Origin of the sequence: Protofrankia coriariae (assembly GCF_001017755.1) — a bacterium.
GTDB lineage: Bacteria > Actinomycetota > Actinomycetes > Frankiales > Frankiaceae > Protofrankia > Protofrankia coriariae.
Map to the genome: position 1 here is coordinate 1 of NZ_JWIO01000048.1, position 50,202 is coordinate 50,202.

A 50,202-nucleotide genomic window follows, 5' to 3' on the forward strand; every position below is an offset into this window, starting at 1 on the left:
CACCGATCTTGAAACAGTCCCGTAGGTGGAAACCGTCGTGCTGGTGGCGGTTTCCACCTACAGGTCAGGACGCGGGTCGTCAGGGAGCGTGGGGAGTGAGGAAGCGGGTTGCCGGGCTGTGTGGGGTGGCCCCGGCTCGTGGGACGGCGGGATCGTGAGAGCTGGGTCGTGGGGTGGCCGGGCCGTGAGGCGGTCAGCGGCAGAGGGCTGGACGGCGGGCAGCCGGTTGCGGGGCGGGGGCGGGTCAGTACCTCGGATGCCTTCGGCATCACCCCGAATAGGGATAAGCCGGGCGGCTCATGTGTCAGGTAGCCGGCTTCTCGGCGTGGCCGCCGAACTGCTTGCGCATCGCGGAGAGCAGTTTGTCGGCGAACAGGGCCTCGCCGCGTGAGCTGAACCGCTCGTACAGCGAGGCGGTGAGGACGTGGGCGGGGACGCCCTCCTCCACCGCGGCCAGCACCGTCCAGCGGCCCTCACCCGAGTCGGAGACCCGGCCGCTGAACGACTCGAGCTTCGGGTCCTCGACGAGCGCGGCCGCGGTCAGGTCCAGCAGCCAGGAGCTGACCACGCTGCCGCGGCGCCACACCTCGGCCACCGCGGCGGTGTCGATGTCGTACTGGTAGTACTCCGGATGAGCTAGCGGGGTGGTCTCGGCGTCGTGCTCGCCGGTGTGGTCCCGGCCGATGCCGGCCTTCTCCAGGATGGCCATGCCCTCGGCGAAGGCGGCCATCATGCCGTACTCGATACCGTTGTGGACCATCTTGACGAAGTGCCCGGCGCCGTTCGGCCCGCAGTGCAGGTAGCCCTTTTCCGCTCTGCTCGGCTCGCCGACCCGTCCTGGCGTGCGCGGTGCCTGGTCGAACCCGGGGGCGATCGCGGCGAAGATCGGGTCGAGGTGCGACACCACCTCGTTCTCGCCGCCGATCATGAGACAGAATCCGCGTTCGAGCCCGAAGACCCCACCGGACGTGCCGACGTCGACGTAGTGGATGCCCCGGCCGGCGAGTTCCTTCGCCCGGTCGACGTCGTCACGGTAGTAGGAGTTCCCCCCGTCGATGATGATGTCACCGGCGGTGAAGTGCTCGGCGAGTGCGAACACGCTCTGCCCGGTGATCCCGGCGGGGACCATCACCCAGGCGGCGCGGGGGGTGGAGAGCTTCGCCGCGAACTCGGCCAGCGTGGTGGCCCCGGTGGCGCCCTCGGCCTCCAGTTGCCGGATCGCGTCGGCGTTGACGTCGTAGACGACGCAGTCGTGGCCGTGGCGTATCAGCCGGCGCACGAGGTTGGCGCCCATCCGGCCAAGGCCGATCATCCCGAGCTGCACGAGGTCTCCTGTTGGTTGGTTGTCGGTCCGGGGGCGGCAACAGCATGATCATTTTTTGCGCCGTCGGAGATCCGGATCCCCAGGTCCCAGAGCTGACGGTGATATGATCATGTTGTGCTGCCCGAGCATCCCGCCGGATGGGCGAAGCCGGTCCGACGGGTCCGGGCGGGCGGCAAGCCCCCGGCTCACTGGCACGGTGCCGTTGGAGGCCAACGAGCCCTTGGCTATTGTCTCCCGGCATCGGGCCCGCCACCGCGTGACCGGTCACCGACTCGATGATCGTTGTGCCACACACGGATGCGCGTTGCGTCGCCCATGATTCCGATCAGACCGCTACCAACAGAAGTGAATTCTGCGCGTCAAGTAGTCGCGCAGCGTCGGACAGGACCGCGAAGGCCTGGTGCCGGAGAAACCCGACGCCCGCGGGAGCCTGTCGAAGGGGTGAGAGCCGGCGAAGGCCTTGGCGGCAGGAAACCAGGAGCCCGTTGCCGTTGCGGTGCCGTCGAAGCACGGTGCCGTCGAAGTGCGGGGCTGCCGAGGTACAGGCCACGAGGAAGCACGAGGAATGCTGCGCGGCCGAGTTCCGCCGCGAAGGCCGCGGTGGCCGGGAGCCCGAGCCGGCGAACGTCCCGTCGCGGGCTCGGGCTCCCGGCCGCTCGGGCGGCTCAGGCGGATGTGGCGGCCAGCGTGTCCTGGCCCGCGGCCGCGTACTTCTCCTCGTACCTGCGGGCGAGGCCGTCGAGGGCGGTGAGATAGTGCCCGACGTTCTCGCGGGCCTGCTCGGCCGGCGCGTCCAGGCCGGTCAGCTCGAAGAACCTCCAGTGCCGCAGCAGCGGCGTGACCACGTCGTCGTGGTGGTTGCGGAGGTTGTAGATGCCGGCCTTGGCGATCCGCTTCGCCTTGGTCTCGAAGTTCTCGATGCCGGTCCCGGGCATCTGGAACGTCATCAGTTCCTCGGCGATGGCCTGCACCGTCTCGGACGGGGTGATCTCCAGTGCGGCGCTGACCAGGTTGCGGTAGAAGATCATGTGCAGGTTCTCGTCCGCGGCGACCCGGGTGAGGAGCTTCTCGGCGATCGGGTCCTGGGTGAACCGCCCGGTGTTGCGGTGGCTGATCCGGGTGGCGAGTTCCTGGAACGACACGTAGGCGATGGTGCGCAGCGGCGTCTTGTCACCGCTGTCGAACCCCTTCTGCATCTGGTGCATGCGGCCACGCTCGAGGCCGACCGGGTCGACGCCGCGGGTGACCATCAGGTAGTCCCGCATCACGATGCTGTGCCGGCCCTCCTCGGCCGTCCAGCGGTGCACCCAGGCGCCCCACGCGCTGTCCCGGCCGAAGATCGTGGCGATCTCACGGTGGTAGCTGGGGAGGTTGTCCTCGGTGAGCAGGTTGACCTCGAAGGCGATCTGGGCCACGTCGGACAGCCTGGACTGCTCCGGATCCCACGGCAGGGTGTCGAAGTCGCGGCCCTGGCTCCACGGGACGTACTCGTGCGGCATCCACTCGGTGGCGAGGTCGAGATGGCGGTTGAGGTTGGCCGCGGCGACGGGCTCAAGCTCGTGCAACAGGTTGATGTCCGGGGTGGATGTCATGCCTGTCACCCTGGCAGGCCAACTGTGTGCCGGACTACGTCCGGCAGGTGTGGACTCCAGCCTCGTGTTCTGTTCTCCGAGAACAGGACCGGGAGCCTCCGGCGGGCATACGGCAGGAAGTTGGAAGAACGTGCGGGACGACCGGCTACCGGTGCGCGGGGCGGTCGGGCTGTCAGGAGGCCGCGCGGGACGGGGCGCGGGGTCATGCGAGACGCGGCGGAGCGGCCTGCGGCAGTGGGCTCAGGGCAGGGTGAGGCTCAGGACAGGGTGGGGGATGACGGGCCGGCCGGGCCGAGCGCGTCGCGGACGTGGTCGACCAGGCCGGCCGTCTGCGCGGTCGCCCCGGCCTGTTCGAGCTCCTGGCACAGGCGGGCGATGTCCCGGCGTGTCATGCCGGAGTCGATCATCGTGGCGCAGGAGACGGCCTGGTGACCCAGGGCGACGGCCCGGTCGGCGTCGCCGGTGCGGATGTTGGCGATCCCCAGCCTGGTGAGGAACTCGACGCGGTCGCGGGGGACCTCCTCGTCGAGCTCGTCGAGATCGTCGAGGGCGGCCTCGAAGTGCGGTATGGCCGCCTCGGGGCTGCCGCCGGACAGCAGTGCCTCCCCGGCCGAGAACGCGACGTCCTTGCGGCGGGCCCAGTACATGTAGGGCGGGCTGTCCTCGGGACGGACCTTGTCGATCAACGTGTAGGCGAGTTCGGTCTCGGCGGCGGCGTCCTCGCTGCTGCCCGCGCGGCTGTGCGCGACGGCCAGGTCGGCCGCGATCACGGCCCGCTCGATCGCGCTGAGCAGGTAGCGTGCCCCGGCCTGGGCGCGGTGCAGCAGGCTGACCGCGTCCGCGGGCTGCCCGTACCAGGTGACCTGCTCGGCCATGCAGCGCAGGATGTTGGCGCCGAGAGCGGGCGCGTTCGCCTCGTGGGCGGCGCGCAGCGCGATCAGCCAGCAACGCTGGGCCGTGCCGTACTGGCCGATGTCGTACATCGCCCACCCGGCCAGCCGGGCCAGCTCCGCCGCGACCGCGTAGAGCCGGGCCTGGTGGGCGTCGCTGTGGGTACCGACCCGCAGCAGGCGGACGGTGATCGAAAGTTCGGTGCGGGACAGGGCGTACACGTCGTTGCCGCCGAGGACGTCGCTCATCCGCCGCAGGGCGTCGACCCGGTCCTCGAAACCGCACACGAGCGGGTCGTCGACGAGTTGGCCGGTGGGCACGATGCCCTCGTGGTGCGTGCGTGCCGCCAGCCACCGTTGCGCGGCGGAGTCCAGGGACGGCCCGGAGACGGGCAGGAAGCGGTGGGGGCGCCTGGCACGGGTCATCGCCACGAGTTCGCGGGTGAGCCCGTCGTGCGTCCACAGCAGGTCCAGGCCGGTGTTCGCGGGTGCGATCTGCTCGTGGACCGGCTGGCCGGCGGGCTGGTGGCTGACCGGCCGGTGATCAGACTGCCGGTGATCAGACTGCCGGTGGCCGGCGGTGTCGGGGTGGCCGGCGTTGTTCCGGGCGTCGACGGGGTTCCGGGTACGGCCGGCAGTTTCAGGCCGTCGGCGGAGTCCGTCCGGATCCCATCCTGGGTGTGCCTGCGTTGTCACGGCGGGTCTCTCCCGTCTCCGTACGGAACTACTGTCAATCGTAGCCGTGCGAATACAGCGTCCCTTTACGGGGTTGCTGCCCTTCTCCGGGGGGAGCGGGTTTCAGATCTTCGCGTCCGATCCGTTGATCGGACGAAAGATCCGGAACGGCTCCGGGAATCCTGCGGCTCGTTCTGGTCGGCGTGGGATCGGGATGTTGGTCGGCCTGGCGAATCCAGGGTCGCGCACCTACCCCGTGCCGGGCAATCCCGGGGGCTGTGTTATAGGCGGCCACTGGACGGTGTGCGGGCCCGGCGGTGGCCAGGCTGTTCGCCCGCCCGTTGGCCGGGGGCAAGAGCGTACGGATATAGGCGGACCTCCAGAACGAACAGACGCCACGAGCCGATCCGGTGTTCTGCGAGCACAGGGTCCCACTACCCATGGAACCTACCACTTATGCCACGTATGACCAGTGGGCATCCCCACTGGGAGGCGTCACCCGGTGGTGGTGTGGTTACATGTTACGCCCAGTTCGTCCGGGCGAAATCATTTTTTCAGCTTCCGGCCGGCGTCGTCGATTCTTCTCAAAGAATGATTCCGCAGCCGTTCGGTCCTGTTTCTGAGTACGGTTTTTGCGATGTTTTTCGTTTGTTTTTATTCTGTCGACACCGTGTCAGATCACCCCTCCGACCTGCGCGAACAGCACGGAGTAATGCTCTGATATCTGTTGGTAGTCGCAGTGTCGTGCGGTTGACAGCAAGTCGCGAACGTCATTTCTGAGATGTTTCCCAGACGTTTCGCATGCGATTTTCCGGATGGCCTGTGCACCTCATTGGTGCCTCATCCGTACCGCATCGGCGCTCTTGCCCCACCTGGCCCCCACCCGGGCCCCCACCCGGGCCCGTGCCCGGGCTCCGGCCGGCTCGTGGCGGGTCACAGGCCCGGCCGAGGGCCGGTTCGGACCGCCCGAGCAGGGAGCACGGCGGAGAAGGACGAGCGTCAGGAGCGCGCCGGCTCGGACCGCCCGAGCAGGGAGCGCCCGCCGGTCCGGACGTCCGGCGCGCCCAGACGGGCCGCGTCGGCGGTCTGGTCGTCGGCCTGCTGCTGGGACTCCCGCTCGGCCGCCACCCGCGCCTGGTAGTGCCCGATCTCGACGTCGATGGTCTGCCGGTCCCAACCCAGCTCGGGCGCGACGAGTTCGGCGACGTCCGCGGCGGCCTCCAACCCGCGGTCCCAGGTCTCGATCGAGATCCGGGTGCGGCGGGTGAGCACGTCGTCGAGGTGCAGCGCCCCCTCGTGGGAGGCGGCGTACACGGCCTCCGCCGCCAGGTAGGTGTCGGCCCCGCGCACCGGTCGGGCGAGCTCGGGCCGCTGCCGGACGAGCGCCAGGACCTCCTGGGTGAGGGTGCCGTAGCGGGTCAACAGGTGCTCGACCCGGGCCACGTGGATCCCCGCGGAGCGAGCCAGCGCCTCCCGCGCGTTCCACAGCGCCGGGTAGCCGTCGGCGCCGAGCAGGGGAACCCGGTCGGTGCAGGAGGGCGGCACGCTGCGGTTCAGCCCGTGTGCCACCGCGTCGACCGCGTCCCGGGCCATCACCCGGTACGTGGTGTACTTCCCGCCGGCGACCATGGTCAGGCCGGGCAGCGGTGAGACCACCGCGTGCTCCCGGGACAGCTGGGAGGAGTCCTCCGACTCGCCGGACAGCAGCGGCCGCAGCCCCGCATAGACACCGGTGATGTCGTCGGTGGTCAGCGGCGTGCGCAGCACCCGGTTGACGTGGGTGAGCAGGTAGTCGATGTCGGCGCTGCTGGCCGCCGGGTGGGCGAGGTCGAGGTTCCAGTCCGTGTCGGTCGTCCCGACGATCCAGTGGCTGCCCCAGGGGATCACGAACAGCACGCTGCTCTCGGTGCGCAGGATCAGCCCGGTGGTGGCGTGGATCCGGTCCCGGGGCACCAGCAGGTGGATGCCCTTGGAGGGCCGCACCGACAGCTGGCCGCGCCCGCCGGCCATCGCCTGGATGTCGTCGGTCCACACCCCCGCGGCGTTGATGGTCTGCCGGGCGCGGACGTCGATCTGGCCGCCGCCCTCGAGGTCGTGGACCCGCACCCCGGCGACCCGGTCGCCCTCGCGCAGCAGGCCCGTCACCCGGGCGCTGGTGGCGATCAGTGCACCGTAGTGGGCGGCGGTCCGGGCGACGAACATCGTGTGCCGGGCGTCGTCGACCTGGGCGTCCCAGTACTGGATCGCGCCCACCAGGGCGTCCGGGCGCAGCGCGGGGACGGCGCGCAGCGCCGCCCGCCTGGTCAGGTGGCGATGGCGCGGCACCGCCCGGCGGGCACCGCCGAGGGTGTCGTAGAGCACCATCCCGGTGCCGACGTAGGCGCGTTCCCATCCCCGGTGGGTCAGCGGGAACAGGAACGGGACCGGGCGGACGAGGTGCGGGCAGAGCGTGTCCAGCAGCAGCGCCCGCTCCCGCAGCGCCTCACTGACGAGCGCGATGTTGAGCTGTTCGAGGTAGCGCAGACCGCCGTGGATCAGCTTGCTGGACCGGCTGGACGTGCCGGACGCGAGGTCGCGCGCCTCGACCAGCGCCACGGACAGCCCACGGGTGACCGCGTCGAGCGCGACACCGGCGCCGGTGACGCCACCGCCGATGACGACGACGTCGACGACGTCGGATTCCATCTGGAGCAGGGCGTCACCACGGGTGGTGGGATTCAGCCGTGCCGGAGCGATCATCGTGTTCCCCGTCCCCGGAGCGTGGCGGCCAGAGCTGGCGCGGACAGGTCACATCGTGCCTGCCGTGGACGAGGCCCGCATGGTAGCTTGCTCACAGTGATCATTTTCATACGGTAATCGATTGCCTGCGCTCACGGGCCGGCGCCGTGGTCCACGCCACCGGTACTGACGCTGACCTGGACCACCTACTGTCTACTGTGTTCTTCCTACCGTGTTCTTCGCCCGGTGTCCGCCGCCGACGGCTCCCCCTGTCGGCTTCCGCGCCTCGTGGGAGGCCGTCCGATGGACCTCAGCTTCACCCCCGACGAGGAGCGCTTCCGCGCCCAGCTGCGGGCCTGGCTCGCCGACAACGTCCCGCCGCCGTGGCGGTCGCCGTCGTTCTGGGCCAGCCTCCCGGAGGCCGACGCGTTCGAGCTGCGCAGGGACTGGGAGCGGCTGCGCCACCGCGCCGGCTTCGCCGGCATCTCCCTGCCGCGGGAGTACGGCGGCCGCGGCGGGACGCCGGGCATGCAGGCGATCCACGACGAGGAGAGCGCGCGGGCCCGGGCGCCCCACTCGGTCAACCAGATCGGCCTGACCTTCCTGGTGCCCACCGTCATGGCGGTCGGGACCGACGAGCAGAAGCGGGAGATCATCCCGCCGCTGCTGCGCAACGACGTCATCTGGTGCCAGGGCTTCTCCGAGCCCGGCGCGGGCTCGGACCTCGCGGCCCTGCGCACCACCGGCGTGCGCGACGGCGACGAGTTCGTCGTCACCGGCCAGAAGGTCTGGACGACCAACGCCGCGCACGGGGACAGGATCTTCATGCTCGTCCGCACCGAACCCGGGTCGCAGCGGCACCACGGCCTGTCCATGCTGCTCGTCGACATGCGCCAGGACGGGGTCGAGGCCCGGCCGCTGCGCCAGATGAGCGGGGTGAGCGAGTTCGGCGAAGTCTTCTTCACCGACGTCCGGGTGAAGGTGACCGACTGCCTCGGCGGGGTCGGCAACGGCTGGGCCACGGCGATGCTGCTGCTGTCGTTCGAGCGCGGCGCCTCCGGCCTGGCCCAGTACACCGCCTTCCGCCGCCAGTTCGACGAGATCGTGGCGGCGGCTCCCCCCGGCCGGCTCGACGACCCGGTCCTGCGCCAGCGGCTGGCCCAGCGGATCGTCGACCTCGAGTGCCTGCGCTACCACGCCATGCACGTGCTCACCCAGGTCGAGCAGGGGGAGGAGCTCGGCGCCGGGTCGTCGTTGACCAAGCTCCAGTGGTCGCAGACGCACCAGCAGCTGTGGGAGACCTTCGACGACCTGCTCGGCCCGGAGGCCACCCTGGCCCGGCCGGATCCCGACACGGACCTGCGCGCCATGCACCGCGAGGCGATGTGGTCACGTTCGGTCACCATCTGGGGTGGATCGTCCCAGGTGCAGCGCAACATCGTCGCCGAGCGTGTCCTCGGCCTGCCCCGATAGCGTCCCGGGCATGTACTTCGCGCTGACCGAGGAGCAACGGGCGCTCGGCGACACCGTCCGCGACTACCTGGCGGACAGGTTCGACCTGACGGCCGTCCGGGCGGTCTTCGAGGACACCGGCGGCGACGGCCATCCCGCCGAACTGTGGAAGACCGCCGGGGAGCAGGGCTGGCTGGCCGTGCTCGTCCCGCCGGAGCACGACGGGCTCGGCCTCGGCCTGGTGGACGCCCAGGTGGTCGCCCGGGCCTTCGGCGTGGGCGTCGTCCCCGGGCCGTGGCTGCCCACCGTGCTCGCCGGGGAGGCCGTCCGCCTCGCCGGCTCGCCGGAGCAGCGGCGCGCCCTGCTGCCCCGGATCGCCACCGGCGACCTGGTGGCCACGGTGGCGCTGCGTGGCCCCGCCGGCCGATACGACCCGACGGGTGTGCGGGTCACCGCCGACGCGGCGGGCCGGCTCACCGGAACCGCGCTGCCCGTCGAATACGCCGAGGTCGCGCGGACCGTCGTCGTGGCCGCCACCGAGACGTCCGGGCAGACCGGGCTGTACCTGGTGGATCCGCGTTCGCCCGGCGTCACCGTCGACGGGCTGGACAGTTACGACGGCACCGTGCGCACGGCGTCGCTGGCTCTCGACGGGGCGGACGCGCGGCGGCTGCCCGGGTCGTCGGCCGCCGTCCTCACCGAACTGCTGGACCGGGCCGCCGTGCTCACCGCGGCCGACCTGGTCGGCCTCGCCCGTCAGGCGCTCGGGCGCACCGTCGCCTACGACCGTGACCGGGTGCAGTTCGGCCGGCCGGTCGGCTCCTTCCAGGCGCTCAAGCACCATCTCGCCGACCTGCACGTGGCCGTGACCATGGCCGAGCACGCGGTGCTGTACGCGGCGCACGCGCTCGACGTCGGGCTCGCCGACCGCCNNNNCCGCCGGCTCGCGGCCGCCGTGGCCAAGAGCAAGGCCGGTGACGCCGCCCGGGAGGTGACCGGGACGATGATCCAGTATCACGGCGGGATCGGCTACACCTGGGAGCACGAGGCCCACTTCTTCTACAAGCGGGCCAAACGCGAGATCTACAGCTACGGCGACCCGGACCACCACCGCGAGCGCATCGCCGCCCTCACCCTCGGGACGCCATCCGCACCGGCCTAGCCCCGTTCTCCGCACATGCCGCATCGCCGCTGGTCAGAGCGTTGCGCGGGTCGCTACTCTCGGCGATCACCGCAGGTCGGCGCGAGTGATGCGCGGAAGGCGGGCCTAGCCTCCGCCGGCTGTGCCGTCCGTACCGGCTTCGTGATCACGCAGCGCCGGGCCGCGCGTCGAACCGCGCCGGTGCGGGGACGGGCGGCTGCCACGGCTGCCGCGGCGGCCGTTTCATGATCTATGCGACTTTGTCGTTCTGTACGCTTTCAGGTCCTCTGGGCGTACAGAACGACAAACTACTGGCGATCTTCGCCGACGGTCGATGATCGTTGATGTTGTTCGGTGTCGGTGTCGGTGTCGGTGTCGGTGCGGTCCGGCGTGTCAGGTGTCGATCGCGGTGAGGGTCTGGCGGACGAGGGCCTCGGCGGTGGGGAGCGCGGCCTGGCGGTCGGCTGGTACGAGGCCGATGCGGGTGCGGCGGTCGAGCAGGTCGTCGGCGTCCAGGGCGCCCTCGTGGCGCAGGGCGAACAGCAGTTCGGCGCCGGTCACCTCGACGCCGGCACACAGCGGCGCGAGCAGCCCGGGGTCGCCGCGGGCGCCCGCGACCACCGCGGGCGCCTCGGCGCCGTAGCGGGCGACGAGCCTGGGCGGGGCGGCCACGGTGGCGAGCTGTGACCAGCTGGCCGCGCCGACCAGCGGCAGGTAGCGGGTACGGCACGGCCCGGCGTCCAGCTCGCCGGCGCGGACGAGCGTGTCCACGGTGTCGGCGGCCATCCGGCGGTAGGTGGTGAGCTTGCCCCCGACGACGGTGACCATGCCGTCGGACGAGGTGATCACCGCGTGCCGCCGGGACAGGTCCGCGGTGCGCCCGGCCGCGCCCGCCAGCAGCGGCCGCAGCCCCGCGAAGGCGCCCAGGACGTCGGCCCGGCCGACCGGCACCGTGAGCACGCTCGACAGCACGCCGAGCAGGAAGTCCAGCTCGGCGGCGGTCGGCACCGGCACGTCGACGACCGTGTCGACCGGCTCGTCGGTGATCCCGACGTAGACGTGGCCGCCCGGCTGGGGCAGCGCGAACACGTACCGGTTGCGCTCACCGGGCACCGGGATGATGATCGCCGTCCGCAGGCCGTCCAGGGCGCTGCCCGCCACCACGAGGTGGGTGCCGCGGCTGGGGCGCAGCCGCGCGTCGGCGCACAGGTCGCCGGCCCACACGCCGGTGGCGTTCACCACGCTGCGCGATCTCAGTATCACCGGCGAGTTGTTCACGGTGTCGACGGCGGTGGCGCCGCTGCCGTCGGCCTCCCGTACCCGGCAGCGGGTGATGACGCGCGCGCCGTGCCGGGCCGCGGTCCGGGCGATCGCCACGACCAGCCGCGCGTCGTCGACGAGCTGGCCGTCCCAGGTCAGCAGCCCGCCGCGCAGTCCGGGGGCACGCAGGGCCGGCACCATGTGCCGGGCCTCGACGGCGGTCAGCCGCCGTGGCCCGGGCAGCACCGTCCGCGGGGTGCCGGCGGCGCGGCGGAGGATGTCGGCGACACGCAGCCCGGCGCCGGCGGCAAGGGCCGTGGCGGTGGGGAAGCCGTCGGCCAGCGGGAGCAGCATCGGCAGCTGCCGGACCAGGTGGGGCGCGGTGGTGCCCAGCAGGACGGCCCGCTCCCGGGCGCTTTCGTACGCCAGCGCGAGGTCGCCGCCGGCCAGGTAGCGCAGCCCGCCGTGGACGAGCTTGGAGCTCCACCGGCTGGTGCCGAAGGCCAGGTCGTGGGCTTCCACCAGGGCCACGGACAGCCCGCGGCTGGCCGCGTCCAGCGCCACCCCGGCGCCGGTCACCCCGCCACCGATCACCAGTACGTCGACCACGGTGCCGTCGGCGAGCTCGGCGAGGTCCCGCTCGCGCTGCCGCCTGTTCAGCGACGCCATCGGGGATGCCTGGCGGGCGGCCGGCCGACGTGACGCGGTGGTCTGACGTGACTCTGACGTGACGCGGGGGTCTGACGTGATGCGGTGGTCTGGTGTGATGCGGTGGCCTGGTACGACGGTGAGGAGGGCCCGCCTGGCGCCGCCGTCCGGCCGGCGGCGGATCGTCGGCGGGGTGGCGCGTCCAGCGTGTCACGGTGGTTGTCACGATGGCGCTGTGACGACATCTGTCACAGTGTATGTGGTGACAGCTTCGACAACGAACCGTAGCGGGACGGTCTGGTGGGGCTGGGGCGCCTCCGACGCGCACACCCCCCTGGCCGAGGACATCCGTTCCCTGCTGGAGGCGGCTTTCGCGGTCGCCCGCCAGGACACTCCACCGGTAGGGCTGGACGAGCTGCGCCTGCCGGCGTCGTCACTGTCCGTCGAAGCGAGTGAGGCGCTGGCTGGCGTGGTCGGGCCGGCGTGGGTACGGGTGGACGCCGGCAGCCGCGTCCGGCACTGCCGGGGCCGGTCCACCGCCGACCTGCTGCGCCTGCGGGCCGGCGACGCCCTCGACGCCCCCGACGCCGTCGTCCTGCCGGCGGGCCACGACGAGGTGCTCGCCGTGCTGCGGGTGTGCGCCCGGCTGCGGCTGGCGGTGGTGCCCTTCGGCGGCGGGACGTCGGTGGTCGGCGGCCTGGCCCCGGCAAGGGACGGGTTCGCCGGCGTCGTCGCGCTCGACCTGGCGCGGCTGGACCGGCTCACGGCCGTCGACGCTGAGTCACAGGTCGTCACCTGTGAGCCTGGTCTGCGCGGCCCGGCCCTGGAGGCCGCCCTTGCCGCACACGGCTTCACCCTTGGTCACCGTCCACAGTCGTGGGAGTACGCCAGCGTCGGCGGGTTTGCCGCGACCCGCTCCAGCGGCCAGGCGTCCGCGGGCTATGGCCGCTTCGACAGCCTGGTCGTCGGCCTGCGGATCGCCACCCCGGCCGGCACCTGGGAGCTCGGCCGCGCCCCGGCGTCCGCGGCCGGGCCCGACCTGCGACAGCTCGCGCTCGGCTCCGAAGGGGCCTTCGGGGTGATCACGCAGCTACGGCTGCGGGTCCGGCCGCTGCCCGCGGCGACCCACTACGAGGGCTGGCGGCTGGCTGGCTTTGCCGCGGGGACGGCGGCGCTGCGCGAACTGGCGCAGCGGGACCTGCTTCCCACGGTCGCGCGCCTGTCGGACGAGACCGAGACGGCCGCCGGGCTCGCCGGCGGTGGCATCGGCGCCGACGCGGGCGGCTGCCGCCTGATCGCCGGCTACGAGGGCGAGGCCGACTGGGTCGCCGCACGCCGGGCCGCGGTCGCCGAGGTGCTGGGCGCGGCCGGCGGGGTCCCGCTGGGAGCCGAGGCCGGCACGCAGTGGGTGCGCGGCCGCTTCCACGGCCCGTATCTGCGGGACGCCCTGCTGGACGCCGGCATGTTCGCCGAGACACTGGAGACGGCCGGGTTCTGGTCGGCCCTGCCGGGCCTTTACACCCGGGTACGCGACACCCTCGTCGCCGCCCTGACCGCGGAACAAGCCGTGGGCCAGGCTGCGGACCAGGCGGTGCGACAGGCCGCCGGCCCGCCCGCGGGGGCGACCGCCGGGCCGGCTGGCGAGGCAGCTGCCGGACCGGCCGGCGCGGGGGCGGGCGAGGCCGCCGCCGGGGGAGCGCCCGGCCTGATCATGTGCCATGTCTCACACGTCTACCCGACCGGTGCCTCGCTGTACTTCACCGTCGTGTGCCCAGGCCGTGACGACCCGGTGGCACGGTGGCGCAGGGTGAAGGCCGCCGCCTCGCGCGCGATCGTCGAGACCGGCGGGACGATCACCCACCATCACGCCGTCGGCGTCGACCACCAGCCCTGGCTCACCGCGGAGATCGGTGATCTCGGGGTGGCGGTGCTGCGCGCGGTGAAGCACACCCTCGACCCGGACGGCATCCTCAACCCTGGCGTCCTCGTCCCCCGGGCCACCTGAGCGGCCGGCCCGGCGGGGTCGCCACGGACCCGGTACGCGGCCCCTGGGCCGCTGCCGACCCGAGGGCGGGATCATCACCGGTCCGGCCCCGGTGGCCTGCGGCCCCTGGGCCGCTGCCGACCGCAAGCCCTCCGGGCCGCCGCAGGCACCGCTACGGACATGCGGCCCGCTGGGCCGTTATGAGCTCACGGCCCGCTGGGCCACTATGGGCGCATGCAGCAGGAGCGCGCCGACCCGCGCCGGGAGCGGGCGCTTGTCGTTGTCGGGCCGGGGCAGGCGTTCGGCGTCCAACTTCTGCGCCGGTTCGCCCGGGAGGGCTTCGGGCTCGGGGTGATCGCCCGGTCGGCCGACACGGTCCACCGGGTGACGGCCGACCTCGCCCGGGATCAGATCACCGTCAGTGGTGAGGTCGCGGACGTCACCGCGCCGGGGGCGGTGGCCACGGCGCTGGACAAGCTCGCCGACGAGCTCGGTGGCCTGACCGCCGTGGTCTACAACGCCAAGCTGAGCATCCGGGGCACCGCGCTGTCGGTGTCGGCGGACACGGTCAACCAGACCCTCGCGGTCAACGTCACCGGGGCGCTGACCGTCGTCCAGGCCGCGGTGGCGCTGCTGGCCGAGCGTCCCGGAGCGTGTGTGCTGCTGACCGCGGCCGGGCCGAGAACCGAGCCGGCCGCCGGCCGGTTCGCCCTCGCGATCGGCAAGGCCGGGCTGCTCGCGCTCGGGACGTCGTTGGCGCCGGTGCTGCGTACCCGCGGTATCCGGCTGCGGACCGTGGTGCTCGACGCCCGGGTGGCCCCCGACGGCCGGCTCTCCGCGGACGCGGTGGCCGAGCACTTCTGGAACGCCTACACCGCTGCCCGCGGATCGGTCTTCCGGCTGGGCCCGCCCAGCGTCACCGAGCGGGCGCCGCACCTGTTCGGGGACGGGCATTTCCCCGGATGATCTGACCCATGTCGTGCCAGGATCCGCCATCCATGCGACCATCCTGACCGTGAGCACTGGACACGACAACGACCCGGACGTGGGTAGCGACCCCGAGGAATCGACCCGGCGCCTCCCACCGTCCGCCGCCGCTGCCGGTGCCCAGACGCAGCGGGCCCGCGTCGGCCCGGTCGATCCGCCGCCGCCCGCCGACTCGTTCCGTCCGGCTCCCCAGCCCGGGTGGTCCGGGCCGGGCGCGCCACCCGGTTCGCCGGCGCAGCCGGGCCCGTCGGCGGCACCGGCACAGTCAGCCGCACCGATACCGCCGACCAGCGCGTTCCCGCCGCCCGAGGGCTCGCCGTATGGGAGCCCGCCGTACACGGGGGCGCAGTATGGAGGTCCACCGTATGGAGGCCAGCCCCCGCTCGCGCCCACCGATGTGACGCCGGGCCCGGTAGCCCGTCGCCGGCGGCGGAGATGGCCGATCGTCACGCTGGTCGTGTTGATCATCCTGCTGGTCGTGGCCGACCGCGCGGCGGTGCCGATCGCCGAGAGCCAGATGAAGGCGAAGGCGGAGGCGTCCGTGGCGCAGAGCAGCACCGACCCCGGGGTCAGACCGGCCAGGGTCACCGACGTCTCGATCGGCGGCTTCCCCTTCCTCACCCAGGTCCTCTTCGGCAAGTACGACGACCTGCGGGCGACGGTCACCGACATTCCCACGCCCGGCCCGCGGATCACCGAGGTGAAGGCCAGGCTGCAGGGCGTCCACGTGCCGTTCTGGGACGCCATTCGTGACCAGGTCAAGGACGTGCCGGTCGACAAGGTGACCGCGGACGTGCAGATCACCTATGATGATCTCAATGCCTATCTGGCAACGCAGAACGTGAAGATCACCCCGGTCGACGACGGCCGGGAGGTGCGCATATCCGGCGAGATCGACACCGGGCTCCTCGGTACCCAGGAGCTGAGCGGGACGACCCGTTTCGGGGTCCAGGACAACACGCTGACCCTGATACCCACCGAGATCCTCGGTTTCCGGCTGCCGGGTGTCGCGCTGCCGGGGATCCCGCTGCCGATCAGCAACCTGCCGTTCAACCTGCAGATCGAGAAGGCTGCCACCGGCAAGAACGGTATCTCGGTCACCGCGACGGCGACAAACGTGGTCCTTCCCGCGGAACCCACATCAGCGTCATAACGGACGGCATTTTCATAACGGATGTCGCCCGCGTAGCGGACCGAGTCCTCATAACGGATGGTATTCGCCGTGGCGGATCATGGCGTAACCCGCCGCCGGCCTGGTAGCGTCCCGCGCGGCGGCCGGCCCGGGGCCGGGTCCGTCGGACCGGCACAGCTGAAGGCGGCCGGAAGCTGGAAGAATCTGGTGGCCGATGTCCGTGCCCGGCTGCCGGATCCGCTGTCGGCCGCCGGCTGCGCTGGCTCGTCGTGATCCTTCGCTGTACGTTCGGTCACGGATTTTGGTCGCCATCCACCTACTCTCGGTAGCTAAGAGTATGTGACCCGCTGGTGGCACGCGAAAAGAAAGATCTTTTTCTTTGATCCTCTGTCGCGACGTCGAATCGACGACAGTTGACGGACGTGGGATAGCCCGCGCGTCATCCTCGGCCGGTACTGGATATCGTCACACCGGCAGCCGGCCGTCTACGGACATGACTGGCCACACGCAGTCTGCTCCTCTGCGTCCAGTCCGTGGTGATTGGCACACCCATCGTCGATCGAGGTAGGTGGGCGGCGCTACGATCCGACGACCAGCAAGATCGGAAGATTCATGTCGAAGTCAGTCCGGCGGGACATCCGGCCTGTGTCCCGCCCCAGAGAGCCGATGGCGACGCGAACACGCCTTTCGCGTGCTGCCGGAGGTCACCGTTCCTGGGTCGCCGAAGGGGGAAACACGTGCAGACGACCCTGAGAGTCGTCAGCGGTGCCAACGTGGCCACCGTGCCTGCCGGTCAGCCGTTCGTTGTCGGCCGCGCGCGCACGGCCGATTTCGTGATGCCGGACAGCCGGGTCTCCCGCCGGCACCTGCTGATCGAGCCGGTCGGCGCGGGCTGGGCTGTCCGGGACATCAGCTCGAACGGAACCTGGCTCGACGGTCAGCGGGTACAGAGCGTCGACGTCAACGGCGAGGTCCGGTTCCGGCTCGGTACCCCGACCGGGCCGGAGGTCGTCGTCCTGCTGGAGGCTCCCGTCGGCTACGCCGCCCCCCCGCGTTACCAGGACCCGCACTTCGAGATGCCGACGATGCTGCGTGACTCCGCCAGCTACGAGCCCGGCCCGCAGCTGCCCCGGCAGCCGTCGGGCAACCAGGCCGAGACGAGCAGTCACGATCTTGAGCGTGAGCACGAGCGGCAGACCTCCTACCGGCTGCGCCCGGGCCGGATGTCCATCGGCCGTTCCCGGGACAACGACATCGTCGTGGGCGACCTGCTGGCCTCCCGGCGGCACGCCGAGATCTACCTGGGCCCGGACGGGAACGTGGAGATCGCCGACCTCGAGTCGGCCAACGGGACGTTCGTCAACGGCAAGCGCATCATCCGCGAGCCGGTGCCGGAGGGCGCGGTCATCGCTGTCGGCCATCATGTCTTCCAGCTTGTCGAGAACGAGCTGGTCGAGTACATCGACTCCGGGGACGTCAGCTTCGAGGCCGACGGCCTGAACGTGTGGGCCGGCCAGAAGCAGCTCATGCACGACATGACCTTCCGGCTGCCCGGCCGGGCGCTGCTGGCGGTGGTCGGGCCCAGTAGGCGCGGGCAAGTCCACCCTGCTCAACGCCCTCACCGGTTTCCGCCCCGCGGACAAGGGCGCCGTGCGTTACGCCGGGCGGGACATGTACTCCGAGTACGACGAGCTGCGCCGCCGCATCGGTTACGTCCCCCAGGAGGACCTGCTCCACACCACGCTCAGCGTCCGCCGTGCCCTGGAGTACGGCGCCGAGCTGCGCTTCCCGCCGGACACCACCAAGCAGGAGCGCGGCGCCCGGGTGGACGAGGTCCTCGCCGAGCTCGGCCTGACCCAGCACGCCGACACCCAGGTGGCCAGGCTCTCCGGCGGCCAGCGCAAGCGCACCAGCGTCGCCCTGGAACTGCTGACCAAGCCCACCCTGCTCTACCTGGACGAGCCCACCTCCGGCCTCGACCCGGGCATGGACAAGAACGTCATGGAGTCGCTGCGCAAGCTGGCCGACGACGGGCGCACGGTCGTCGTGGTCACCCACAGCGTCGCCCAGCTGGATCTCTGCGACTACGTCCTGGTGCTGGCTCCCGGCGGGTACGTCGCCTATTTCGGCCCGCCGCGCGACGCCCTGTCCTTCTTCAACAAGAGGGACTACCCGGATGTCTTCCTGATGCTGGAGGCCACCCCCGGCGCGGAGTCGGCGGCCCGGTTCCGCCAGTCGCGCTACTACGTCCCCGCGTCGGTCACCGCACCGTCGGCCCGCCCGGCACCGGAGGACCTGCCGAGCATCCGCCAGCAGTCGGTGCTCTCCCAGCTCGTCACGTTAAGTCGGCGCACACTCTCCGTTGTCGCGTCCGACAGATCCTACCTCCGGCTGATCATCGCCTTCCCGTTCCTGCTCGGGCTCATCCCACGGGCCATCCCCGGCGGGTTCGGCCTGCCCGAGGACGGCTCACCGAACTCGGACGCCGGCACGATCCTGCTGGTGATGGTGTTGTGCGCCTGTTTCATGGGCATGGCGAACTCCGTCCGGGAGATCGTCAAGGAACGGGCCATCTACCGGCGGGAACGGGCGATCGGGCTGTCCCGGACCGCCTACATCGGCTCGAAGATCCTCGTACTGACCCTGATCACGACGCTGCAGGCGATCCCGTTCACCCTGATCGGCCTGCTCGGCCGGGAGCCCGACGAAGCGGTCGTGCTGGGCAACCCCCTGGTCGAGTGCCTGATCGCGGTGATCGTGGTGTCGCTGTCGTCGGCCATGCTCGGGCTGCTCATCTCCGCCCTGGTCGACAACGCGGACAAGACCATGCCGCTGCTCGTCCTGCTCACCATGGCGCAGCTGGTGTTCAGCGGCGGCATCCTGCCGGTGCACAGCAAGCCCGGTCTGGAGCAGGTCAGCCTGATCGCGCCGGCCCGCTGGGGCTACGCGGCGCTGTCCTCGGTCGGTGACCTCAACCGGATCAGCCTGGCCGGTGAGCTGCGTCCCGACGGCAAGCTGATCAACAGCAAGGTCGTCGACGACCCGTTCTTCGACCACACCGCGCAGGCGTATGCCATCGACATCGCCGGGGGCGTGGCGATCGGCGTGATCTGTGTCATCGTCACCGCCATCCTGATCCGCCGGATGGACCCGAAGACCGCCAAGCGCAAGCCGTCGTCGTCCTGACCGTCCGCCCGTCACCGTCCTGACCGAGGTCCGGGCAGCTTCCAGGCCGGAGCTGCTCGGACCTCGTGCTGTGTACGGGCCGGATCCGCTCCACGCGGCAGGCAGGCCGAAGGACGTGAGCTCGTGCCGGCCGAGCCGAGCTCACGTGCCACCCGGGCGCCGGGTGGGTGGCCCTTTGTGCCGTCCGCGTCCGGACGGGTGCGGCCGGTCCGGGCCGAAGCGGCCGGCCCGGACCGTACCCGCGCCGCCGAGATGCTTCCGTCCCGGCGCCGGGAGATCAGCCGGAGGTCCAGCGCGGGGTCGCGTCGTCCCCTGGGAACGAGGTCAGCTTGCGGGCGTTGGCGTCGTCAGGGGCGGTCGCGCTCGTCACATAGATCTCGCGGTTGGTGGGGCCGTCACGCTGGCTGGTGAAGGCGATCAGTTTGCCGTCCCCGGCCACGAACGTGGGGTCCTGGTCCCGGCCGGGGGCCTCGGTCAGCCGCAGCGGGGTGGCGCCCGGGCTCGCGTCCATGACGAAGACGTCCGTCTCGGCCAGATTCGGGTCGAAAGCGCGACGGAAGGCGACCTTCTTACCGTCCGGTGACCAGGTCGGATCCGCGTCGAAACCCTCCGTGCCCGGGGTGAGCTGGACGGGCTTCGCGCCGGCGGCGGCCGGGTCGGCGTCGATGGTGAACAGCGCGCCGCCGTCGACGCCGCCCGAGCCGACGAAGAACACGATCCGGTCGCCCGTCGGTGACCAGGACGGGTCGGTGGCGCTGGCCGGCACGTTCAGCCGGCGGACGCTGGAGCCGTCGACGGCGGCGACGTAGAGCCCGGTCAGGCCGTCGTTCGGGCCGCGTACGGCCCTGATGACGACGAACCTCCCGGTCGGGTCGACCGACGCCCGGGCGTCCGGCGCGATCACGAGATCCGCCGCCGGCCCGGAGGTGAACAGCGGCATCGGCGCGCCGCTGCCGTCCGCGGCGATCGCGACCAGGCTGGGGGAGGAGTCGATCACCGTGTAGAGGACGGTCTTGCGCTGCGGCCCGACGATCACCGGGAGCGCGGCCGGCTTCGTGTCGTCGACGGTCAGCCGCTGGGGCTGCCCCGGCCGGCCGTCCGGGCCGACCCGCAGGCTGTAGATCGCCCGCCTGCCCTCCTGCTCGCTGGAGTAGACCAGGGTGTCGTCGTCGAGGCCGACGTCGGACTTCGGCAGGATGTCGACGACCTTCACCCCTTCACCGTCCGCTCCCGAGCCGCCGGAGGCCAGAGCCAGCACCCCGCCGAGCGCCGCCAGCACCGCGACGGCGGCACCGGCGGCCACCAGCGCCATCCGCCGGGCGCTGCGTGGTGCCGGGCCGCTGCCGCGCACGGTGGCCGCCGGTCGCGGCTCCTGGCCGGCGGGCACCGTGGTGCCGTCGCCACCGGCATCGCCGGTGCCAGCGCCGCCGGTGCCGTCGGAGGTGGGTAACTTCCAGCCGTCCAGCACCTGGATGACCGTCGCCTCGGGGTCGATCTCCGCCACCGACGACGACGGTTCGCCGAGCAGGCGCAGCATGAGCTGCTGGGCGGTCGGCCGAGCCGAGGGGGACTTGGCCATCGCGTCCGCGACGATCTCGCGCAGCGGCGGGTCCAGCCCGTCCAGGCGGGGCGCCTCGTTGACCGCGCGGTAGAGCAGGACCTGCGCGGACGCGTCGCCGAAGGGGTAACGGCCGGTTGCGGCGAAGGTGACCAGCCCACCCCAGGAGAAGATGTCGACGGCCGGGGTGATCGTCTCGCCCTGGATCTGCTCGGGCGCCATGAACGCGGGGGTGCCGAGCTGCTGGAGGTTGCCGGTGAGGTTGCTCGCCGAGTCCAGCGCCCGCGCGATCCCGAAGTCGATCACGCGCGGCCCGAAGGGGGAGAGCACCACGTTGGACGGCTTGAGGTCGCGGTGCACGATGCCGGCGCTGTGGATCGCGGTCAGGGCCGCGGCCACGCCGACCGCGAGCTGCTCGAGGTTCGCCGCCGACAGCGGGCCGCTCTCGGTGACGAACCTCGCCAGCGTCCTGCCCTCGATGAACTCGGTGACCAGGTAGGGCCGCGCGGCGTCGGGCGCGGCGTCGAGCACCTCGGCGGTGCACACCCGGGCGACCCGGCGGGCCGTCTCGGCCTCCAGCCGGAACCGGGACCGGAACTCGGCGTCACCGGCCACGTCCGCGCGAATCACCTTGATGGCCACCAGCCGACCGGTCTCGGAGCGCCCGAGGTAGACGGTCCCCATCCCGCCCTCACCGAGCTTGCCCAGCAGGGTGTAGGAGCCGAGCTGGACGGGATCGTCCGGGCCCAGCGCGGTGGTCTGTACGTCCGTGGCCGCGTCCGGCGGCGCCATCGTCTGATCCACCCCCACAGCGGGTTGTATCCCGGGGCGTGCCCGGGGCGTTTCGTTCACGGCTCGTTCACAGCAGTCGGCGGCGCCGGCATCCGGACCGGCTTCCTCAGATGCCCGCGGGTATCCGGTGAAAGCCGTGGTCGTCCCCGGCCGGCCCATCTAAAACTACTCCGCCGGTCGTATCACTGACTCCCGGCTTTCCCCTTTCAGGGGGCATGGCATGCTGCCCGTATGCCGCAGCCGCGACGATTGTTTCCGCTGACCGTCCGTGTGTTGGTTGCCGTGATGGCCGTTGCCTCAATGGTAGCGGTGGGCTGCGGCAGTTCGGATTCACCGGGTGGTTCCGCCAGCAGCCGGCCCGCGTCCGTGCCTACCGCGGACCCCACCACGCCGGTGTGGGGTTTTCTGCGCTCGGACGAGGCCGCTCCCACCATCGGCGCCCCGTGGACGCCCGCGGCCGAGGTCCAGGCCGGTAGCTGGCAGTCGGCCGCGGACACCAGGCAGGCGAAGGCGACGGTGATCCGCCGTGGGACGGGTCGTTACAGCGCGATCTTCCCGGGTATCGGGGTGCCCGGCGGGCGGGGCGCGGCGGTGGTGACCGCGGTCGGTGACGCGCCGGTGCACTGCCATGCCGAGGACTGGGCGCCGTCCGGCCCGGACGAGCAGGTCACCCTGGCCTGCCGGTCGCTCACCGGGGTCTATGTCGACTCCCGGTTCACCGCGCTGTTCACGTTCGCGCCGGCGTCCCATCGCCCGACACCCAGCGAGCCGTACGCCTATTTCCGGGACGACGCGCCAAGCCAGCAGCAGGTCCGTCCGGACAACAGCTACAGTCTCGCCGGCCCCGGCACCATCGAGATCAACTGGCGTGGCATCGGCCACTACTCGATCGACCTGATCGGCAGGCTCTACGCCCGCACCGGCAACAACCTCCAGGTCAACTCGGTCGGTTCCACGACGGTGGGATGCAGCGCGCTCGGCCGGGAGGTGCACGAGGACCGCCAGACCATCTTCGTCGGGTGCGCGAACGGGCAGACGTGGACGGACTCGCCGTTCGTCGTCGTGTACGGCAACCAGCACACGGTGATCCCGGTGGAGAACGCGGCGTTCGGGCATTCCTTCACCGGGCTGGAGGAGGCCGGGACCGGGCGGATCCTGCAGCCGCCGCTGGGGCAGACCGTCGACGTGTGGCCCCGCTACTCCGCCAACAGCGCGAAGCGGACGAACACGATCCGTCACGTCGAGACCGGGGTCTACGAGATCGCCTATCCCGGCGTCGGCCGGGCGCCGGACCACGTCCAGGTCACGCCGTACGGCGAGCCGACCCGCCGCTGCGCGATCGCGGAATGGACGTCACCACCGACCGGGGCGGTCGGGGACGTGCGGACGAAGGTCGTCTGCTTCGACCCCGACGGCAGCCGCGCCGACTCCCAGTTCAGCCTCGCTTACGTCAGCGCCGCGGGTCTGACGCCCTGAAGCCGGGCTCCGACGTCCTTCAGGTGGGCCCTGGAGCCCTACGGGCCGGGGCCTGGCGTCCTGCGGGGCCGGGGCCTGACGTCCTGAAAGACGGCAGGGTCACGCGGACAGGGGCTCGCGCGGGGCGGGCAGGTCGGGCAGGCCGGCGAACTCGGCGATCAGCTCGTAGGAGCGGATCCGCGCGTCGTGCGGGTGGACGTTCGTCACAATCATGATCTCGTCTGCCTCCGTCGCGTCGATCAGGGCGTCCAGGCTGGCGCGAACCGTGTCCGGCGATCCCACGATGTGGGAGGAGGCCGCGCCGTCGGCGGCGGCCCGTTCGGCGGGCGTCCAGGAGTACGCCGCGGCCTGTTCGGGCGTGGGGAAGACGTCCGGGCGGCCCTGGCGCAGCCGCAGCATCGTCAGCCGGGTCGGCCCGGCGAGCCACTGCGCGGTCTCGTCGGTGTCCGCGCAGATGACGGCGACGGCGACCATGGCGTAGGGCCGCTCCCGCCCCGGGGCCGGCCGGAACGCCGAGCGGTACAGCGCCAGCGCCGGCAGGGTGTTCACCGCGCTGAAGTGGTGCGCGAAGGCGAACGGAAGGCCGAGGTAGCCGGCGAGCTGCGCGCTGTACCCGCTGGAGCCGAGCAGCCACACCGGCGGTGTCTCGCCGTGTGGGACGGCGGTCACCGTCCGTAGAGGATGGCTGGCGGGGAAGGAGTTGCCGAGGAAGGCGACGAGCTCGGCGAGCTGCGCGGGGAAGTCGTCGGCGGACACCGGCCCGCTCGAGCGCCGCAACGCCTGCGCGGTCGCGGAGTCGGTACCCGGCGCCCGTCCGATACCGAGGTCCACCCGGCCCGGGAACAGCGCCCCGAGCGTCCCGAACTGCTCGGCGATGATCAGCGGTGCGTGGTTGGGCAGCATGATCCCGCCCGAGCCGACCCGGATGCTCGTGGTGGCCGCGCCGACCTGCCCGATCAGAATGGACGTCGCCGAGCTGGCGATACCGGGCATGCCGTGGTGCTCGGCCAGCCAGTACCGGTGGTAGTTGAGCTCTTCGGCCCGGCGGGCGAGATCGAGGGTGTTGCGCACAGCCTGGGCCGGTGTCGAACCGGACACCACCGGCACCACGTCGAGGACGGACAGGGGCAGGGAGCGGGAGAGGGCCACACGGGAGGTAACTCCCCGGGCTCGTGAGGATCTTCCCGTACGCCGTCGGAAACACCGCCGGGCCGGTAAGGTATGTCTGCCGGCCGTGACATGGCCCCCGGGCTCAACCCTTTGTCGCTGCGAGCGACCGTGCGCCGAGAGGCGACCTGCACGGCCGGCACCTTCTCCCTCTCTGGCCCACTTGCTGGCCCCGCGCACCTCCGACCGGTGCGCGCGGCTGGACGCGTCCGGACGGCTGCGCGCGGCTCAGGCGAACCGCAGGATGTCGTCGACCGGCCTGCGGGGGGTCGCCTTCAACGGTTCGGCGCCGGGCAGCGGATAGCCGGCCCTGATGATCATCTGGATGTGTCCCAGGCCGCCGACCGAATGCCGCAGGAGCTCCCGGGTCACCTCGAGGTCGACGGCCTGGCCCAGCGGTGACGTCGCGATGCCGTCCGCGGTCGCGGTCAGCAGTACCCGTTCCATGGCCTGGCCGGCGCGCAGCCGGTCGGCCGGGGCGTCGGCGTCGGTGCCGACCAGCAGCACGACGGGACGCTCCACCCCGGTCTGTTCCAGATGCAGGCCGGGCTCGCCGACCACGTTGAAGTCACGGACGGCGAACTCGGACTGCCGCGGCTGATCCGAGCCGATCACCACGTTCCGGGGGATACCGTCCCTCGCCTCCGGGGCCGTCCGGCTCCACGACTCCAGCTCCGCCCGGTAGGCCGGGTCGTGGTTCTCCAGCCAGTCCGCGCGGGAGATCAGCACGCTGGTGTCGATACGCAGGTCGGTGTCGTCCACGGACACCAGCCAGGCGTCCTCCGCCTCGGCGGCCAGCCGCAGCGCCCGCAGGTGCTCCGGTTCCAGCGGGCGGGAGGCGAAGGGCCTGCGGTCGGTGCGCCGATGGTGCGCTGCCGCCAGCAGCGCCTCGTCCCGCGGGTCGGCCGGCGCGCTGCCGGTGATCCGGATCAGGGCCAGCGGCCCGGAGCCAAGGTCGTCGTCCCCGGCCGGGAAGAGCGTCACATCGGGGACGAGCCCGGCGGCGTGGACGGCGAGGCGGGCGTGCAGCAGGGCCGCGCCGCAACTGAGCAGAAGCTGCCGGCCGTCCGGGTCGGCGACACGCAGCTGGCGGGAGGTGTCGGCAAAGAGATAAAGATCACGGTCCGCCGCCTGCCAGCGCCACGGCTGGGTGTTGTGGATCGACGGAGCCAGGCCGGCCGCCTCGACGATCCCGCGGGCAAGGTCCCTGAGCAGGGTGTCGGTGCTAGTCACCGCTACGACGGTATGCCCTTGGATCGGTCATGTCCTGATGCCCTCGTTCCATGGTCGTCAGGACGTCGCCGCGCGTATCGTCGGTTCGGTGGAGCCTGTCCGCGTTTTCGTTCTCGATGATCACGAGATCGTCCGGCGCGGGATGCGCGAGCTGCTGGAAAGCCAGGGCGACATCAAGGTCGTGGGGGAGGCCGGTCTCGCGGCCGAGGCCCTGCGGCGCATCCCGGCGCTACGTCCAGACGTCGCCATCCTCGACGCCCGTCTGCCCGACGGCAGCGGCATCGACGTGTGCCGCGACATTCGTTCCGGCACACCGGAGGTGCCCTGCCTGATCCTGACATCCCACGACGACGACGAGGCCCTGTTCGCCGCCATCATGGCGGGCGCGGCCGGTTACGTACTCAAGCAGATCAGAGGCAATGATCTCATCGGCGCTGTCCGCACGGTCGCGTCCGGCCAGTCCATGCTCGATCCCGCTGTCACCCAGCGGGTGCTGACCCGGCTGCGTGACGGGGCGCCGGAGGACCGTCTGCTGTCCACGCTGAGCGAGCGGGAGCGGCAGATCCTCGGCCTCATCGCCGAGGGGCTGACCAACCGTCAGATCGCCAGCAGAATCCATCTGGCCGAGAAGACGGTCAAGAACAACGTCTCGTCCATCCTGGAGAAGCTCGGCCTGACCAGCAGAACCCAGGCCGCGGTCTTCGCCACCAAGCTCGCCGGCTAGCCCGCCCCAAGCCCCTCAGCAAGCCTGCTGCCAAGCCCGCTCAGGCCTGCTGGCGAGCCTGTCAGCAAGCCTGCCGGCCGGCTTGTCGTCACGTCCGCCGTGTTTGCCGGGTTTGCCGGTCGGCCGCACGGCCTGGCGGGGCCTGCGGTCCGGCTCGGCAGGCCGGCCCGGACGCACGGGACCTTCGGTCCCGTGGTCTACCCGAATCGCTCTCGTTCGCGTCGCCGGGCGCTGCGAGCGTGAACGGTGTGGAGACGACATCCGACATCGTGGTGGGGATCGACGCCTCCGCTGACGCGGAGTCGGCCCTGCGCTGGGCCTGCGCCCATGCCGGGCTGACCGGCAGGCGGATACGGGCGGTGCTCGCCTGGGGTCCGGGCGGGCGTCCCCGGGTGGTCGACGACATCTCGCCGTCGGTCGGGGTCGATGATCTGGAGCGTGCGGCATCGCAGGTGCTGCACGACGCGGTCCGGCGGGCGCGCCTCGACGGCCTCGCGGTCGACGTCGTCGAACGCACCGTCTACGACTCGCCGTCGGACGCCCTCGTGGAGGAGTCCCGGGACGCGTTGATGCTCGTCGTCGGTGCCCGGGGGCTTGCCCGGATGCGTCGGATGTTCGTCGGTTCGGTCACCGCGCGGTGCGCGCAGGAAGCAGCTGTTCCTGTGGTCGTCGTGCGTGGGCCGGCGCCGCCACGGCCGGACGACCGTCCGGTCCTGGTCGGTGTCGACGGCTCGGAGGGCTCGCTGGCCGCGTTGCGGTGGGCGGCGGTCCAGGCGGGGCTGCGTCGGGTCCCGCTGCGGGTCGCGCACTGCTGGCTGCCGGAGCCGCCGCTGGACCCCGCCTGCCTGCCCGCGTTCGACCTGGCCGCGTTCGACCTGCCCGCGTTCGACGATGCGGTGTTGGAAAAAGCCGCCCGTCTCACCCTCGACACGGCCCTCGAGCGGGGGCTGGCGGGCCGTACCGATGCGGCCGCCCCCGATATCGCCGTCGAAGCCGTGCTGGTGGCCGGCTCGGCGGCGCACGGTCTGATCATGGCTGCCCAGTCGGCCCAGCTGCTGGTGGTCGGTGCCCGTGGCCGTGGCGGGTTCGGCGGGCTGCTGCTCGGGTCGGTCGGCCACCAGGTCGTCACACACGCTCCGTGCGCGGTCGCCGTTGTCCGTTAGACACGGCTGTCCGTTGGACACGGCCCGGGCCGAGGGCCACGCGATCATTTTTCGCGTGGCCCTCGGCCCGCCCTGCCCAGCCTTCCCGGGCTGCCGGCGGCACGGTCACATGTTCGCGCCGCCGGCAGCCGGAGTTCCCCGGTCGCTGAAAGGAACACCGATGAACCAGGAACACAGATGAGTCAGGACACGATTGCCCGTTGGCAGTTCGCGATCACCACCGTCTACCACTTCCTGTTCGTCCCACTGACGATCGGGCTTTCGCTGCTGGTCGCCGGCATGCAGACCGCATGGGTCCGGACCGGCAGTGTCGAATGGCTCCGCCTGACCCGTTTCTGGGGCAAGCTGATGCTCATCAACTTTGCCATGGGAGTGGTCACAGGAATAGTTCAGGAATTCCAGTTCGGAATGAACTGGTCGGATTACTCGCGCTTTGTCGGGGACGTTTTCGGCCCGCCGCTGGCGATGGAGGCGCTGATCGCGTTCTTCCTGGAGTCGACCTTCCTCGGCCTGTGGATCTTCGGCTGGGACCGGCTGCCCAAGCGCGTCCACCTGGCCACCATCTGGCTGGCCTCGCTCGGCACCGTGATCAGCGCCTACTTCATCCTGGCCGCGAACTCGTGGATGCAGCACCCGGTCGGCTACCGGATCAACCCGGAGACCGGTCGGGCCGAGCTCACCTCGATCTGGAAGGCGCTGACGAACCCGACGCAGATCGTCACCTTCCCGCACGTGCTGTCCGCCTCGCTGCTCACCGCGGGCGCGGTGCTGGTCGGGCTGTCCTGTTGGCACCTGCGCAGGGGGCAGCAGGTCGACCTGCACCGCCGGGCCGTGCGGCTGGGCCTGGTGGTGTGTGCCGTGGCGTCGGTGGGGGTGCTGCTGTCCGGGCACTTCCAGGGCCAGGTCATGACCAGGCAGCAGCCGATGAAGATGGCCTCCGCCGAGGCGCTGTGGGACACCGAGAAGAGCGCGGGCTGGTCCCTGTTCGCCTACGGGGACGTCTCCCACGGCGAGAACAAGGTCGACATCAAGATCCCCTACATGCTGTCGTTCATGGCCACGAACTCCTTCACCGCGGAGGTGGAGGGGGTCAACGACCTGCAGGCCGCCGCGGTCGCCAAGTACGGCCCCGGCGACTACACGCCGGTCATGGGCGTCACGTTCTGGAGTTTCCGGATCATGATGGCGCTGGGTGGGGTCTACTTCGCCCTGGCGGCCTTCGGCCTGTGGCGGATGCGCCGCGGCGGGCTGCCCGGCGGACGCCATGTGCTGCTGGCGTTCGTGGGCGCCACCGTGCTGCCGTACGCGGCGAACACCGCCGGCTGGATCTTCACCGAGATGGGGCGCCAGCCGTGGTCGGTGTTCGGCCTGCTGCGCACCTCCGACGCGGTCTCCCCGAACGTCTCCACCACCGCGGTGGTCCTGACACTGGCCGGCTTCACCGTCCTCTACGGCGCGCTTGCCGCGGTCGCGCTGCGCCTGTTCCTGCGGCACGGCACGCACGAGATCCCGGAGCTGAGCCCGACCGTGACCATCGACGGCGAAGCGCGGCCCGGCGAGGCGTTGCCGTCACTGGCCTACTGACATCCCGGGATCAGGAGTAGGGCGATGCTTGAGGAGTTCTGGTTCGTGCTCGTCGCCGTCCTGTGGGTCGGCTTCTTCGTCCTGGAGGGCTTCGACTTCGGTGTCGCGGCCCTGCTACCGGTGATCGGCCGTAACAACGAGACCGACCGCCGGGCGGTGCTCGGTACCATCGGCCCGGTCTGGGACGCGAACGAGGTGTGGCTGCTCACCGCCGGCGGTGCGATGTTCGCCGCTTTTCCGGAATGGTACGCGAGTCTGTTCAGCGGAGCGTACCTGGCGCTTTTCCTCATCCTGGTCTCGCTGATTGTCCGCGGGGTTTCCCTGGAATATCGGGGGAAGGCCACCACGGCGGCCGGGCGGGCCTGGTGCGACCGCGGGATCGTGGTCGGCGGGGCGCTGCCGGCGCTGCTGTTCGGGGTTGCCTGCACCAACATGGTCCGTGGCCTGGAGATGACCCCCGACCATCAGGTGACCAGCGGGTTCTTCGACCTGCTGAACCCGTACGCCCTGCTGGGCGGGGTGACCACGGCGCTGCTGTGCGTCCTGCACGGGGCGGTGTTCCTGTCGCTGAAGACCCGGGGTGAGATCCGGGCCCGGTCCCGCCAGGTCACCCGGGCTCTGATCCCGCCCGCGCTGGCCGCCCTGGCCGGGCTGGCCGGGTGGACGGTCGCGCTGCGCGGTGGGGTGCTCGTGGCCGCGGTGTCGGCGCTGGCGCTGGCCGCGCTCGGCGGCGCGGCGGCGGCCTGGTCCAACGAGCGGGACGGCTGGGCGTTCGCCGGCACGGCCGGCGCCATCGCGCTGATGGTGGCGAGCTGGTTCGTCGCGCTCTACCCGAACGCGCTGCCGGCGCTCGGCGCGCCGGAGAACAGCCTGACCATCAGCGACGCCGCCTCCGGGCACTACACGCTAACGATCATGACGTGGGTGGCGGTGCTGTTCACTCCGGTTGTCCTCGGTTACCAGGCGTGGTCGTACTGGGTGTTCCGACGACGGCTGGTTGGATCTGATGAAGCCGGTTGATCCGCGGCTGCTGCGGGTCACCCCGGCCCTGCGCGGCTACCTGCTGCGGCTGGGGGCGCTCGCGGTCGCCTCGGCCGCCCTGGTGATCGTCCAGGGGACCCTGCTGACCGACGTCGTGGTGACCGGCCAGCGGGTGGCGGTCGGCGCGCTCACCGGGACGGGGGGCGCCGTCGCGCTGCTCGTCATGGTCGCCGCCGCCCGGGCAGTGGTGGTCTGGCTGTCCGAGCGCACCGCCGAGCGCACCTGCCCGGCGGTGTCGGCCGGGCTGCGCCAGGCCATGCTCGGCGCGGTCGTCGAGCGGACGGTCACCGGAGGTGCCGCCGGTACCGGCGGCGACCATCGTGATCGTGACGGGGGAGCGGGGGCGCTCGCGGTCACCGCGGGCGCCGGCCTGGACGGCATGGACGCCTACCTGACCCGTTTCCTGCCGGCGCTGGTCATGGTCGCGGTCGTCCCGCTGTTCGTGCTGGCCCGGATCGCCGGCGCGGATCTCGCCTCGGCGGCGGTCCTGGCCGTGGTGCTGCCGCTGGTACCGATCTTCATGGTGTTGGTGGGGCTGGCCACCCGCAACCGCACCGACCGGCAGCTGGCGGTGCTCAGCCGGCTGTCCGGGCACTTCCTCGACGTCGTCGAGGGCCTGCCGACACTGCGGATCTTCAACCGGGCGCGGCCCCAGGCGTCGGTGATCCGCCGGATCACCGACGCCTACCGGGAGCAGACGATGGCGGCGCTGCGCTGGGCGTTCCTGTCGTCGTTCGTGCTGGAGCTGCTCGCGACGCTGTCGGTCGCGCTGGTGGCGGTGTCGGTGGGGCTGCGGCTGGTCTCGGGCTCGCTCGACCTGCGCGCCGGGCTGCTGGTCCTGCTGCTCGCCCCGGAGGTGTACCTGCCGCTGCGGCAGGNGTACCTGCCGCTGCGGCAGGTGGGGGCGCAGTACCACGCGACCGTGTCCGGGCTGACCGCCGCCGCCGCCGCGCTCGACGTGCTCGACGCCACGCCGCCGCCGCGGCCGGGCTCGCGCCCGGCCCCCACCCGGTTCGACACCCTGCGGCTGGACGGCGTCGACCTGCGCGGCGCCGGGCGGGTCGACCTGACCATCCGCCAGGGTGAGATCGTCGCGCTGGTCGGCCCGAGTGGCGCGGGCAAGAGCACCGTGCTGGCGCTGCTGCGCGGGGCGCTGCGCCCCGCGCACGGCCGGGTGCTGGTGGACGGCGTCGACCTCGCCGGGGTCGACCCGGCCGGCTGGCAGGCCCGGGTCGGCTGGCTGCCGCAGCGGCCGCACGCCGTCTGCGGCGGCACGGTCGCCGACGAGGCGCGGCTGGGACGTCCCGGCGCGCCGGCCGCCGAGGTCGCCGCCGCGCTCGCCGCGGCCGGCGCGCCACCGGCGGAGCAGCGCGCCGGCGAGGACGGCGGTGAGCTGTCCGCGGGTGAGCTGCGCCGGGTCGGGCTCGCCAGGGTGCTCCTGCGGGACGCGCCGCTGGTGCTGCTCGACGAGCCCGGGGAGAGCCTGGACGCCGCCGCCGAGGAGCGGGTCGCCGCGGCCGTCGCGGCGCTGCGGGGCCGTGCGACGGTGGTGCTCGTCGCGCATTCGGCCGCTCTCGCCGACGTCGCCGACCGGGTCGTCACGATCGCGGCGGGCCGGGTGGCCGCCGACGGCCCGACCGCCGACTGGACAGCCACCGACGGTCTGGACAGCGACCACCCGGTGGCTGGCCGCACGGAGCCGCCGCCCAGCCCGGCGCACCCGCCGGCTCCGGCCGCCCTGACGCTTCCGCCCGCTCCCCGCCCGGCTGTGCCCGTCCCACCGCCGGCGGTGCCTCTCCGGCCGGCCGTCACATCCGTCCCACCGGTGAGCGCATCCGTCCGGCGGCCGGGAGACACACCGCTGGAAGACACACCGGAAGACATCTCCGTCTCGCTGGCGGGCGTGCGCTCCCGGTCCCGGCACCGGTCCCGCTCCCAGTCTCCGCCGGCCAGCGCCCACCGGCGGGCACTGGAGCTGTTCGTCTCGGCCCGGCGACGGTTCGCCCTCGGCATCCTCGCCGGGGCCGCCGCGCTGGGGTGCGGCATCGGGCTGACCGCCGCATCGGCATGGCTGATCGTCCGGGCGTCGCAGCAGCCGCCGGTGCTGACCCTGATGGTCGCGATCGTCGCCGTCCGGGCGTTCGGGCTCGGCCGGCCGGTCTTCCGCTATGTCGAACGTCTCGTCACTCATGACGCGGCCCTGCGCGGCCTGGCCAGGCTGCGCGCGGAGGTGTTCGCCCGGCTCGTGCCGCTGGCCCCCGCCGCCCTCGGGACCCACCGCCGCGGGGATCTGCTGCGCAGGTTCACCGCGGACGTGGACGGGGTCGGCGAGTCGCTGCTGCGCGGGGTGGCCCCCACCGCGTCCGCGGCGCTCGCCTGCGCCGGCGCCGTGATCGTGGTTGCCGTCGTGTCGCCGCCCGCGGGGGGCGTCCTGGCGGTCGGGCTCGCGGTGGCCGCGGTGCTGGCCGGGCCGGTGACCGGCCGCCGTACCCAGGAGATGGTCACGGCCACCGCCGCGGCGCGGGCCCGGCGGGACGTCGAGATCGTCGCCGTGCTGGACGGGCTGGACGAGATCGTGGCGTTCGGCGCGGCGCCCGCCCGGCTCGCCCGGGTACACCGCCGGGACGGCGAGATAGCCCGGCTGGCGGCGTCCTGGCGCGGGTCACCGGCGTGGGGGAGCGCGGCCGCGATGTTCGCCGCGGGCCTGACCCTCGCGGCGGTCAGCGCCGTCGGGGTGGCGGCGGTGGGACAGCAGGCGCTGTCCGGGGTGATGCTCGGGGTGGTCGTGCTGACCACGGTCGCCGCCTTCGAGCCGTTGGCGGGGCTCACCACCGCGTTCGCCGCCCTCGCCGAGGCCCGGGCGTCGGCGACCCGGGTGTTCGCCGTCCTCGACCGCGAGCCGCTGGTGGGCGAGCCGGCCCATCCGAGGCCGCTGCCCGACGGGCCGCTTGAGGTCCGGATGCGCGATGTCGTGCTGCGGTACGCCCCGGACGGTCCGCCGGTGCTCGACGGCTTCGACATCCACCTGCCCGCCGGCGCCCGGGTCGCGCTCGTCGGCGCCAGCGGCGCGGGCAAGAGCACCGTCGCCGACCTACTGCTGCGCCTGCGCGACCCGCAGGCGGGCCGGGTCCTCGTCGGCGGTGTCGATCTGCGCGACGTCGCCACCGACGAGCTGTACCGGCGCGTCACCGGCATGACCCAGGACGCGCACGTGTTCGACGCGACGCTGCGGGAGAACCTGCTGATCGCCCGTACCGACGCGACCGAGGCCGAGCTCACCGACGTCCTCGGGCGGGTCGGGCTCGGCGGCTGGGTCGCCGGCCTGCCGGACGGCCTGGCCACCCGGGTCGGCGCGGACGGGGAGCGGATGTCCGGCGGGCAGCGCCAGCGGCTGCTGCTCGCCCGCGCTCTGCTGGCCGACCCCGCGGTGCTCGTTCTGGACGAACCCACCGCCCATCTCGACCCGGTGACCGAGGCCGCGGTGATGCGCACGATCCTGGACGTCACCCGGGGCCGGACGGTGCTGCTGATCAGCCATCGCACGGTCGGCTTCGAGGAGTTGGACGCGGTGGTGGAGCTGGCGGGCAGCACACGGGTGCCCGCCCTGCGCTCAGCCGCCTGACGAGCGCGGACACCTGCTCTGCGTTCAGCCGCCCGACGGCTCAGCCGCCCGACGGCGGCTGAGCGCCATCCGACGGCTGCGTGCCGCTCGACGGTTCCGTGTCACTCGAACGGCCTGTGCCGCTCGGGCGACACGGGCCATCGGCGGGATGCGGCCCGTCCGGCCCATCCGGTGTGTCCGACTTATTCGCTGTATTCGCTGTATTCGCTGTGTCCAGCGCGCGGGTCCGGGCGGACCAGGACAGCCGGGTACCGGCGGCGGCGGGGGAGAACACGATGAACCTGCCACCGAGCTCCTCCGCCCGGCTGCGCATGTTGGCCAGCCCGCTGGAGCTGTCCCGGCCCTCCGGGTTCACCCCACCGACCCCGTTGTCGATGACGTCCAGCCGTACCTGGCCGTCGGTGGACCAGACGGTCACGTACACCTGGGTTGCCGACGCGTGCCGGGCGACGTTCGACAGGGCCTCGCGCAGCACCGCCACCAGATGCTCGCCGACGATGTTGCACACGCTGGAGTCCAGCGCGCCTTCGAAGCGCAGGTGCGGCGCGAACCCGAGGGAGACGGTCGCGTCGTCGACGATGTCGAGGATCTGCCCGCGCAGGCTCGGAACGTTGTCGCGCCCGCGGCGGCGCAGTTGGAAGATCGTCGTGCGGATCTGGCCGATGGTCTCGTCCAGGTCGTCGATGTAGGAGGTCAGCCGGTCCCCCTGCTGCGCCTCGCCGGTGCGCGAGACCAGGCCCTGCAGCCCGATCGCCGTAGCGAAGATCCGTTGGATGACGTGGTCGTGCAGGTCGCGGGCGATGCGGTCGCGCTCCTCCAGGAGGGCGATGCGGTCGCGGTCGGCGCGGGCCTGGGCCAGCTCGAGCGCCAGCGCTATGTGCCCGGCGAAACCCGACGCCATGTCGATGTCGGCGTCGGTGAAAAGCCGGCCCTCGGCCCGCCGGCCGAGCACGAGCGCCCCGACACTCTCCCCTGAGGCGATCAGCGGAATCACCATTGACGGGCCGTTCTGGCCGGCCAGCGGATCCGAGGCGGAAACGACCGCGCCGACCAGCCCGTCCGGATATTCGCCGGTGGCGACCTCCACGACGAGTTCCTCGGCCGACCCACGGGGGAGCAGCACAGCGGAGAAGTCGGCGACGGCGATTTCCTGGGTCCGGCGCGCAATGAGTTCCAGCGGGTTCGGCCCCTCGGCCAGCAGATACCGGGTGATGTCGGTGGACGCCTGCAACCAGCGTTGCCGGCGCTGCGCCTCCTCGAAAAGCCGCGCGTTCTCGATGGCGACGCCGGCGCTCGCGGCCAGCGCCTGGACGAGTTCCTCGTCCTCGGCGGTGAAACGGGACGCGTTCTGTTTGTCCGTCAGGTAGAGGTTGCCGAACACCTTGGTCCCGATCCGGATCGGGACGCCGAGGAAGCTGTGCATGGGCGGATGCCCGGCGGGGAAGCCGTCCGCCCGGTGGTCGGTGGTGATGTCGTCGAGCCGCAGCGGGTAGGGCTCCCGGATGAGCAGGCCGAGGATGCCCTTGCCCCGCGGCAGGTCACCGATCCGGCGGACCATGCTCTCGTCGAAGCCGACATGGATGAACTGTTCGAGGTTCTGGTCGCGTGCGATCACGCCGAGCGCGCCGTAACGGGCGTCCACAAGATCGCATGCGGCTTCCACGATGCGGGTCAGCACGACGGGCAGGCTCAGGTCCGAGGCAACCATGCGGCTCGCCCGCAACAGACCACGCAGGCGACTCTGGGTGACGATCAGATCCTTGGCCTGGTCGACCCGATGGGTAACGAAGTCATCACCATATGGTTGTACGGCATTCCCGCCGCCAGTCTCTGCATCCATGACGATCTCAACGTATTACGCCCGACGGCCCCGCAGATCTCCCCGTCGGGCAACATCGCGCGAATCATCCCGAGCGGCCCGATCGGCATCTTGTCGCGACCGGTACGACCTGCCGCTCCGCCAGCCCACCGTGATTCTTTTCACCGCCGAATGATTTCCCTGCGCCTGCTCCAGGACAGGAGCTATATGCGTCGGTCAGCCGGGTTCCAACAGGCCGCGGTTCCTTCCCGTGATTGTGCCAACAATCCCGTCCGCGACACCAGAAAGATCTTGTTCGTCTGTTATGCGCAGGTACTGGAAGTGCCTGAGCGGACTCGGGAGATTATCCGATTCGGTGTCGGAGATGAGCACGGGAAGGACCGCGCGGTCCGATTGGTCGTCCAGCGTCTGGCGCATGAACCGATTGATTTCGTGGTTCTGGGAACGGTCTACGTACCGGTCGACCAGTATGACGAGGTGTCGTGACCGGGCCAGCAGAGTGTCCAGCGCGCGTGACCGCTCCACACCGGTAGCGAGCTGTCGTGCCTGCTCCGACGGCCCGAGCACCCGCAGACCCCGGCGGGTCAGCAGAGCCTCCAGCGACCTCGCGAGCTGTCCGCTTTCAAAGATGTCATGACTGATGAAGACGTCGAAGTCGTAGTCGTCGCCGCGTGAGCGCAGCCCCTGCCGGGTGGCGGCGGCCACGAACGAGTCCCTGCTCTCCACGAGCAGGTCGCTGCGGTCCAGCCGGTGGGCGATCGTGGCCGCGAGGGTCTCCAGCGAGTATCCGATCTTCTCCGGGGTCGGGTCCTCCTCCTCGAGCGCCGGCAGGTCCTCGCCGAAGCTCCAGTAGGAGACGTAGGGGATCGTGAGCAGGCCGAGCAGCCGCTCGACCGGCACCCCCTCCAGCGGCACCTTCTCCACGGCCCAGTTCCGGAAGAGCGGGGCGAGATCCCGGCCGAACCGTTCCTGCCAGTCCCGGGCCCGGCGGTACTCCTCCCGGGAGTCGAAACGCGCGGGGACGGGGAGGGTCAGCAGCAGGGAACGGTCGTAGGGCAGGTCGTCGCGGGCCTTTTCGGCGCGTTCCACGACGTCCAGGACCCCGCGCAGGCTCTGCTCGTTGGCGGTGAAGAGCACGACCAGGATGTCGGGGAGCTGCGCCGTGCAGATCCCGCTGATGTCGGTGATCCCGGTCCGGCTGTCGATCAGGACGAAGTCGTAGTCCGCCACCCAGCGTTCCCGGCAGTCCTCCAGGAAGGCGCCGAGGTCCTTCCCGCCGTACAGCCCGGCCCAGTCGATCGTCTGCGCCCGGGGGACGTAGGAGGAGCGGTCGGCCGGGCCGGCGGGCAGCAGGTCCAGAGGTATGTCCCGCCCCGGCAGGGATATCCGGCTGACGTAGTCGGCGACCCGCGGGTCACGGCCCCGCGCGAAATCGTCGATGAAATCGACCAGGCCGGTCCCGGGCGGTTCAGGCAGCCAGCGGCTGAAATAGAACGGGATGCCCGGCGCGTCGATGTCCCAGTCGATGCACAGCGTCCGGTAGCCCCACGAGGTGAGCAGCGCCGCGGTGTTGGCCAGGGCGAAGGTGCGCCCGACACCGCCCTTGTAGGAGTAGAAGGTCACCACTGTGCCGCTCGTGCGCGCGCTGCTTCCCGTACGCTCACCGCGCACTGTTCTCACCACTCACCGCGTTCACAGTCTCGGGACGTCCGCGCGGTGGGCCGGTTCGGGCTCGGGGCGCAGGATCGGGAGGTTCGGGCGCCATTCCGGCACCACGTCCAGCCTGGCCGCCAGCTCCTCCGCGATCTCCGCCACCTTCCTCTCGAACCCGACGTAGGCGGGCGTCTGTTCGAAGGAGCTCGAGGAGACGTTCCACTCCTTCATGTCCCAGTGTTCGGACCGCTGCGCGTCCGCGGGGAAACGGTGACCGTCCTTGAGCCGTATGGGATATACCAGGCGACACCCGTTCAGCGGCTTGTCCAGCCCGAACACCACCTCACGTTGCCGCATGCTGCGCCATTCCGCGACGCACCAGTGCGAGCCGAAATAGGACGGGGTCCAGACCGCCACCAGCAGGCGTGACCGGCTGTGGGCCTCGGCGAGCACGTCCGGCCAGTAGTCCCCGACGGGGATCCGGTCGACATCGATGAAAATCTCGGGTTTGCGGTCCAACTCGTCGGTCAGGCACTTCACCAGCATCTGGTGGAAGTGGTTGCGCACCCATGGCAGGACCGTACCCGCCCGCCGATAGCTCAGGAACACATCGAACCGGTAGCCCGACATGCTTCAACGGCCTCCCCCAGGACCGGTCCCGCCACTGACCACGGTGTACGGACAGGGACGCGCCGGACAGCCGATGCGGAACGACAGACACGACATGTGAGACATAGCACATGTCGCCCTCAGCTTACCGGTCATGCCGACACAAGCCATCACCCGCACCGCAGGCCACCGATATCAGCTCACCGACACCGGAGCGTGCCCTGGAACGGCTGTGAGCCGATCGGCAGGTTCGGAATGAGTGGTTTGGGACGGTTCACATCAGTCCGCGAGTCGCCATCTGGCGTACCGGCGTGCCACCCGTGCCCGGGCAGCCGAGGCTCCCGGCCCGCCGGTCACCGTCCGGTAGGTCCACAGGCCGGCGACGAAGGCGGCGAAGGCGGTGAGCGCGTCGTCCGCTGCCGTCCAGCACGCTCGTGCTGCCGCCCACGTCTCGGCGTCCCGCGGAGAATGTCCCACCTCGACGAGCCGGACAATCATGAACGCGGAGTCGCGGGATGCGTCTGGCTGAGGGCAGGGCGCGGCCGACCGCGAACGAGGCCNCGATCACGTGAATCGACCCGTCGGCTCCGATCACGAACTGGCCGCCGTGTAGATCGGTGTGGACGAGCCGATCGCCCGCCACCGCCTCGGGCGCCAGCGCCGTCCATCGGTCCATGACGCCGACGTCCCAGCCGTTCACCACGTCCGGAGCGATCTCGCGCAGGCGGCTCCACCAGTCCCGCACGGTCCACCGCTGGTGCAGCCCGGGAACCCCGGGCGCGGGCAGACCGCCGAGCCGGTCCAGGGTGCGCCCGACCGTTGGAAGATCAGCCGAACCGGGTGTGAGGTCGGCGGACCGGCCAGGCAGGTACTCGAACCCGACGACCAGCCAGTCGTTGTCCGCGGTGACGTCCTCCGCGAAGGTCACGGCCGGCGCGATGCCAGCGGCAAGCGTCCCGGCCGTGACCTCGTTGCGCAGCCAGCGCATCCGCCTGCCGATCCCACGGACCGCCTTCACGAACACCGGCCCGTCCCGGCCGTACACGACGGCCGCCAGATCGTTGTTCCGCCCGCCGTCGACGGCGGTCACCGAGCCCACCGGGCCGAGGTGACGCCCGACCGCCTCGCGCACCGGATCGGGAAGCGAATCCCAGAGGTCCGCCATGCCGGTCCCTTCCTGGATCACCGCGGGATCCGCGATCCCTGATTCTCGTCACCGTCCTTACCGGACGCCGAGCAGTTCCCCTCATCGGCGCAGGAGCCGCACCTCCCCGTGCCCGTCGGAGGCCACAGGTCCATGTCGACGGCATAGCCGGCATCCGTGATCGCGGCCAGGGTACGGGCCCGGACATCCATCTGCCGGACCGGCTCGTTCGCCGCGTCGTTGGGGACGTGGTGGATGAACCGGCCCGCGACCTGGTCACAGAACGCGGCGTACTCGCGGGTGTCGAGCACGAACACGTGCCACCCGATGTCGACCAGCCGGCTCGGGGCCAGACCGACACCCGGGTTCCGCGCGCTGGCAGCCAGGAACGCCAGCGTCTGATCGACGATCCGGACGGCGAGGTCGCGGCCTCCCGCGACCTCGACCGCCACCCGGTCGACCAGCCGGTCGAACACGTCCGGGCGGACCAGGAACCGGGCCGTCATCGCTGCTTCCGGGGCAGCCACAGCAGCCATACCGTGAGCTCCTCACAGGAGAAGGGGTGGAACCCCTGCCCGGCGGTTCCGGACAGGGACGTCGCCACGGGACGATCTTGTCGACGTCGGGTGGGGATGGTGCACGCGCCGGCCCGCGGTTACACCCACGTCAGCATCGGGGGTGGGCGTGCCGCGGGCCGGCGCGCGATCAGACAGGCCCCCTGCCTCTGCTCACCAGACGGACGGCAGAGGGCCTGCGTCTTTAGGTCCCCATACGGGGAGAGCGGAACGGGAAGGTGATAGGGACCACGCGGCCGTCGAGCCCGCAGCTTGTCGCGTGGTGCTCCGCGGCGGCCACGGTCGGAAACGGCAGGCGGACCTCGACCGGCTGCTGATCAGTCCCGTAGACGACGACGGCGTACGGCACCGCGTCCGCCGGCACGTCGGCCCGGGGTCGGGTCCGGATCGTGCAGGTCCCGGTACGTGTCACGACATCCCCCAATCGCCTGTTAGTTGCGCGGCCGGCCGGATTATGGTGCCGTCGGGCTGGCGCGGTGGCAGGACGTGACGGAGGTCCGGGAGTATCACGACCAAGTCCGCGTGCTGTCCGCACGGCTCGCGCTTCCGGGAGGGTCGAGATGACGCTGGAGTTCGGCGAGCCCGCATCCATCGTCGTGCCGACGGTGGTCACGGACCGGCTGATCCTGCGCTGCTGGCGGCCGGCGGACATCGACCCGTACGCGGCGATGAACGCCGACGAAGAGACCATGCGCTACCTCAACGGCCCGTTCGACCGGGCAGGCACCGAGCGGCTGGTCACCCATCTGGCCGGCATGTGGGTGCTGCTCGGCTACGGCATGTGGGCGGTCGAGGACAAGGCCACTGGCGAGTTCCTCGGCCGGGCCGGGCTGTACTACGCCGACGGTTGGCCCGGGGTCGAGGTCGCCGTCTCCATCCGCCGGGACCGCTGGCGACAGGGCCTCGGCACCGAGGCGATCCGGACCGCGCTCGACTACGGTTTCGCCGCGCTCGGTGAAGACGAGCTGGTCACCGTCACTGACCAGGGCAACATCGGGGCGAACGGAATCGCCCGGAAACTCGGGATGAGCTTCCGGAAGATCGCCACGGTCGGCCCGTGGCGGGACAACAACGTCTACGCCATCAGTCGGGAGACGTGGGCGGCGCGTACCGTCTGATCAGGGCAGGGCTGGGACGCGTTCGAGGGTGCCCTGGATTGGCTGTGGGTTGATCAGCAGGTTCAGGATCGGGCAGGTGCGTTCCACCGCCTCGCGCAGCCCGCTGATCTCCTCGTCGGACGCGGGGGAGGACAGCCGTACGGCGTAGCGCAGATCGTGCGGGTAGACCGGCAGGTCCTCGTAGCCGGGCTCGCCGGCGCGCGGGTCGAAGGTGGCGGTGACGTCGATGTCGAGGGAGTCCAGGGGGACGCCGAGCGTGGCCGCCTGGATCAGGTAGGTGTGGGTCAGGCAGCTGCCCAGCACGCCGAGCTGGATCTCCGGCGAGGTCGGGCCCAGGTTGTGCCCGGCCAGATCCGGCCCGCTGTCACTGATGATCTGGAACTCGCGGGCCCGGATGCGGCGCACGCCGGTGCGCCCCTCCGCGGTGACGGTCGCCGAGACGGTCAGCGGTTTGACGTCGCCGGCGGCCACCCGCTCCCGATGGGCGAGGAGAGCGTCGCGTTTGCCGATCAGGTATTCGCTCAGACCGCTCACCGGGCCGTCCTCTCGTCGTCGCTCCGTCGTCGGCAAGTATGCCGGTCCGTGGCCTGCCGAACCCCGTGGCGCCCCGTGGCCGCACAGCTGTGTGGGTGACGCGGGACGGGAACCGCGTCACCCACACAGTGCGCCACCCGGCGCGCTCAGTCGAACAGGTCCGGCTGTTCGGCGGTGATGATGTCCCAGTAGGGGGCGAAACTGAGGCCACCGAAGGAACGGCTGCGGCCCAGCGGCGCGGCGACCTCGTGCCGGACAAGCTTCGGGCGGCCGGCGGCTTCGGCGAGAAGCTGCGCGTGCGCACTCTGGTCGGCGGTGACGAACAGCCACGCGGCCTCCTCCACGGACCGTCCGACGGTGAGGAAGCCGTGGTTCTGCAGGATCACGAGCTTGTTCGGCCCCAGCGCCTCGGCGATGTTGCGTCCTTCCGCCGTGTCGAGGACCACACCGTTGAAGTCGGCGTAGAGCGAGTGGCTGCCGTAGAACGTGAGGGCGTCCTGGGTGATCGGGTCGAGCAGCCGGCCGAGGGACGACCATGCCTTACCGGCCAACGCGTGCGCGTGCGCCGCGGCGACGACGTCCGGACGGGCGGCGTGTACCTGGGAGTGGATGGCGAACGCGGCCGTGTTGACGGGGCGGTCGCCGATGACGATGTCGCCGTTGTGGTTGACCAGCAGCAGGTCGGAGACCTTGATCTGGGCGAACGGCACGGCGAGCGGGTTGACCCAGAAGTGGTCGGGCAGCTCCGGGTCACGCGCCGTGATGTGGCCGGCGATGCCGTGGTCGTAGCCGAACCTCGCGAACAGCCGGAAGGCGGCGGCCAGCCGCTGCTTGCGGTGCAGCCGTATCTCCTCGACGGAGCCCTCGGGCTCGGGGTGCTTCGGGACGCTCTGGTCGGCCACGCGCAGCGGGGTCTGCCGGAACTGCTCGCGGATGCTGGGGGCGAGGCTGGTGCTTGTGGACATGCCCTGATCTCCTTGACGTGACCTCGGACCTTGACGTGACCCCGGAAAGGATCGCGGAAAGGATCGTTGTCGTGGCACGCGCACCGCCCGCCGCCGTTTCCGCGTGCCCCTTGCTCATCCGAGCGGCAGATCGTGTTGCAGGGACTCCAGGAACACCAGCGTGCTGGCGGCCACCGTCCGGTAGCCGGGCCCGGTGATCACATCGTGCTGGCCGGGCACCACGGTGAGCCGCGCCCGGGGGGCGGTACGGATGATCATCTGGGTGAGCGGCAGCGGGCTCACCTGGTCGTCCACCCCGTGGACGAGCAGGATGGGCAGATCGGGCAGGGCCCGCGGGACCGGGTACACCGGGGCGTAGGCACCGCCGACGCCGCTGGTGCCCGTGGCATCCTCGCCGCTCCTGGCGCCGCCGTCGGCGGTGAGGGGACGTTGGAGCAGCGGCAGCCCGAGCAGGACCACGCCGTCCGGGCGCAGCGCCGGGGAGCCCGCCAGGGTCAGCGCGCGCAGCCCGCCGATGTCCGAGCCCAGCAGGACGAAGGATGCGCCGGGAATACGTGCTTCGGCCAGCGTCGACACACTGCTGCCGGGCTCCTCCGAGACGGTGGTGGTGTAGCCGTCGAGGGCCAGCCGCAGCCGGAGCCCCTCGAAGGAGGCGACCGTCTCGTCCCGGCCGGTCAGGATGAGGACGGATCCCCGGCTGGGAGGCACACCGGGCGGCGCCTCGAGCGTGGTGGTCAGTGACGCGGCGTTACCGGCTGTATGTCCATGGATGCCGGTGGGCGGCCGTCTCGACGCGAATGTCGCGGGCGGCGCGGAGGTCATTGTGCATCTCCTGTCGTCGGATGGGAGCTGTCGCGATGGCCGGCGTGGATGCGTGCCGTTGTTTTTCTTCCGCGTCCCACAGGGGATGGAAACGAAACGTGCGGGAAACACGTGCTTTCGTCCTACGGAAGAAGAGCGACAGTCCGTGAGCGGGTCAGGCAGCGTGCGGGTGCACGCGGTTATCGACGGAAGGAAGGAAGACCCGGACAGGCTGCTGACGCGACCCGCAGCAGATCAATGTGACCGCGGGTCACAAGCCGGGACTCGGTATGCACGCCGTCCACAATGCGTGTGATGTGGGGTTGATGTCAATACTCGCCCCGGTCGGGCGGGGGACACCGATGGCACGCCGATGGCACACCGACGGCACACCGGGAGCGCCCGGGCATCAGGAACGTCGGACATCGGAAACATCGGACAGCAGGGACATCGCGTGTCGGCCGTCACCAGGGCGCTGGCCGCGTGCGACGGCCACCGACCGCCTGACGCGCCGGGCGGCCTGATGCGCTGGGCAGCCTGGTGCACCGGGCGGCCTGACGCGCCGATGGACCGTGGGTTCCCGGTGGGCCATGCTCCTACGTCGTGGCTACTTTCAGCGGTCGCTACTACCGGTGGTCATCACTCCGGTGAACGCCGCCGCTGGCCGCGCCCACCCGGATGGGCGCGGCCGCCACATGCGACGACCGCACGGGACGGAAGGACGGCGATGGGCGATTTCGTCGGGGCGATCGACCAGGGCACCACAAGCACCCGTTTCATGATTTTCGATCATGATGGCAACGAGGTCGCCCGCCGCCAGCTCGAACACGCCCAGATCCTGCCGCGCGCGGGCTGGGTCGAGCACGACCCGGTGGAGATCTGGGAGCGCACGGCCGCCGTCGTCGCGGCGGCCCTGACCGACGCCGGCCTCGGCGCCGCGGACCTGGCCGCGCTCGGCGTCACCAACCAGCGCGAGACCACGATCGTGTGGGACCCGCGCACCGGCCGGCCCTACCACAACGCGATCGTCTGGCAGGACACCCGCACCGACCGGATCGTGGCCGCGCTGGAGCGCGACGGCCGCGGCCAGGTGATCCGGCGCCGGTCCGGCCTGCCACCGGCGACCTACTTCTCCGCAGGCAAGATCGCGTGGATTCTCGACAACGTCGACGGGGTCCGCGCCGCGGCCGAACGGGGTGAGGCCGTCTTCGGCACCGTGGACAGCTGGCTGCTGTGGAACCTCACCGGCGGGCCGCGCGGCGGGCTGCACGTGACGGACGTCACCAATGCCAGCCGCACCATGCTGATGGACCTGCACACCCTCGACTGGGGCGACGAACTGTTGGAGTTCTTCGGCGTCCCGCGGGCGATACTCCCGGCGATCCGGCCGTCGTCCGACCCGACCGGCTACGGCTCGACCACCGTCTCCGGGCCGCTGCGCGGCGAGGTCGCGCTGACCGCCGACCTCGGCGACCAGCACGCCGCCACCGTCGGGCAGGTCTGCTTCGACCCCGGGCAGGCCAAGAACACCTACGGCACCGGCAACTTCCTCCTGCTGAACACCGGGTCGCGGGCGGTGCCCTCCCAGCACGGGCTGCTCACGACGGTCGGCTACCGCTTCGGTGACGACGACCCGGTGTACGCGCTGGAAGGCTCGATCGCCGTCACCGGGTCGGCCGTGCAGTGGCTGCGCGACCAGCTCGGCATCATCAGCAGCGCGGCCGAGAGCGAAACACTGGCCGCGACGGTTTCCGACAGCGGCGGGATCTACTTCGTCCCGGCCTTCTCCGGGCTGTTCGCGCCGTACTGGCGTTCCGACGCGCGGGGCGCCGTCGTCGGGCTGTCACGCTTCCACACCGGCGCCCATCTGGCCCGCGCCGCGCTCGAGGCGATCTGCTACCAGAGCCGGGACGTGGCCGAGGCGATGCGGCTGGACTCGGGCGTGGCCCTGGACGTCCTGCGGGTCGACGGCGGCGTGACCGCCAACGACCTGTGCATGCAGACGCAGGCGGACATCCTGGGCGTCCCCGTCAGCCGTCCGGTGGTCGCCGAGACGACGGCGCTCGGCGCCGCGTATGCCGCCGGCCTTGCCGTGGGTTTCTGGAAGGACACCGGTGAGCTGTCCACGCACTGGCGGGAGGAGCGCCGCTTCGAGCCCCGCTGGTCGGCGGACCGGCGCGAAAGCGGCTACGCGGGCTGGCGCAAGGCCGTCGAACGCACCCTGAACTGGGTGGACGTGGACCCCGACCCTGAGCCCGGCCACGGGTGAGCCGGGTGCGAACGGACATGCACCGGTGCGCACCGAGGTGAACGTGTGGCATGGGCCGGCATGAGCCGGTGTGGACGGCTCCTGGTTGCGCGTCGAACATTTTTCCAGCAGTCGGGAACAGCCTGTGATTTCACTGGTTCCGGCCACGACAGAATAGCCGGAACAATCGCGCCGGCGGCTTCGGTGTGCGGTGGGCGACATACGGGCTCGCGGTTGCTTTGCCGTTGTCTCGGACGGGTAGAGCATACCTCGCGGGAAACCGGCCGCCGTTGGGGGTACGGCGGGTAACGGATGGCGCCTGGGTGGGTGCCCTCCGTTCGAAACACGGCCGTTACCATGTTACCTCGCTGCCGTGCGTCGCTTGTTGTTTCCGTCACGCAGCGGCATCCTCGGGATCTGTCGCGGGCCGCATGCTAACGTCGATCATGCGTTACCGCCCGGTGCGGTCAACCGGCCGATAATACAAGGCCATCTCGCCGGCTATCTCTCGTGTACACCCATTTTTCTCCAAGTATTACTCGCGGAGGACCCGTGGCGAAGTCGAAATGGCAGAAGCAACTCAAGAAATACGACAGGCGGCTGCTTGAGGGTCAGTCCTTCGGCGAGGAACAGAAGACCGACTACCCGTTCGGCTGGTATTTCGCCAGGTACAGTGAGGATCTCGAACCGGGCCAGGTGCTGCCCGTCGAGTTCATGTCCCACCAGTTCGCGCTCTTCCGCGGGAAGAGCGGCCGGGTCGGCATGGTGGACAGCCAGTGCTGCCACATGGGTGCTGACCTCGGCCGCTGCGGCACCGTGGTCGATGACCGGATCAAGTGCGGCTACCACGCCTGGGAGTTCCGGACCGACGGCGGCTGCGAGGTCATCCCCGGGCTGGACCAGGCGAAGATCCCCCCGCGGGCCGGCCAGCGCGCGATCCCCGTCCGGGAGCACGCCGGGAACATCTGGTTCTGGTACGGCCCCGAACCGGTCGGTGAGTTCGTCGAGGTGCCCTACGCCGACTCCAAGAAGTACCTGAACCTCAAGGGCCAGATCTACACCGCCCGGGGCACGCTGCTGCCGGTCGCGGAACACGTTTCCGACATCTACCACTTCCCGGTCGCACACAAGGGCGTAGGAAAGCTGGAGTACGCCATCCTGGCGAACAAGGAAGACCGCCTGGAATACCAGTTGCGGCCTGCCGACGCGACCGGCATGAAGAAGGTCCAGCGCTGGTTCAAGCCGTACGCGTTCATCGAGATGATCGGGCCGTCCGCGTCACTCTACCGGACGCAGAAGGACGCCACGGTCGACCGCTCCGGCCCGCTGCTGACAATTGTTCTCGGCGGCACCCCCGTCCGGGACGACCTGATGTTCTTTGGCTACCGGGTCATTGTCCGCAAAATAGGCCCCGGCCCGCTGTTCGCGCCGCTCAACCACCTGATCGCGCGCATGATGTGGCTGACGGTCCGGCGGAACGTCTACGCCGACATCGACGTGCTGCGTTGGCTGCGGCATCCCGAGAAAACCCTCTGGGTGAAGCCGGACGGCCCGTCCGTCCGCGAGTTCCGTGCCTTCTTCCAGCGCCGTATCGCGCCGGGCTGGCGTTTCGGCGACCCAGCGCCGGAGGAATCCGCCGTCAGCGCGTAGCACCGTCGGCCGCGTGGACGGCGCCCGCGACGCCCGTGGGCCAGGCGGCCCGGTGGCCGGCACCGGTTGAACGTCGGGTCCCTGCTGGGAGCGACCGGACGTCCAACCGGTGCCGGCGAGGCCCGAGACGACTCGGGCCCGTGGCAGCGCGGGATCCCGGCAGGCCGCTACGCTCCGCGAGCACCGGCTACGAGCGCCATGTGTGCAGGTCCGGCAGCCTTTTTGCGGGACCACCCGGCGACCGAGCATGATCCACCTGCGCTGTAGAGTCGCTGGCCACGCACACATGGGGGGACCACGTGTTGGCCTTTTGTATATTACTGGCATTAATCATTATGATTGTCGGACTTGTCGGGCTGGTGCGCGGTCACCTGCACCAGGCACGAATCCGCAACCGCCGGAGCGCTGGAATCGTCACCGGGGCGAGCTTCCTGGGGCTTCTCGTCCTCACGGCGCTGGCTCCGAAAAGCGATCAGGCGGCGGTGTCGACGTCGGCCGCTCCGAGTGCGGTCGTGAGCCCATCGCCCACGTCCGCGCCGTCGGCTGTCGGCACTCCGCTGTCCGCGGCGGGCTGTGGGGCGGGCAGCGGGGCGGGCAGCGGGGCGNAGCCGACACAACCGCCCGTGCCCGTCGTGACGGCATCTGACGCTCCTGCCTCTCCTGGCATTCCCGTCGCCACGATCGCGACGTCACGATCCGTCCCACCGCCAGCCGCACCCGCGCGGACGCCCGCACGGGCCGCCGCAGCCCCGGCGCGACCGGCACCCACCACCGCACCGGCCGCGCCTCCCGCTGTCTGCAACCCGGCCTATCCGGACGTGTGCCTGAAGGACGGGATCGGCGACTACGACTGCGCGGGCGGCTCCGGGAACGGCCCTCACTACGTCACCGGGCCGATCCGGGTGCTCTCCCCGGACCCGTTCCGTCTCGACAGCGATCACGACGGCTTCGGTTGCGAGAAGCCCTGAGGCCGATGTGGCCAAGTTGGTCCGGTCGGGGCCTACCCGTGGGCCCCGACCCCGCCCGAGCCTGGTACATTCGGACCCGTCGCAGCGCACAGCACGCGACACGCGCCGCTAGCTCAATTGGCAGAGCAGCAGACTCTTAATCTGCGGGTTCGGGGTTCAAGTCCCTGGCGGCGCACCCATCCTGACCAGTGGTTATTACTCTCAGTGATAACCTTCTGAAGATCAATGTACCCAACGGTGTACCCATCTGGAATCGATCACTGTTGGTCGGTGTCGGTGGGGTCGGGGCTTCCGGCTTCGTCCGCGCTGTCGTCCTCGTCGTCCGTGGGCCTGCCGCCGGTGAGCAGGTGGTCCAGGCGGCCCACGGCGTCCCGTTGGGTCTCGGGCATGACATGGGTGTACGTGTTCATGGTCAGTTGGATGGTCGAATGTCCGAGTAGTTCCATGACCGTGCGCGCGGGCACCCCTTCGGAGAACAGCATCGACGCGAACGCATGGCGAAGATCATGCAGGCGGAGCCAGGGGAGCCCGGCCTTTTCCCGAAGCTGATCGAACCGGCGGTTGACGTTCCGTGGTTCCAACGGGGTACCGATCGACGAGGTGAACACGAGGCCCGTCTCAGTCCAGCCGTCTCCGCGTTCGAACCGCTCGCCTGCCTGCAGCACTCGGTGTTGGCGCAGGAGCTCCACCAGTCGAGCCGGAATCGGCAGCTTCCGGTGTGAGCGGACGGTCTTCGCCGGTACGAACGTCAGGGAGCCGTCGACCCGCTGGAGGCTCTGGCGGACGTGGAGGACGGCGCCGTCAAGGTCGACGTCGGTCCAGCGCAGGCCGAGGATCTCCCCGCGGCGCAGGCCGAGCATCAGGGCGCAGGCGAAGAGCGCTTCCAGACGGTCACCGCGCAGAACCTCGATCAGGCGCCGTGCCTCCTCGGGACGCAGCGCCCGGACGTCCTTGTGTGGGACGGATGGTGCACGTACCGCCTTCGCGACGTTGCGTGGCACGAGATCGAGCCGTTCGGCTTCGGCGAGCGCGTTACGGATCAGGCTATGCACGTGGCGGACGCTTACCGGGGACAGTCCGGCCGCCTTCGCCGCCGCGACAAGACGTCGGACGTCGAGGGGAGTGAGTTTGTCGAGCTGGATCCGGCCGATCGTCGGCACGATGTGCGTGTTGATGAGCCAGCGGTAGGTACGCAGCGTCGCGGGTCGTGTCCCGTCACCGCGCTTGATCTCCATCCATTCACCGAGCCACACCGTGACTGTTCGACGCTCCGCGGTGACGTTGACGCCCAGCTCCGCGGCCTTCTGAACTTCCTTGAGCTTGCTTCGGCATTCTTTTTCCGTCTTGCCGTAGACGGTCTTGCGGACCCGCTTCCCGTCGATCCAGCCGAGGTCGACGCGACCGACCCACAGGCCGTCACTGGCCCGCTGGAACAACGCCCCGTCCCCGTGGCTGCGCCGACGACCCCGGCGAGCGGGGGCATTTCGCGCCTGGCGCTCCGAGCTCTGGGCATCAGAGCAGGTCGGTTCGTCGTCGGCTGCTCCGGTCGGATCCTGCCGCTTGCCGGACATGATGAAGATCACTCCTTGCCGAAGAAATGATGCGAAAAACAGGAGAACGCCGGGAGGTTGCGTCCGGCGGTTCGCCGCTCCCGCTCCTCTGGGGCGAAGGAGGGTCCGTCGGGAGCCCGGCCGCGTCCAGGGCGCTACCGCGTCACTACGTGATCGGCTCCGCCGACCCTGGACCCGTCCGCGCTCCCGACGGGTGTAACGCCCAGCAGAGGAACGGGAAAGAAAGGGGGGAAGGACCGCGACTCCTGGTCAGCGGGGCTGAGGCTGCGCGGGAACCGTCCGATACGGGCGGAGGTCGGGCAGCCAGCCGCCGGCCGGACCAGGTCGGCGCGGCGGAAGCGTTGCCGGAAGCGTGCTGCCGGGGATCGCGCGGAACACCAGAACCACGTCGACGTCTCCGAGGGCTTCGACGAACACCGCGTCGGTGGGGATCGCGACCGCGATCCGGGCGATGTCGAACGGGTCGGCGCCCGGTTTGACGGTCATCTCGTAGAAGCCGTGGCCGGGGGCGTCGAGGCGGACGAAGGGCTGTCCGTCGGAGGGGTCGCGTGGCGGGTCGAGGTCAGGCGGAATGATGGGCACAGGTCTGCGCTCCTTGTATGAGAAGGGGTGCGGATCAAGGTCCCGGTGTGGTGTTCCCGCACCCGCCGGGACCGCCTTACAGATCTTTTGTGTCTGTACGGCCGGAGGCCCACGGGCCGCATCGCCGCGTGTGCTGCACTGCCGAAACTCGGCTGTCCGGTTCGGCGCGGACCGGCATGTGATCATGCGGCGGCCTCCGTGCCCGGGGCGCCGCGGAGCCGGTCGACGTAGGCGACGAGCGCCACCCGTGGGATCCGCCGCGACCGTCCGATGCGGACGGATTCGATCTGCCCCGCCGCCATCAGTTCGTAGACGGTGGACCGGCCGACACCGAGGACCGCGGCGGCTTCGGCCGCGGTCAGGAGGAGCTTGTTCATACGTCCTCGCCGGAATCGTCGTAAGACTTGGAGATCATGCGGCATCGCGGAGTAGAGGGTCGGTTGCCGACACCGGGTCGGGCTGTCCGCGGGCGGCACGGGCGGCATCCAGTTGGGCGCGCCACCGGTGCCGGTCCGCGACCGCACGCAGGAGGAGATGCTCACGCCGCGGGGTGGCCGGATCCCCGGGTCGGAGGAGCTGCCAGACCACCCGGTTGGCGCCGCCGTCCTGGCCGCCG

34 protein-coding genes, 1 tRNA gene and 2 pseudogenes are annotated in these 50,202 nt (G+C 71.1%); 16 read left to right on the forward strand and 21 right to left on the reverse strand.

The window, feature by feature from the left end:
• Positions 1 to 304: 304 nt before the first annotated feature.
• From gnd to FrCorBMG51_RS20950, 4 genes are all read right to left on the reverse strand, one after another.
• Positions 305 to 1,324, reverse strand: coding sequence for a phosphogluconate dehydrogenase (NAD(+)-dependent, decarboxylating) (gene gnd / locus FrCorBMG51_RS20935; RefSeq protein WP_047224733.1), 1,020 nt, complete (start codon positions 1,322 to 1,324; stop codon positions 305 to 307).
• 665 nt (positions 1,325 to 1,989) lie between these two features.
• Positions 1,990 to 2,916, reverse strand: coding sequence for an acyl-ACP desaturase (locus FrCorBMG51_RS20940; RefSeq protein WP_047224734.1), 927 nt, complete (start codon positions 2,914 to 2,916; stop codon positions 1,990 to 1,992).
• 257 nt (positions 2,917 to 3,173) lie between these two features.
• Positions 3,174 to 4,502, reverse strand: a complete 1,329-nt coding sequence (locus FrCorBMG51_RS20945; protein ID WP_052914899.1) for an NsdA family TPR-like regulatory protein — start codon at positions 4,500 to 4,502, stop codon at positions 3,174 to 3,176.
• 978 nt (positions 4,503 to 5,480) lie between these two features.
• Positions 5,481 to 7,220, reverse strand: a complete 1,740-nt coding sequence (locus FrCorBMG51_RS20950; RefSeq protein WP_047224735.1) for a glycerol-3-phosphate dehydrogenase/oxidase — start codon at positions 7,218 to 7,220, stop codon at positions 5,481 to 5,483.
• Positions 7,221 to 7,502: 282 nt separating this feature from the next.
• Here FrCorBMG51_RS20950 and FrCorBMG51_RS20955 point away from each other — a divergent pair, with 282 nt between their 5' ends.
• Together FrCorBMG51_RS20955 and FrCorBMG51_RS20960 are read left to right on the forward strand one after the other, a co-directional pair.
• On the forward strand, positions 7,503 to 8,672 hold the full coding sequence (locus tag FrCorBMG51_RS20955) for an acyl-CoA dehydrogenase family protein (RefSeq protein ID WP_047224736.1): 1,170 nt from the start codon (positions 7,503 to 7,505) through the stop codon (positions 8,670 to 8,672).
• A 10-nt stretch (positions 8,673 to 8,682) separates the two neighbouring features.
• Positions 8,683 to 9,813: an acyl-CoA dehydrogenase family protein gene (locus tag FrCorBMG51_RS20960; protein WP_047224758.1), complete on the forward strand. Its 1,131-nt coding sequence runs from the start codon at positions 8,683 to 8,685 to the stop codon at positions 9,811 to 9,813.
• 372 nt (positions 9,814 to 10,185) lie between these two features.
• Here the strand turns inward: FrCorBMG51_RS20960 and FrCorBMG51_RS20965 are convergent, their stop codons facing one another.
• A complete protein-coding gene (locus FrCorBMG51_RS20965) occupies positions 10,186 to 11,721 on the reverse strand; it encodes a glycerol-3-phosphate dehydrogenase/oxidase (RefSeq protein WP_047224737.1) in 1,536 nt (511 codons plus the stop codon).
• A 232-nt stretch (positions 11,722 to 11,953) separates the two neighbouring features.
• On the opposite strand from FrCorBMG51_RS20965, the gene FrCorBMG51_RS20970 reads away from it, so the two are divergent.
• The 4 genes and pseudogenes from FrCorBMG51_RS20970 (at position 11,954) to FrCorBMG51_RS20990 (ending at position 18,989) form a co-directional block, all read left to right on the forward strand.
• A complete protein-coding gene (locus FrCorBMG51_RS20970; protein WP_047224738.1) occupies positions 11,954 to 13,705 on the forward strand; it encodes an FAD-binding oxidoreductase in 1,752 nt (583 codons plus the stop codon).
• Between the two features lie 213 nt (positions 13,706 to 13,918).
• Complete coding sequence (locus tag FrCorBMG51_RS20975) at positions 13,919 to 14,650, forward strand: SDR family NAD(P)-dependent oxidoreductase (RefSeq protein WP_047224739.1); 732 nt, start codon at positions 13,919 to 13,921, stop codon at positions 14,648 to 14,650.
• Positions 14,651 to 14,699: 49 nt separating this feature from the next.
• On the forward strand, positions 14,700 to 15,824 hold the full coding sequence (locus FrCorBMG51_RS32715; protein WP_047224759.1) for an LmeA family phospholipid-binding protein: 1,125 nt from the start codon (positions 14,700 to 14,702) through the stop codon (positions 15,822 to 15,824).
• A 716-nt stretch (positions 15,825 to 16,540) separates the two neighbouring features.
• Positions 16,541 to 18,989, forward strand: a pseudogene (locus FrCorBMG51_RS20990) (FHA domain-containing protein).
• A gap of 277 nt (positions 18,990 to 19,266) precedes the next feature.
• Here the strand turns inward: FrCorBMG51_RS20990 and FrCorBMG51_RS20995 are convergent.
• Entirely contained in the window at positions 19,267 to 21,339 is a 2,073-nt protein-coding gene (locus tag FrCorBMG51_RS20995; protein ID WP_047224760.1) for a protein kinase domain-containing protein, read from the reverse strand.
• Positions 21,340 to 21,705: 366 nt separating this feature from the next.
• Here FrCorBMG51_RS20995 and FrCorBMG51_RS21000 point away from each other — a divergent pair, with 366 nt between their 5' ends.
• A complete protein-coding gene (locus FrCorBMG51_RS21000) occupies positions 21,706 to 22,815 on the forward strand; it encodes a hypothetical protein (RefSeq protein ID WP_052914901.1) in 1,110 nt (369 codons plus the stop codon).
• Between the two features lie 99 nt (positions 22,816 to 22,914).
• On the opposite strand, the gene FrCorBMG51_RS21005 is transcribed toward FrCorBMG51_RS21000, so the two are convergent.
• Together FrCorBMG51_RS21005 and FrCorBMG51_RS21010 are read right to left on the reverse strand one after the other, a co-directional pair.
• Complete coding sequence (locus tag FrCorBMG51_RS21005) at positions 22,915 to 23,964, reverse strand: LLM class flavin-dependent oxidoreductase (RefSeq protein ID WP_047224742.1); 1,050 nt, start codon at positions 23,962 to 23,964, stop codon at positions 22,915 to 22,917.
• A 246-nt stretch (positions 23,965 to 24,210) separates the two neighbouring features.
• Positions 24,211 to 25,215: an Acg family FMN-binding oxidoreductase gene (locus tag FrCorBMG51_RS21010; protein WP_047224743.1), complete on the reverse strand. Its 1,005-nt coding sequence runs from the start codon at positions 25,213 to 25,215 to the stop codon at positions 24,211 to 24,213.
• 88 nt (positions 25,216 to 25,303) lie between these two features.
• On the opposite strand from FrCorBMG51_RS21010, the gene FrCorBMG51_RS21015 reads away from it, so the two are divergent.
• The 5 genes from FrCorBMG51_RS21015 (at position 25,304) to cydD (ending at position 33,349) form a co-directional block, all read left to right on the forward strand.
• Positions 25,304 to 25,939 carry a response regulator gene (locus FrCorBMG51_RS21015; protein WP_086055602.1) on the forward strand — a complete coding sequence of 212 codons (636 nt, stop codon included), beginning with the start codon at positions 25,304 to 25,306 and terminating at the stop codon, positions 25,937 to 25,939.
• 248 nt (positions 25,940 to 26,187) lie between these two features.
• On the forward strand, positions 26,188 to 27,102 hold the full coding sequence (locus FrCorBMG51_RS21020) for a universal stress protein (protein WP_047224745.1): 915 nt from the start codon (positions 26,188 to 26,190) through the stop codon (positions 27,100 to 27,102).
• Positions 27,103 to 27,279: 177 nt separating this feature from the next.
• Positions 27,280 to 28,686, forward strand: a complete 1,407-nt coding sequence (locus tag FrCorBMG51_RS21025; RefSeq protein WP_047224746.1) for a cytochrome ubiquinol oxidase subunit I — start codon at positions 27,280 to 27,282, stop codon at positions 28,684 to 28,686.
• Between the two features lie 24 nt (positions 28,687 to 28,710).
• Complete coding sequence (cydB, locus tag FrCorBMG51_RS21030; RefSeq protein ID WP_047224747.1) at positions 28,711 to 29,706, forward strand: cytochrome d ubiquinol oxidase subunit II; 996 nt, start codon at positions 28,711 to 28,713, stop codon at positions 29,704 to 29,706.
• On the forward strand, positions 29,693 to 33,349 hold the full coding sequence (cydD, locus tag FrCorBMG51_RS21035) for a thiol reductant ABC exporter subunit CydD (RefSeq protein WP_052914902.1): 3,657 nt from the start codon (positions 29,693 to 29,695) through the stop codon (positions 33,347 to 33,349). The genes cydB and cydD overlap by 14 nt, the downstream gene beginning before the upstream one ends.
• A gap of 40 nt (positions 33,350 to 33,389) precedes the next feature.
• Here cydD and FrCorBMG51_RS21040 read toward each other — a convergent pair whose 3' ends face one another.
• From FrCorBMG51_RS21040 to FrCorBMG51_RS21065, 5 genes are all read right to left on the reverse strand, one after another.
• Positions 33,390 to 35,189, reverse strand: coding sequence for a sensor histidine kinase (locus tag FrCorBMG51_RS21040; RefSeq protein WP_047224748.1), 1,800 nt, complete (start codon positions 35,187 to 35,189; stop codon positions 33,390 to 33,392).
• 195 nt (positions 35,190 to 35,384) lie between these two features.
• Positions 35,385 to 36,839: a tyrosine-protein kinase family protein gene (locus FrCorBMG51_RS21045; protein WP_157180608.1), complete on the reverse strand. Its 1,455-nt coding sequence runs from the start codon at positions 36,837 to 36,839 to the stop codon at positions 35,385 to 35,387.
• 21 nt (positions 36,840 to 36,860) lie between these two features.
• Positions 36,861 to 37,451, reverse strand: coding sequence for a toll/interleukin-1 receptor domain-containing protein (locus FrCorBMG51_RS21050; RefSeq protein WP_047224749.1), 591 nt, complete (start codon positions 37,449 to 37,451; stop codon positions 36,861 to 36,863).
• A gap of 1,161 nt (positions 37,452 to 38,612) precedes the next feature.
• Positions 38,613 to 39,110 (reverse strand): glycine-rich domain-containing protein, encoded by a 498-nt coding sequence (locus FrCorBMG51_RS21060; protein ID WP_047224750.1) that lies wholly within the window; start codon positions 39,108 to 39,110, stop codon positions 38,613 to 38,615.
• Positions 39,111 to 39,333: 223 nt separating this feature from the next.
• Positions 39,334 to 39,561: a hypothetical protein gene (locus FrCorBMG51_RS21065; RefSeq protein WP_047224751.1), complete on the reverse strand. Its 228-nt coding sequence runs from the start codon at positions 39,559 to 39,561 to the stop codon at positions 39,334 to 39,336.
• A 148-nt stretch (positions 39,562 to 39,709) separates the two neighbouring features.
• Here FrCorBMG51_RS21065 and FrCorBMG51_RS21070 point away from each other — a divergent pair, with 148 nt between their 5' ends.
• The gene (locus FrCorBMG51_RS21070) at positions 39,710 to 40,267 is read left to right on the forward strand and encodes a GNAT family N-acetyltransferase (protein WP_047224752.1); all 558 of its coding nucleotides are present in this window, start codon (positions 39,710 to 39,712) and stop codon (positions 40,265 to 40,267) included.
• On the opposite strand, the gene FrCorBMG51_RS21075 is transcribed toward FrCorBMG51_RS21070, so the two are convergent.
• The 4 genes from FrCorBMG51_RS21075 to FrCorBMG51_RS34175 all read right to left on the reverse strand — a co-directional run bounded on the left by FrCorBMG51_RS21075 (position 40,268) and on the right by FrCorBMG51_RS34175 (position 42,872).
• Complete coding sequence (locus FrCorBMG51_RS21075) at positions 40,268 to 40,801, reverse strand: OsmC family protein (RefSeq protein ID WP_047224753.1); 534 nt, start codon at positions 40,799 to 40,801, stop codon at positions 40,268 to 40,270. It lies immediately after the preceding gene.
• A gap of 146 nt (positions 40,802 to 40,947) precedes the next feature.
• Positions 40,948 to 41,766: a class II aldolase/adducin family protein gene (locus FrCorBMG51_RS21080; RefSeq protein WP_200902536.1), complete on the reverse strand. Its 819-nt coding sequence runs from the start codon at positions 41,764 to 41,766 to the stop codon at positions 40,948 to 40,950.
• Positions 41,767 to 41,880: 114 nt separating this feature from the next.
• Positions 41,881 to 42,588: an alpha/beta fold hydrolase gene (locus tag FrCorBMG51_RS21085; protein WP_052914904.1), complete on the reverse strand. Its 708-nt coding sequence runs from the start codon at positions 42,586 to 42,588 to the stop codon at positions 41,881 to 41,883.
• Between the two features lie 179 nt (positions 42,589 to 42,767).
• The gene (locus tag FrCorBMG51_RS34175) at positions 42,768 to 42,872 is read right to left on the reverse strand and encodes a putative leader peptide (protein WP_420848661.1); all 105 of its coding nucleotides are present in this window, start codon (positions 42,870 to 42,872) and stop codon (positions 42,768 to 42,770) included.
• 422 nt (positions 42,873 to 43,294) lie between these two features.
• On the opposite strand from FrCorBMG51_RS34175, the gene glpK reads away from it, so the two are divergent.
• From glpK to FrCorBMG51_RS21105, 3 genes are all read left to right on the forward strand, one after another.
• On the forward strand, positions 43,295 to 44,836 hold the full coding sequence (gene glpK, locus FrCorBMG51_RS21090; protein WP_047224754.1) for a glycerol kinase GlpK: 1,542 nt from the start codon (positions 43,295 to 43,297) through the stop codon (positions 44,834 to 44,836).
• 531 nt (positions 44,837 to 45,367) lie between these two features.
• Positions 45,368 to 46,465 carry a Rieske (2Fe-2S) protein gene (locus FrCorBMG51_RS25710; RefSeq protein WP_052914905.1) on the forward strand — a complete coding sequence of 366 codons (1,098 nt, stop codon included), beginning with the start codon at positions 45,368 to 45,370 and terminating at the stop codon, positions 46,463 to 46,465.
• Positions 46,466 to 47,535: 1,070 nt separating this feature from the next.
• Positions 47,536 to 47,608, forward strand: a tRNA-Lys gene (locus FrCorBMG51_RS21105).
• An 82-nt stretch (positions 47,609 to 47,690) separates the two neighbouring features.
• On the opposite strand, the gene FrCorBMG51_RS21110 is transcribed toward FrCorBMG51_RS21105, so the two are convergent.
• From FrCorBMG51_RS21110 to FrCorBMG51_RS31950, 4 genes and pseudogenes are all read right to left on the reverse strand, one after another.
• Positions 47,691 to 49,004: a tyrosine-type recombinase/integrase gene (locus tag FrCorBMG51_RS21110; RefSeq protein WP_083731264.1), complete on the reverse strand. Its 1,314-nt coding sequence runs from the start codon at positions 49,002 to 49,004 to the stop codon at positions 47,691 to 47,693.
• Positions 49,005 to 49,253: 249 nt separating this feature from the next.
• The gene (locus tag FrCorBMG51_RS21115; RefSeq protein WP_047224755.1) at positions 49,254 to 49,586 is read right to left on the reverse strand and encodes a hypothetical protein; all 333 of its coding nucleotides are present in this window, start codon (positions 49,584 to 49,586) and stop codon (positions 49,254 to 49,256) included.
• Positions 49,587 to 49,768: 182 nt separating this feature from the next.
• The gene (locus FrCorBMG51_RS21120; protein ID WP_047224756.1) at positions 49,769 to 49,963 is read right to left on the reverse strand and encodes a helix-turn-helix domain-containing protein; all 195 of its coding nucleotides are present in this window, start codon (positions 49,961 to 49,963) and stop codon (positions 49,769 to 49,771) included.
• A 34-nt stretch (positions 49,964 to 49,997) separates the two neighbouring features.
• Positions 49,998 to 50,202, reverse strand: a pseudogene (locus FrCorBMG51_RS31950) (hypothetical protein); the annotation flags it as partial.

Bases quoted from the DNA above. Each gene is read 5' to 3' on its own strand.
- FrCorBMG51_RS20940 (WP_047224734.1), bottom strand. From the start codon at position 2,916: ATGACATCCACCCCGGACATCAACCTGTTGCACGAGCTTGAGCCCGTC.
- FrCorBMG51_RS20950 (WP_047224735.1), bottom strand. From the start codon at position 7,220: ATGATCGCTCCGGCACGGCTGAATCCCACCACCCGTGGTGACGCCCTG.
- FrCorBMG51_RS20955 (WP_047224736.1), top strand. From the start codon at position 7,503: ATGGACCTCAGCTTCACCCCCGACGAGGAGCGCTTCCGCGCCCAGCTG.
- FrCorBMG51_RS20965 (WP_047224737.1), bottom strand. From the start codon at position 11,721: ATGGCGTCGCTGAACAGGCGGCAGCGCGAGCGGGACCTCGCCGAGCTC.
- FrCorBMG51_RS20975 (WP_047224739.1), top strand. From the start codon at position 13,919: ATGCAGCAGGAGCGCGCCGACCCGCGCCGGGAGCGGGCGCTTGTCGTT.
- FrCorBMG51_RS20995 (WP_047224760.1), bottom strand. From the start codon at position 21,339: ATGGCGCCGCCGGACGCGGCCACGGACGTACAGACCACCGCGCTGGGC.
- FrCorBMG51_RS21025 (WP_047224746.1), top strand. From the start codon at position 27,280: ATGAGTCAGGACACGATTGCCCGTTGGCAGTTCGCGATCACCACCGTC.
- cydB (WP_047224747.1), top strand. From the start codon at position 28,711: ATGCTTGAGGAGTTCTGGTTCGTGCTCGTCGCCGTCCTGTGGGTCGGC.
- FrCorBMG51_RS21040 (WP_047224748.1), bottom strand. From the start codon at position 35,189: ATGGATGCAGAGACTGGCGGCGGGAATGCCGTACAACCATATGGTGAT.
- FrCorBMG51_RS21050 (WP_047224749.1), bottom strand. From the start codon at position 37,451: ATGTCGGGCTACCGGTTCGATGTGTTCCTGAGCTATCGGCGGGCGGGT.
- FrCorBMG51_RS21060 (WP_047224750.1), bottom strand. From the start codon at position 39,110: ATGGCTGCTGTGGCTGCCCCGGAAGCAGCGATGACGGCCCGGTTCCTG.
- FrCorBMG51_RS21070 (WP_047224752.1), top strand. From the start codon at position 39,710: ATGACGCTGGAGTTCGGCGAGCCCGCATCCATCGTCGTGCCGACGGTG.
- FrCorBMG51_RS21080 (WP_200902536.1), bottom strand. From the start codon at position 41,766: ATGTCCACAAGCACCAGCCTCGCCCCCAGCATCCGCGAGCAGTTCCGG.
- FrCorBMG51_RS21085 (WP_052914904.1), bottom strand. From the start codon at position 42,588: ATGACCTCCGCGCCGCCCGCGACATTCGCGTCGAGACGGCCGCCCACC.
- glpK (WP_047224754.1), top strand. From the start codon at position 43,295: ATGGGCGATTTCGTCGGGGCGATCGACCAGGGCACCACAAGCACCCGT.
- FrCorBMG51_RS21110 (WP_083731264.1), bottom strand. From the start codon at position 49,004: ATGTCCGGCAAGCGGCAGGATCCGACCGGAGCAGCCGACGACGAACCG.
- FrCorBMG51_RS21120 (WP_047224756.1), bottom strand. From the start codon at position 49,963: ATGAACAAGCTCCTCCTGACCGCGGCCGAAGCCGCCGCGGTCCTCGGT.